Origin of the sequence: Brevibacillus antibioticus (genome assembly GCF_005217615.1) — a bacterium.
In the GTDB taxonomy this organism is placed as follows: domain Bacteria; phylum Bacillota; class Bacilli; order Brevibacillales; family Brevibacillaceae; genus Brevibacillus; species Brevibacillus antibioticus.
The window spans coordinates 5,296,372-5,354,042 of record NZ_SZNK01000001.1; the positions used below are offsets into that span (position 1 = coordinate 5,296,372).

The following is a 57,671-nucleotide window of genomic DNA, read 5'->3' on the forward strand; positions in this document are numbered from 1 at the left end:
GACAGGAATTCCTTGGCCCGAACAATACGGCGGAGCAGGAGCAGATTACCTGAGCTACGTCCTTGCAGTGGAAGAACTCTCCCGTGTGGATGCCTCCATCGGTGTGACACTGTCCGCACATGTTTCCTTGGCGAGTTGGCCAATTTACAAATTCGGGACAGAGGAGCAAAAGCAAAAGTTTTTGCGTCCATTAGCAGAAGGCAAGAAGATGGGTGCGTACTGTTTGACCGAGGCGGGATCTGGCTCTGACTCTGCGGGAATGCGCACGACAGCCGTACGCGATGGCGATCACTACATTTTAAATGGAACCAAAATTTTCATTACCAATGCGGGCGAAGCCGAAATCTACATCGTATTCGCGGTCACCCAACCAGAGTTGAACCATAAAGGCATCACGGCTTTCATCGTTGAAAAAGGCATGGACGGCTTCACGATGGGGAAAAAGGAGAAAAAGCTAGGTATCCGTTCCTCGCCAACACTTGCGGTCAATTTTGAAGATGTGCGCGTGCCGGTAGAAAATAGGCTGGGCGAAGAAGGGCAAGGCTTCAAGATCGCGATGATGACGTTGGACGGTGGAAGAAACGGTATCGCCGCTCAAGCATTGGGCATTGCACAAGGTGCGTACGAGCATGCGCGAAACTATGCCAAAGAACGCAGTCAGTTCGGCAAACCAATTGCTTCCTTGCAGGCTATCCAGTTCAAGCTGGCAGATATGGCTACCAAGATCGAGGCTTCCCGTTTGCTCACTTACCAAGCAGCATGGTTGGAGGATCAAGGTCTACCATATGGCAAAGCATCTGCGATGTCCAAAGTATTTGCAGGAGATACAGCAATGGAAGTAACAACCGAGGCTGTTCAAGTTTTCGGGGGTTACGGCTACACGCGGGAGTATCCTGTGGAGCGCTTCATGCGTGATGCCAAAATTACACAAATCTATGAAGGAACCAATGAAATCCAACGTGTCGTGATCAGCAATTTCCTGCTAAAAGAGTAGGAAGCTGTCCCGTCTTCCAACACGATTACACACATAGAAAAGAAAAGTTTGGCTTTGTGCTCTTACTCGCGTATAATGGTCTGCGAATGATACAAAAGTAGAGTGTTTGCGCCTTCTTTTCTATGGGGCGTCTGACCAAACGCTCAGTCGGTTGGAAAGGTGGATTTTGGAGTGTCTGACAAGAGAAAAACGATACCGTCCCTGGTAAAGGACCCAAAACTGATCGAGAGAAGGCGAGAGCAGATTATTGAGGCTGCCGTTCATCTCTTCATTAATAAAGGTTTTCATAAAACGACGACAAGGGAGATTGCCCGGGCGTCTGGATTTAGTATTGGTACGTTGTACGAGTATATCGAGTCAAAGGAAGACGTGCTTTATCTTGTTTGCGATGCCATTCATGCGGAGATGGAGACGCGCTTGCGTGAAGCGATCAACTTCAACGGAACTGGCTTGAAAACATTAAAGATAGCACTAAAGAGCCTGATCCGCGTGATGGATCAGATGAGCGACCGCGTTTTGCTTATTTATCAGGAAGCCAAATCATTGCCAAAAGAAACACTCCGCTACGTGTTGGGGCGTGAAGAAGCCATTTCGCATATTTTCGTGGAAATCCTGGAAAAAGGCATTGCCGACGGTTCGCTGCGCATTGACGAAAAGAACGTCAAGCTGATGGCGGACAATATCATGGTGTTGGGCGAAATGTGGGTCTTCCGCCGCTGGGCATTGAAAAAGCACTATACCATTGAGGAGTACACAGAGAAGCAAATTGCCCTGTTGCTTCGCGAAATCAGTGTCTCCGATTAAGAAGAGAGTTTAAAAAGTCTGGGAAACATAGAGTGCCAAGCATACCTCGCGTCTACCGCGCTTTGATCTGCTTGGCCCTGTTTTTCCTCCTTTTTAAACTTATAAAAGGAGAGTGGAACGATGGAAACAGAAGTGTATCGTCCGCAAAACAAGGTTCGCTTTGTGACCGCAGCCAGTCTGTATGATGGTCATGACGCCTCGATTAATATCATGCGCCGTATTTTACAATCGTCGGGAGTAGAAGTGATCCATCTGGGACACAACCGCTCTGTTGACGATATTGTAACAGCCGCTGTCCAGGAGGATGTGCAAGGGATTGCCATCAGTTCCTACCAAGGCGGTCATGTGGAGTATTTCAAATACGTAATTGATCTATTACGCGAGCGGGGAGCAGAGCATATCCGTGTTTTTGGCGGCGGTGGTGGTGTTATCGTTCCACGCGAGATTCGGGAATTAGAAGAGTACGGAGTCTGTAAAATTTATTCGCCAGATGATGGCAGACGATTGGGCTTGCAGGGCATGATCAATGACATGATCAGACGTAGCGATTTTCCAACCGTTAAGCAGCTGGAGGAAGAAGTAGCAGGCTTGCGAGAGCAAAACCATCAGGCGATTGCCCGGCTTATTTCCGTTGCGGAGTATGCAGTGGACCAGCGTGAATGGACAGAACCGCTCCGTGAAAGTTTAGCGGAAGCTGATTCAGCCATTCCGGTATTAGGGATTACAGGTACGGGTGGAGCAGGAAAAAGCTCATTGACTGATGAGCTTGTTCGTCGATTTATTCGCACTTATCCCGAGAAGACGGTTGCGATCTTGTCTGTCGATCCATCCAAGCAAAAATCAGGGGGAGCATTACTTGGTGACCGCATCCGCATGAATGCCAATTCGACACCGCGCGTTTACATGCGCAGTCTCGCCACCCGCAAATCGGGCATGGAGCTGTCTGCCGCTTTAAAAGATGCGATTCAAGTAACGCGCTCTGCCCATTTTGATCTGATTATTGTGGAAACGAGCGGGATTGGTCAGGGGGATGCGCAGGTCACAGAAGTGTGCGACGTCTCCATGTACGTTATGACTAGTGAATTCGGGGCACCATCTCAGTTGGAAAAGATTGATATGCTCGACTTTGCTGATGTGATCGCGATTAACAAATTTGAGCGCAAAGGCTCAGAGGACGCTCTTCGTGAGGTTCGCAAGCAATATCGACGCAATCATCAGCTTTTTGAGCTGCCGGATGAGAAGGTTCCTGTGTATGGTACGATTGCGAGCCAGTTTAACGATCCGGGAACGAATGTGTTGTTTGCTGCCTTGATGCATCGAATTGTAGAAAAGACTGACGTTGACTGGTCTGTGGAGCATTTGGATACAACTCCTGTAAAGATTCATAAAACTTCGTTGATTCCGACAGAGAGAATCAATTATTTGCAGGACATTGCCAACACCGTTCGCCAATACCGTGTCTATGCCGAAGAGCAGTCGTTGATTGCCCGCAAGTTGTTCCAGTTGCAGGGCGCAAAGGAGACAGTTATTGCCTCGGGAGATTCGGCGGCTGCCGAGCTAGCAACGGTCCTCGATAAACAAATCGTTCTCTTTGAAGAAAAATTGCATCCGGAGTGCAGACGTATTCTTGAAAATTGGCCGAAGCTCAAGGAAGCATATCGGAAGGATCAATTCGTCACGAAAATTCGCGACAAGGAATTGGTTACCAAGCTGTTCAGCGAATCGTTGTCGGGTACGCGCATTTCAAAAGTAGCCGTCCCTGATTACGAGGATTGGGGCGAAATTTTAAAGTGGTCGTTAAAAGAAAATGTCCCAGGTGAATTCCCGTATACCGCAGGAGTATTTCCGTTTAAACGCGAGGGAGAAGATCCCAAGCGACAATTTGCAGGCGAAGGTACTCCAGAGCGGACGAACAGACGCTTTCACTTCCTGTCTCAAAATGATGAAGCGAAGCGACTCAGTACCGCTTTTGACTCGGTTACGCTGTATGGTGAGGACCCTGACTACCGCCCGGACATTTACGGAAAAATCGGTACGAGTGGGGTCAGCATTTGTACCTTGGATGACATGAAAAAGCTATACGCTGGCTTTGACCTTTGTGCACCTAGCACCTCTGTGTCCATGACAATCAACGGTCCTGCCCCCATGATTTTGGCCATGTTCATGAATACGGCAATCGAGCAGCAGCTGGATGCTTTTGCCCAAAAAGAAGGGCGTCAGCCTACCGAGGACGAAGCGAAGCAAATCAGAGCGTACACGCTGTCGACTGTTCGCGGAACCGTTCAGGCGGATATTTTGAAAGAGGATCAGGGGCAAAACACGTGTATCTTCTCGACAGAATTTGCCTTGCGGATGATGGGGGATATCCAGCAGTATTTTATCGACCAGAAAGTGCGGAACTACTACTCTGTGTCCATTTCGGGCTATCATATAGCGGAGGCGGGGGCGAATCCGATTACGCAGCTTGCGTTTACGCTGTCTAATGGATTTACCTATGTCGAGTACTATTTAAGCCGCGGCATGAACATCGATGACTTTGCGCCGAACCTGTCCTTCTTCTTCTCCAATGGTCTCGATCCGGAATACACCGTAATTGGACGGGTGGCTCGCCGGATTTGGGCAACCGTGATGAAAAATCGTTATAGTGCAAATGACCGCAGCCAAAAGCTGAAGTACCACATCCAGACGTCCGGCCGTTCCTTGCACGCGCAGGAGATGGATTTCAACGATATCAGAACGACCTTGCAGGCCTTGATTGCCATTTACGACAACTGTAATTCTCTCCATACGAATGCATACGACGAAGCGATTACAACCCCGACAGAGAACTCTGTGCGCCGTGCGATGGCGATTCAGATGATCATCAACAAGGAAATGGGACTCGCGAAAAATGAGAACCCGCTTCAAGGGGCATTCATCATCGATGAGCTGACAGATCTGGTAGAAGAGGCAGTTATGCAAGAGTTTGAGCGGATCAGTTCTCGCGGAGGCGTGCTGGGTGCGATGGAGACTCAATACCAGCGCGGCAAAATTCAAGACGAGTCCATGTATTACGAAATGAAAAAGCATACGGGCGAGCTGCCAATTATTGGGGTAAACACGTTTATTAATCTGAATGCATCTGAGGACGATTACGAGATCGAATTGGCTCGCGCAACCGAAGAGGAAAAAGAACAGCAAATCATTAATCTGCGGGCATTCCAGGAGCGCCACAAGGATGTGTCTGCGGCTGCACTGCGGCGTCTGCAAGAAGTGGCAATGGCGGGAGAGAACATCTTTGCCGAGCTGATGGAGACGGTCAAAGTAGCATCGCTTGGACAAATCAGTGGTGCCTTGTATGAAGTGGGCGGGCAATACCGCAGAAATATGTAGCAACAGAGTCATTAGCTTAAAAGAAATCCTAGGGTACGTGGAAAGATTCGAAAATCACACAAGGACCACTTCTTTGTTACGAAGTGGTCCTTGTGATTGGATTTATGGAGAAGCAACCATGACATTTAAAAAGTATTCTTGAATGGTAGAGGTAATCTCTCCATTTTTTGATACCATTTTTAATTCTAGTTCTTTTTCTGATAAATGGGAGCGTTCTAGCGAAACAGGTTGAGCCTGAAACGTCGTCACTTGAATAAAAAAGCCATCTGCTGTAAAGCTGTTACTATATAGACGTGGGAATGTCATTTCGGTACCGAGTCTCTTGTTAGTTGTATTGTCGATCCTGTTCACACTAGCATAATGCTTCCCTGATATCCATGGCTGATAATAAAATCCAACCTTTGTCATGAAACCTTCATCAACAATGAATATTTCTTTTGTTGTTCCTTTTGATAAGTCATCGTCAATCGCATCAACTTTGTTCTTCGACCATTTCATATCTGGATTACCTGGATAAACAGTGTAATGCTGAGCGGTTGGTATGATTGTTTTGTATTTCTTGGATAAATGCTCCATAACATTGTTAACTTCGGATACGAATTGATCGTATGGTAATTTCTTGTCCGATTCATTTCCAAGGACGAGCGGCCCAATCTGCCAAAATAATAGAAGTGCGGCAATAACTATACCGCATTTAATAAGATACTTGGTGATTTTCATAGTATGTATTCCTTTCAACAATAGTTTGAAGAATCAACCAGGGGAATATTGGAATGTGCTTATCTCATTTTAACAAAAAATACCATTTTTACAATTCGAGGAATGAACATAAAAGTTTTATGTAATAAAAATTTGTATGTCCGTTCCAAAGGGTTGTTTGCTAGCACTTATCTTAGCCCCCAACTGTTTAACCAGTGGTTGGTATAGGGGTGAGTTGATTATTAAGGAAATTTACGACCATTACCTAATAAAAAGAGTCTTGCTTGTTTGAAAGCCTTGCATTTTCGGCTAAAATAAGGAATACTGTATGTTAGCCTTCGTATGTTGTACGTTGTGTAATTAGGGATTTTGACATCATTTATGAATGACTTATACAAGCCTGCGTCCCCCGAACAGGGCACCGGGTTAGTATTCAAATCAATCGTTTTCATATGGAAAGGACGTGCCCTGAGTGAGTCAATTGTTTGCTCATATTGATTCCGAGAAACTGAGTGAGATGGCGTTAGTTGACATTGCGTATGAAATTTTGCGTGAAACTAACCGCACTTACAACTTCCGCGAGCTGATGAATGAACTGGTTGCAGTGCGCAAGCTGACTGATGAACAACTCATGGCAATCATCGCGCAAGTATACACAGAAATTAACATTGATGGCCGTTTCGTGTGCCTCGGTGACAATGTATGGGGATTGAAACGCTGGTACCCAACCGACACCGTGGAAGAAACCCAAGAGGGTGGCGGAACGAAGAAGAAGAAAATCGTCACAGAAGACGACTTCGACGATTACGATTCCGAAGACGAAGGTGTCGAAGAATACGAAGAAGACGATGTTGTCATCTTTGAGGACGAAGAGGAATTCGTCGACGAAGATTCTGAAATCGAAGAAGAAGAAATCGATGGAGAAATCGACGAGGAAGAACTCGAAGACGAAGATGATGAGATGTTCGAAGAGGACGAAGAGCTTGCGGAAGAAGAATCTGACGACGAGCTCGACGAAGCAGACGATAAATAGGTCCTTGACTTCCGCCTAAGGGACAGATAAAATACTCCTTGGGCTTCACATGAAGAAGGATCAAATATGGGAAACTATAAAACAAAAGTGCCCCTACCCCATTTTTGTACGGGATAGGACTCGCTTTTGTTTTTCTTTTTTTTTGGAGCCGTCTTCATACGTTTTTATATGACAATTTAAGGGTGAGGGAAAGAGGGGACGTTAACGATGACGAAGTATATTTTTGTGACAGGCGGGGTTGTATCCTCGTTGGGAAAAGGAATTACAGCGGCTTCTCTGGGCCGACTCTTGAAAAATAGGGGTCTGAAAGTAACTATCCAGAAGTGTGATCCATACATCAACGTTGACCCGGGAACGATGAGTCCGTATCAACACGGGGAAGTTTTCGTAACGGACGATGGTGCGGAAACAGACCTGGACTTGGGCCACTATGAGCGCTTTATCGATATCAACCTGAGCGCTAACTCCAATATGACGACTGGTAGAATTTACTCTACTGTCATCGCCAAAGAACGTCGTGGCGACTATTTGGGAGGAACCGTTCAAGTTATTCCTCACATCACGAACGAAATCAAAGATCGCATTTTCCGTGCAGGTCGCGAAACCGGGGCAGATGTAGTGATTACCGAGATCGGTGGAACTGTTGGGGATATCGAGAGCTTGCCATTCCTGGAATCCATCCGCCAGATCAAAAGTGACATCGGTCGTGAAAACGTCATGTACATTCACGTAACCCTGGTACCATACATCAAGGCAGCAGGTGAAATGAAAACCAAGCCTACGCAACACAGCGTGAAAGAACTGCGCAGCTTGGGTATTCAACCAAATGTGATCGTGACACGTACAGAGCAACCGATGACGCAAGAAATGAAAGACAAGCTGGCTCTGTTCTGTGATATCGACAAAAATGCGGTAGTGGAATGTGTAGATGCGGACAGCCTTTACGATGTACCACTTCAATTGCAAGCACAAGGGTTGGACGATTATGTATGCCGCCACTTGGGTCTGACATGCCAGGAAGCGGATATGACAGAGTGGAATGCGCTCGTATCGAAAATCAAAAATCTGTCCAAAACGACTACTATTGCCATCGTTGGTAAATATGTAGAATTGCATGATGCTTACTTGTCCGTAGCAGAAGCGCTGTACCATGGTGGCTATGCGAACGACTCTAAAGTAGAAATCAAATGGGTGCACGCAGAAGAAGTTACGCCGGAGAATGTTGGCGAACTGCTCGGTGATGTAAATGGTATCCTCGTACCAGGTGGCTTTGGTGATCGTGGTATCGAAGGTAAAATCATCGCTACGCGCTATGCTCGTGAAAATAAAGTACCATTCCTCGGAATTTGCCTGGGTATGCAAATCGCTGTGATTGAGTTCGCTCGCCACGTAGCGGGTATGGACGGCGCAAACAGCTCCGAGATCAACCCGAATACAGCGTATCCGGTGATTGACCTCTTGCCAGAGCAAAAAGATATCGAGGACAAGGGCGGTACCATGCGTCTGGGCCTCGGTCCAACCAAAGTGGAAGAAGGCACGCTGACTGAGGCTGCATACGGAAGCACCCTGGTTTATGAACGTCATCGCCATCGCTATGAAGTGAACAACGAATATCGTGATCAATTGGCGCAAATGGGCTTGCGTTTTGCGGGTACAACTCCAGATGGTCGTCTGGTTGAAATCGTGGAAGTTCCAGAACATCCATGGTATGTAGCGACACAGTTCCATCCAGAGTTCACATCCCGTCCGAACCGTCCACAACCACTGTTCCGTGACTTCGTGAAGGCTTCCCTGAACAAATAACATAGGTCGATAAATAGAAAGACGCACCCGCGATGCAAAGTCGCAGGTGCGTCTTGTGCTTTCAAAAGCAAATCAATGGAACAAGGGCGATAGCCATGCTACCCAGTAGGCAGACGGAATGAGCAGGAATTGGGCCAAAATCGTTCCGATAAAACGTGAGATCATCAGCCACAGGTACATGTCGCGAATCGATTGATGCGTGGTTTTCCCTTGCATTGCTTTTTCTGTCAAAAGGGCAATTTGCGGGTCTACCAAAATCGTCATGAAAATCGTGGCAAAACCGTTGATTAATCCAGAAGACATCGAAACAGTAGCTTTGTAATCTGGGGCTAGCAAGGTCGCGTACAACACGGACAGTACGCTGCTTGTGTAGATCGCTGTCCCCAATGCATTTAATAACAGTAATCGTTTGGGAACGCCTTTGATTCGAAACCGGGAGATGGCTTGCCAGCTTGGTATACGGACATGATGGTGGACACGTCGGATGGTTTCGACACTAACTGCCGTACGAATCATTTGCGGAATCGAGCCCGCTATCTCCAAGTGTGAGATCATTCGTTTCGATATTTGGACAAAAGTGGGAAACAGTACGATAGCCGCCAAGGTTCCGAGCGAGGATGATGCAATAATCACGTGCAATTGCGTGCTAGGATCAAAGTGCTCGATCGCAGCTTGATCCATCAATCCCCCAGTGAAGGGTCCTTGAATCAGGTTGGAAGTACGGGAGAGGAGCAATACGATCCCGACTAAAGACATCGCTACAGCAATCCTGCCCGTTTGTACCCCTGCAAAGCGGATTCCGTAGGTAAGTGTCTCAGTCGTATGGATAATAAATGTTAACAAGCAAATCAGCCACAGAGCATCCATAGTGAGTATCTGGCTCCTTGTTTGTGGGGAAATTGGTTTTTCCCATTATACTCGAAATGAAGCCTATGGGAAATTTTTAGTTGACGTTCAGCAAAAAAGGTGAAGGAGTTTCCTGATTTTAGGCGAACCCATAATAATTAAGAAAACGCATTCGTCAGGGGGGAATCAGAATGTTCGACAAACAAGATAAAAAGGTACTGGTTGTGGATGACCAGTATGGGATTCGCATTTTACTGTATGAGGTGCTAGGAAAAGAAGGGTACAAGACCTTTCAGGCAGCAAACGGGAAAATGGCATTGGAAATCGTGGAGAAAGAATCGCCAGATTTGGTTATCCTCGACATGAAGATCCCTGGGATGGATGGTATTGAGATCTTGAAACACATCAAGAAGATCAATCAGGAAATCAAAGTCATCATGATGACAGCTTACGGAGAGCTGGACATGATCAAGGAAGCAACACAACTGGGAGCATTGACTCATTTTACAAAGCCGTTTGATATCGATGAACTACGAATGGCAGTCCATCAGCAATTAGCTTGTTAGGAACAGCCTGCAAAGGTCAGGGTACAAGCGTCCCTGTTAACAAATGCTTGTCTGTGGTATAATAAGCCACATGACTGAAGTCTGCTAGAGGAGGATTTACAAAATGCCACTGGTACCTATGACCGCTTTTACCGAAGACGTCAAAAAGCATAAATACGCCGTCGGACAATTTAACCTGAACAATCTGGAGTTTACTCAAGCGATTACGGAAGCCGCGATGGAAGAAAAGTCGCCTGTGATCTTTGGTGTTTCTGAGGGTGCACTGAAATACATGGGGATCGATTATACAGTAGCGATTGCAAAAGTGGCTGCTGAACACGCAGGAGTTCCTGTTGCTTTGCATCTTGACCATGGTAGCAATTTCGACATGGTAATGAAGTGCATTCGTGCTGGGTTCTCTTCTGTTATGTTCGATGGTTCCCATCATTCGTTTGAAGATAACCTCCGCCTGACCAAACAGGTTGTAGAGGCTGCTCACGCTGTTGGCGTATCGGTAGAAGGTGAACTCGGTACTATCGGCGGGGTAGAAGACGACTTGTCTGTTGACGAGGAAGATGCCACTCTGGCAAATCCTGAGGAAGCTATCCGCTTCTGGGAAGAAACAAAAGTAGACTACGTAGCGATTGCTGTAGGTACAGCACACGGTATGTACAAAGGAGTTCCAAAAATCCGCTACGACATTATCGAAAAAGTAGCGAGCAACATTGGAGCGCCGATCGTTCTTCACGGTGGTTCTGGCGTACCAGACGAAGCGATTATCGAATCCATCCGTTTGGGCGTAGGAAAAATCAATGTAAATACAGAAAGCCAAGTCGCATGCACGGAAACAGTTCGCAAAGTGCTGGCTGCTAAGCCGAATGAGATCGACCCACGCAAATACCTGAGCCCTGCTCGCGATGCGATCAAGGAAGTAGTAAAAGGAAAAATGCGCTTGTTCGGAAGTAGCAACCGCGCGTAACTGGGAGGATAATCATGCGTTTTTTGATTGATACAGCAAACGTTGAAGAAATCCGCGAAATTCACGAATGGGGAGTTCTTGCGGGCGTAACGACAAATCCGTCTCTGGTTGCCAAAGAAGGACGCGATTTTGTAGAAACCCTGAAAGAAATTCTCGATATTGTTGACGGTCCGATCAGTGCCGAAGTCATCAGTACAGATGCAAAAGGCATGATCGAAGAGGGAGAGAAGCTCGCTGCTCTTTCGAAAAACATCGTCATCAAGCTGCCAATGACCGCAGAAGGTTTGAAGGCAACCAAGTATTTTGCTAAACGCAAAATCAGAACAAATGTAACACTGGTGTTCTCCGCGAACCAGGCACTTTTGGCTGCGCGCTCAGGTGCGAGCTTCGTGTCTCCGTTCTTGGGACGACTGGATGATATTGGCCAAGATGGCATGCAATTGATCGAAGATATTGCTGAAATCTTTTCTGTTCACGGTATCGACACCGAAATCATTGCGGCATCTGTGCGCCACCCCGTTCACGTAACGGAGGCAGCACGCCGTGGTTCTCACTTCGCTACCATTCCAGCGAAAGTATTTAAACAACTCATTGCCCATCCACTGACAGACAGCGGCTTGGAGAAATTCCTCGCTGACTGGGCAAGCATGCAAAAATAAGGACACGTGTTTGAAAGTCCAAGCACCTTTTCCATTGGGGAAGGTGCTTCTTTCCCGATTAAGCCTGAGGAGAGCAAAGCATGGATAAGCTGATCATCAACGGTGGAAAACCGCTCGCGGGGACGGTGACCATCAGTGGAGCAAAAAACAGCGCAGTCGCACTCATCCCAGCAGCGTTGCTGGCAGATGGACCTGTTGTTATTGAGAATCTCCCCCGTATTCAGGATGTAGGTATCTATCACGAGCTCTTGCAGGAAATGGGAGCTGACGTGCTGTTTGAAGAAGATTGGATGGAAATAGACGGACGCGGTATGAGGCTGATGCTCATGCCAAATGGTCGCATCAAAAAGCTTCGCGCCTCGTACTATTTGTGGGGAGCCTTGCTCGCCAAGTTCGGTGAAGCACAGGTTGGCTTGCCAGGTGGCTGTGATTTGGGCCCGCGTCCAGTAGATTTGCATATCAAAGGCTTTGAAGCGATGGGCGCCGAGGTGGAGAATAAAAATGGCGTCATGACTATCCGTGCCCAAAATGGACGTTTGCAGGGTGCGCGAATTTATCTCGATCTGGTCAGTGTTGGTGCGACCATTAACATCATGCTGGCTGCTGCCAAAGCAGACGGTGTGACCATTATTGAAAACGCTGCTCGTGAGCCTGAGATCGTCGATGTAGCAACCTTGCTCAACAATATGGGAGCAAACATCAAAGGTGCCGGAACGGACATGATCCGCATTAAAGGCGTGGAACGCTTGCGCGGATGCCGTCATACGATTATCCCTGATCGGATCGAAGCGGGTACGTACATGATTGCGGCAGCGGCTACAAATGGTAATGTAATGGTGGAGAATGTTATTCCGAAGCATTTGGAGTCTGTAACGGCCAAGCTGCGCGAAATCGGTGCGCAAGTGGTAGAGCAGGATGACAGTATTCAAGTCATCGGACATGATTCTTATCGATCAATCGATGTGAAAACGAGTCCGTATCCGGGTTTTCCAACGGATCTCCAGCAGCCGATCACGACCTTGCTGACTCTTGCCAAAGGCTCAAGCATCGTGACGGACAACATTTACAGCTCGCGGTTTCGACATGTAGATGAACTGCGCCGTATGGGAGCTTCCTTGAAGATTGAAGGAAGATCCGCTGTCATCGAAGGCGGAAGCAAACTGAATGGTGCCAAGGTGCTAGCTTCAGATTTGCGTGCAGGAGCAGCTTTGTTCATTGCTGGCTTGGCAACGAACGGCACGACAGAATTAGAAGGACTCGAACATATAGATCGTGGCTACGAAAACTTGGTGGGCAAGTTGCAAGCCTTGGGGGCCGATATTACTCGTGTAGGCCTGCAGAGCATGGAAAACCACCAGTGTTAACCAATCACCAGGAGAGGAGTCTTCCAGAATGGAACGCAGTTTAACACTTGAACTGGTACGTGTGACTGAAGCCGCTGCTTTGGCTTCTGCCAGTTGGATGGGTCTCGGAAAAAAAGATGAGGCTGACGATGCGGCAACGACCGCAATGCGCAATGAATTTATGAAAGTGCCGATGGATGGCGTCGTAGTAATTGGCGAGGGCGAAATGGACGAAGCGCCAATGCTGTACATCGGTGAGCGTTTGGGCCAGGGAGTGGCTCCGGCAGTCGATGTGGCTGTAGACCCTTTGGAGGGAACAAATATCCTCGCAAAAGGTACGTGGGGAGCGATTTCGGTCATTGCCATTGCTGACCGGGGAAATTTGTTGCATGCTCCTGACATGTATATGGAGAAAATGGCAGTAGGGCCTAAAGCAGTCGGCAAGGTCGATATCAACGCACCGGTTCGTGATAACCTGAAGGCGGTAGCGCAGGCACAAGGGAAAGATATCAGCGATTTAGTCGCTATTGTACTTGACCGTGATCGTCACTCTAAGGTGATCCACGAAATTCGTGAGGCAGGCGCGCGTATTCGCCTCATCTCTGACGGAGACGTAGCTGCTGCGATCAATACCGCTTTCCCTGATACAGGTGTAGACATTTTGTTCGGTTCTGGAGGAGCTCCTGAAGGTGTTCTGGCAGCAGTTGCCTTGAAATGCCTCGGGGGAGAAATTCAGGGCAAGCTCTTGCCACAAAATGAAGATGAGATTAAACGCTGTATCAAAATGGGCTTGATGAACCCTCATCAAGTACTGTTCATGGATGATTTGGTGAAAGGTGATGACGCCATTTTTGCCGCGACAGGTGTGACGGATGGCGAGTTGCTCAAAGGGGTTCGCTTCCAAGGAACTCGTGCGACGACCAATTCCGTTGTGATGCGTGCCAAAACCGGAACCGTACGTTTCATTGAAGGGAACCACCGCTTAGAACGAAGCCGATAAACGGTTTGTAAGAAAATCATTTTCGCATTTATTTGTTGAGCTAGGCTTTTTCAAGAGTAAATAAAGAGTGGTGGATGTATGTTACTTTCTGAACTAGAAGAAAAAAAGCTGACCGATCTCTATAAGCTGGCCAAGGAATACCATATTCCGTACTACTCCCAGCTGAAGAAGAAGGAATTGATTTTCGCGATTCTTCGAGCACGTGCGGAGCGGGATGGTCTCATGTTTATGGAGGGGGTTCTCGAAATATTGCCGGAGGGATATGGCTTCCTCCGCCCCATTAACTATCTCCCTAGCTCGGAAGATATCTACATCTCCCAGTCGCAGATTCGTCGTTTTGATCTGCGTATGGGGGATGTGGTATCAGGAAAAGCAAGACCGCCGAAGGAGAATGAACGTTATTTTGGACTCCTTCAAGTAGAGGCAGTGAACGGAGAAGACCCTGAGACAGCTGCAGAGCGTCTTCATTTCCCCGCATTAACACCGTTGTATCCTCAAACCAAGCTTGTACTGGAGACAGCCCCTGCACGTGTTTCCACTCGCCTGATGGATCTTCTCTCTCCTGTTGGACTGGGTCAGCGTGGATTGATTGTGGCTCCGCCAAAAGCGGGGAAAACCATGCTGATCAAAGAGATTGCCAACAGCATTACTGAAAGCCGCCCGGATATCCACTTGTTTGTCTTGCTCATTGATGAGCGTCCGGAAGAGGTGACGGATATGCAGCGATCTGTCAAAGGAGAGGTAGTTGCCTCGACTTTTGACGAGGTGCCTGAGAATCACATCAAAGTTGCTGAGCTTGTCTTGGAGCGTGCAAAGCGGTTGGTTGAGCACAAAAAGGACGTGGTGATCCTGCTGGATTCCATTACACGTCTCGCTCGTGCTTACAACTTGGTTATTCCTCCAAGTGGTCGAACGTTGTCTGGTGGTATTGATCCGGCAGCTTTCCATCGTCCAAAGCGCTTTTTTGGTTCAGCGCGCAATATTGAAGAAGGCGGCAGCTTGACCATTTTGGCTACGGCCTTGGTTGAGACCGGCTCCCGTATGGACGATGTGATCTATGAGGAGTTCAAAGGAACCGGAAACATGGAGCTTCATTTGGATCGCAAGTTGGCGGAGCGCAGAATTTTCCCGGCGATCGATATCCGCCGTTCGGGTACGCGCCGCGAAGAGCTTCTGCTCACCAAAGAAGAGCTGGATAAGCTGTGGATGATCCGGAAGAACATGAATGAAACAAATGAGTTTGTAGACTCCTTTATTAAAAAGTTGGCAGATACAAAAACAAACGAAGATTTTTTGCAAACCCTTGAGTCTAAGCAACAGGGCAGAGGGAAAGCAGCTAGCACGACGGTGAGTTCATGATGACTCACCGTCATTTTTTTTGTGGCGTTGGCATACCGTTAGGAAGGGAGCTGGAAAAGAAGGAGGAGATGCTTCGTGGAGTATGTTCAAGTTAGCGCTCCGGTGGAGTCACGGATGGAAGCGAAAAAAGCAGTCGTGGAGCAAGCGCTATTTCAAGCGTTTAATCCCTATGCCAGTCTGGCTTCACCTGCACCAGCAACGAAAGGAAATTCAGTGGTGTACGCTGTTCGGCAAGGAGATACGCTATCCGGTATTGCCCAGCGCTACGGTCTTTCTTTAAAAAGTCTGGTAGAAACGAATAGCATTACGAATCCCCACCTGTTAAGCGTGGGCATGAAGCTGATCATCAAGCGTGATGAAGTTGGACATATGGTGAAACGGGGAGAAACACTGGATTACATAGCAAGGCGGTACGGTGTGAGCCGGGAGTCGTTAATCGAACGAAATCCGCTGCTAAAATGGCTGTCGGACAACCTGTATGTAGGACAGGTCGTGTATGTCCCTATCGCTAAAGGCAATCCGATGTTGGGCAACGATCCGGAGCAGAAGCGAAGTGCCGTTCAAGCAGCAAGTCGGCAAGTCATCACGAGGATTCGCGGCGGGCTAAGTTGGCCTGTCGGAGAAGCTACGATTACAAGCGGATTTGGAGCGCGTTGGGGAAAGTCACACAAGGGGGTGGATTTGTGGAATGAACAGGAATCAAAGACCCCGATTTTGGCAGCGAGGGCAGGAGTTGTTGTTGAGGCTGGCGCCAATCGGTCAGGGTACGGGCGGATGGTCGTGATTGATCACGGAGATGGCTTGCAAACCTTTTATGCCCATATGCGTCTCTTGCTGGTGTCACCTGGTCAAACCGTAAAAGCGGGTGAGATGTTGGGATACATGGGACAAACGGGTAACTCTACGGGCTACCATTTGCACTTTGAAGTGCGACAGGATGATGTACCGATCAATCCACTTCCCTATCTTGGCAGATAACCCTATACAATTTACATTGCTTTTTCAATGCGATACAATGGGCAAAGCAAAGAAGCGAGGCGATTTTCCCATGTATTTAGTTTATGCAGATGAAAAAGGCAATGTATACGACCACCCAGGTCTTTTTGCAGTGGCTCGTAACGGAGATATATTGACAGAAATTCTGGAAGAAGAACTGATCCCGCTCCCGGAAGGATCGACGTTGGTCAGTTTGCCAGACACCGAGCCGATCGGAATGGACCCGGACACTGGTGAAATGGTCAAGTTGGATGGCTGTACAGCAGTAGGTGCACTTGTACCACAAGGAATTACCAGACTCTTGCTGCCAGGCTACGTGAAAACGAACAAGGAAAGCAAGCTGCCTTTGTTTGGCTACTCCGCAGTCGTCTGGAAGGATAACCGTTTCTGGGTAACAGGTCGGGCGAGTGACGATATTTACAAATGGGACCCGTTGAACTTCCCGATGGATGAACTGCGCCAGCGAGTGGCAAAGACGTTGGAGACGTTTCCGCAAAACCGCATTTTGAACCATTTGTCTCACTGTGCGTTGGAGTATGAATGCTTGACGGCCTCCAATAACTTTTTCAACCGCTGGGAAGGCAGCTTGCCTGTTTCCTATACCTGTAATGCCGGTTGCTACGGCTGTATTTCCGAGCAACCAGATGACAGTGGATTCCCTTCTCCACAGACGCGGATGAATTTCAAGCCGACAGAGGACGAGCTGGTGGAAGTCATGCTGCACCACCTGAAGTCACCGGAGAGCATCATCAGCTTCGGACAGGGCTGTGAGGGTGAGCCTTCTACGATGGCTTCCATTATCGTTCCAGCGATGCGTCGTGTACGGGAAACAACAGATATGGGCTTTATCAACATCAATACGAATGCGGGCTTGACGGATCATATCAAAGGCATTGTCGATGCCGGACTTGATCTGATGCGCGTGAGTATTATCAGTGCGATTGACGAACACTATAATGCTTACTATCGCCCGCGCAACTACACATTGGAAAATGTAGCGCGTTCTGCTGAGTACGCTGCATCCAAGGGTGTGTATACGTCCATTAACTACTTGTGCTTCCCTGGCGTGTTTGACCGCGAAGAGGAAATGGAAGCGATGATCGAGTTCATCCGCAGAACAGGCATTAAGCTGATTCAGTTGCGGAATCTGAATATCGATCCAGAGAGCTACTTGGCGATGATTCCAAAAGCGCAAGGCGAAGTATTCGGCATGAAGCAAGCCATCGAAATTTATCAGCAGGAACTGCCAGATGTCGTGATCGGTTCGTTTACACATATTCCACCAGATCAACTCCAGCGCAGGAAAAACATGGCGTAATCGGCCAACCAGTTGCATTTCGACAGTGTTTCATGCTACTATCTTGTATGTGTTTATATAACTCTGTTTCGGCAAACGATTCAGGGCGGAAAGAGGTGTAGAAGAGATGAAACAAAACATTCATCCTAAGTACAACGTAGTAACCGTTAGCTGCGCATGCGGTAACGAATTTGAATCCGGTTCCGTGAAACAAGCGTTGAAAGTGGAGATCTGCTCCAACTGCCATCCTTTCTTCACAGGAAAACAAAAATTCGTTGATGCAGGCGGCCGTGTAGACCGTTTCAAACGCAAATACAATCTGTAATAATCAGAGTGTATGGGAGCAACCAGGTAGAGCAATCTGCCTGGTTTTGTCTTTTTCTGGCACTGATTTTTTTCGGGAGGACAAACGATGACTGCTATCGTCTGGTTCCGTCGGGATCTGCGTTTGCACGATCATGCTGGTCTGCACGCAGCTATTCTCACAGGAGATCCGATTATTCCTGTTTATATAGTGGAGGATTCGCTTTGTCGTTCTGCAGCTGTAGGAGATAAGCGACTGCATGCGCATTTTTCCGCGATAGCTGCACTTGACGACGTTTTGGTTCAACTGGGAGGACGCCTCTTGATTCGCCACGGCGAACCACAGCAAGTGCTCTGCCAATTAGCGCAAGAGACGGGTGCAAATAAGCTGTTTTTCCATCAGGAATATACACCAGAGGCTCGCAAGCGAGACGAGCTCGTGTCAGAAGTGTTGAGCAGTCATGGCGTGTTTGTACATACATGCAAGGATTTGGTATTGCATGAGCCTGGGGAAATTATGACGAAGCAGCGGACACCGTATGCCGTTTTTACACCTTATCGCCGCATTTGGCAGACGCTGCCCAAAGATAGACCGTTCTCTCAGCCGACAAGATGGAATCTATTTGATCGGTTGAAGGGGTTGGCGAGTGAGCCAGTTCCTACTGTGGAAGCGTTTGGACGAAAACGACCGATCGGCCCCGAGTGGGAAATGGAGCAGTTTGGGGAGCTGGCGGCACGTGAGCGATTGCAGCAATTTTTAGATGGTGACATTTATACGTATAAAGAACAACGCGACATGCCAGGGGTGAATGCGACCTCCCGGCTGTCTTTTGCCCTAAACGCAGGTACTCTGTCTATACGGACGGTGTATCATAGTGTACAGGAAGTGCTTGCTTCCGCGCGGGGTGAGCAGGTTGCCTCGATCGAAGCTTTTCTTTCTGAACTCATTTGGAGAGAATTTTATCAGCAGGTGCTTTATTTCCATCCGCACACGACTAACCATGCCTACCTGCCACAATTTGAAACGGTCGCTTGGGAAAACAGGAAGGACCTATTTACCCGTTGGTGTCATGGGGAGACGGGGTACCCGATTGTCGACGCTGCCATGAAGCAGTTAAATGAGACGGGATGGATGCACAATCGGCTGCGGATGATTACTGCTTCTTTTTTGACGAAGGATTTGCTTGTGGATTGGCGCTGGGGAGCGGCTTATTTCGCACAGCACTTGATCGATTTTGATGAAGCCGCAAACATCGGGGGCTGGCAGTGGAGTGCTTCGACTGGCACCGATGCGCAACCGTATTTTCGGATTTTTAATCCTGTCACACAAGGGGAAAAGTTTGATTCAGAGGGCGTTTTCGTCAAAAAATATCTTCCCGTATTGCGTGAAGTACCTCTACAATATATTCATAAACCATGGGAGATGCCGGAGCATATCCAAGAGCAAGCAGGCTGCAAGATTGGCTTCGACTACCCACTTCCTTGTGTGGATCATGCACAAAGAAGAAAGCTGGCCATGGCCTTGTTTCAGGAGGCAAAAGACCGCCATGCAAAGACTGAGTAACGACTTTTAGGCAAAGGGAGATAGAGACGTGGCACAACTATATTTTCGGTATGGAGCGATGAATGCTTCCAAATCCATTCAATTATTGACCGTTGCCCACAACTACGAGCAATCGGGGAAAAAAGTAGTAGTGTTTACTCCAGCAGTGGATGATCGCTATGGCGTGGGAAAAGTGGCTTCGCGTGTTGGGATTAGCCGAGAAGCAATTCCGATTAGTGAAGGGACCGATCTGTACCAAATCGTAGAGGCAGAGTCAGTCAAGCCGCATTGCGTGTTGGTTGACGAGGCGCAGTTCATCAGCCGCCACCATGTGGATCAGCTCGTCAGGATCGTAGACAAGCTGGGAATCCCCGTAATCGTCTATGGCTTGTTGAAAAACTTCAAGAATGAGCTCTTCCCTGGCAGTGCCGCCCTTCTGTGCGAAGCTGATAAAGTAGAAGAAATTAAAACGGTTTGTGTATATTGCAATAAAAAGGCTACGCATATTCTCAAGTTCAAAAATGGACAACCCGTCTACGCTGGGGAGACGATTGAAATTGCTGGAAATGATACATACAGCAGCGTCTGTCGCAAGCATTACTATACCCCTCCAGTTGCGGAATAAAGAAAGTAAGCATAAGCCACCCCCTGTTTGTCCCGTGCATGAGCCCAAGAGGCGATGCGCAGACTAAGCAAAACAGGAGGTGGCTTTTTCATGCGGACACAGCCTAATTGGCTTTTGCGCAGCTCGCGTGTCGTTCTGGGCTTGGTTGTACTTACGACTGTCCTCACTGTCGGATGCGGGGGAAATACGGCTAAGCAACAGAGCTATCCTACGGATGTGAGGAATACGCAGCACAATATGAAGATCAGAGGGGATCAAAGCGGCCATACACTTCAAGGCCGTGCGCCTGTTGCTGCGGATCGTGACTCGTTAATGGGACGCAACCAAAATCCAAACATGGTTATCGGCAACTGGAACTCACGTAATACCCCAGTCGAGGTGACTAATATGGAAAGAATGGCCATGTCGATAAAAGGTGTGGAAAACGCTCGCATCACACTCAGCGATGCCAATGCATATGTTACTCTTGACCTTGTGCATAACATCACTGCGAATCAAGCGCGAAGCATCGAGCAGCAGGTGATTTCGCTTCTTCAGGAAAGAATCCCGCGTTATGATTTTCACTTAACCTCTCATGACGGTTACCATCGCTGACAGGTGAGCAGGACGTATGTAGCAAGGCTCGGCATTGCCGGGCCTGTTTGGCATCGGTAAAACATTTCCAGTTATAATGCACTTTGACTTCTTACGCCTTTCCTCCTATAATTTATCTGTTATAACCGTTTTTATGGTAGATAGCATTTTATCGCAATTCATATCTAACATACATGCTACCAAGGCTTCGCCTGCGCCAAAAGGCTATTATTCTTTGCGATGGGGTGAAATAAAAATGTTTACACGCTTATCTGCAGTCGAAGAGCGTTTTGAAGAAGTAACCAACCTCCTATGTGACCCCGACGTCATTAGTGATACAAAACGCTTGCGAGAACTGTCTAAGGAACAATCTTCGTTGGAAGAGACGGTAACGGCATACCGTGAATATAAATCAGTGGTGAGTCAAATTGATGACGCCAAAGCGATGCTGGAAGAGAAACTGGATGACGAGATGCGTGAAATGGTCAAGCTCGAACTCAATGAATTGTCATCACGCAAGGAACAACTAGAAGATCGCTTGAAGATCCTGTTGCTTCCAAAAGACCCGAACGATGAGAAAAACGTGATTGTGGAAATCCGCGGTGCTGCGGGTGGCGATGAAGCTGCACTGTTTGCAGCGGTGCTTTTCCGTATGTACACACGTTTTGCGGAGCGCAACGCTTTTAAAATTGAAGTGCTGGAGGCAAGCCCAACCGATATCGGCGGATACAAGGAAATTGTCTTCTCGCTGTCTGGTCGTGGTGCTTACAGCAAAATGAAATTCGAAAGCGGCGCGCATCGTGTGCAACGCATCCCGGCTACTGAGTCCGGTGGACGCATCCATACTTCTACTGCGACTGTACTGGTTCTGCCAGAAGCAGAAGACGTGGAAGTGGAAGTACACGAAAAAGATATTCGTATCGATACGTTCTGCTCTAGTGGTGCGGGCGGTCAGAGCGTTAACACGACCAAGTCGGCGGTTCGTGTAACGCATATTCCTACAGGGATCATGGTTTCTTGTCAGGATGAGAAATCCCAGCATTCCAACAAAGACAAAGCATTGCGTGTATTGCGCGCACGTCTGTATGATTTCTACATGCAACAACAAAATGCGGAAGCAGATGCTACGCGCAAAAGCTTGGTGGGTACTGGTGACCGAAGCGAGCGCATCCGCACGTACAACTATCCACAAAGCCGCGTGACCGACCACCGCATCGGTCTGACCCTGCACCGACTGGAGTCGGTATTGGAAGGCGAATTGGATGAAGTGATCGACAACCTGATCCTGCATGAACAAACGGAGCTTTTGAAAAGCCATGCACACTCAGCTTGATTGGTCTGATGTCACGACGATTCGAGAAGCCCTATTACGGGCTTCTTCCTTTTTGCGGGAAAAAGGGACAAAGGATCCTTTGTTCGAAGCGGAGCTAATGATTCGTCATTGTCTCGACTGGGATCGGACGCGCTTTTTAATGGCGATGACGGATTCAATCGATATAGAGACATTGGTGAAGCTGGACGGACTGTGCGTGCGCAGGGCGAATAACGAGCCATTGCAATATATGTTTGGCGAACAGGAGTTTTACGGGCGTCCTTTTACGGTGCGACCTGGTGTATTGATCCCAAGACCGGAAACGGAAATACTGGTGGAGCAAGTGATGGCTGCCGCTACAAAGCTCTGGTCTGAGAGCGAAGAGCTAGCCGTAGTGGATATCGGTACAGGGAGCGGAGCCATCTGCATTACGCTCGCGCTAGAAAAAACGCAATGGCGCGTGACTACGGTGGACCTGTCTCCTGACGCAACAGCAATCGCACGGGAAAATGCTAGTCGTCTTGGTGCAGATGTCCGCTTTCTACAAGGGGATTTGGTGCAGCCGCTTTTGGAAGCGGGCGAAAAGGTAGACATCCTCGTATCCAATCCACCTTATATTCCGAGTCGCGATGTCGAGGAGCTCGACGACGAGGTGCGCGTACATGAACCTCGCTTGGCTTTGGATGGTGGCGAAGATGGTTTGGACTGCTATCGTCGCCTGTGTGAGGCGCTGCCGAGTCTATTGAAAGAAAGAGCGGTCGTAGCGCTTGAGGTAGGCATTTATCAGGCTGGGGATGTAGCGGCATTGATGAAAGCATCCGGTGTCATGGATGAAGTAGAAATTGTTCCAGACTTGGCGGGGATCGAGCGGGTTGTTATCGGAGTGAGACGATAGCACTGACTCGTCTCGCCTTTTTTACATAGGGAATGAATGTTTGAAATGGTGTGAATCCGTTCATACTGATTGCTAAAGAGAGAAGATCAGTATAGAGGGAGACGGATAACGATGAAGCGGATGTTGTTGATGGCGTTTAGCCTGTTTATGCTTACGATGAGCTGGGAGGGGCAGCTTACTTCGGCCAATGTGTTGGATAATGGGCCGATCCCTCAGGAATCCGTTCGCTTGCGCATTATTGCGAACAGCGATTCTGTCCAAGATCAATGGTTAAAGCGCGAAGTCAGAGATGCGATTGTCGCTCAAATGAATACGTGGGCGGACGATATCGAGACTTTGGAGGAAGCAGAGCAAGTGATTCAAACACAATTGCCTGTCCTTCAACAAGTCGTAGACAAGACGATCAAGGAACGCGGTTTTTCATACAAAGCTGTAGTCGATTTCGGCGAAGTGCCTTTTCCGACGAAGCTGTACGGCTCCTATGTCTATCCTGCGGGTAATTACCGAGCCGTTCGTGTACAAATCGGAGACGCAAAAGGTCAAAACTGGTGGTGTGTCCTGTTCCCGCCGCTCTGCTTTATTGACATGTCCAATGGCGACGCTGTACAAGCCAAACCAACTCCAGAGCCTGAAGAATCTGGGCAAACGACAGCAGCTGTACCCGAGGAAGATGAAGGCTATGATCGATTTGATAGAAAGCAAGTAGCGGTCTTACCCTTGGAAGAGAAAGAAGTAGAGCTAAATTCCGAATCAAATAAGGTGGACGCTGAGCAAACAACTGCCTCTGCTCCTGAAGTAGAAGTGCGATTTTACTTATGGGAAAAAATCGAGAACTGGCTCTCCTAAGCCGGACATAAAAAACGACACCCGCCGCACGTGCAGGTGTCGTTTTGAATTGCTACGATTATTTTTGGAACAATGCTTCACGAATCTCAGGCTTCAACAGACCTTGGTAACGGTGAGCAGGGATCGCGAACGCTGGCATTCCTGCTGCATAAGGGGCAATTTCGTATAGACCAAAATGGATTACCAGGTTGCCGTCTTTAAAGGAGAAGCCTTGATCCTCACTGATGCCCTCGAATGCTTCATAAGGGTTAAAGCCATCCGCCTCGGTTTCTGCTTTGATTTGTTGTGCAATAATTTGATTGAGAATGGTACGGTAATCATAGCCAGGCTGGAATAGGTCAGCCAGCTTCAGTTGTTTTGCCTTGGCCTGATTATCGATTGTGTAATGCGTAACATCCGTCATGCCATGTGCTCCACCTGTATAAACGTATGTCTGTACAGAGAAAGAAACGAGCTTGCCAGTATTGTGTACTTCATAGGAGATGTCGAATGCATGAGGGCGTGGCTCCCAGCCGTGTTTTTTCGCTTCTTCCGCATCGTCTTTGCCAGCTTTTTGTCCTTCCGCCAGGCCTGTTTGCGCTTCTTTCAGTAGAGTAGCATTCAGTTTTGCTTCAAAAGCTTTATCCTTCATCCCACTAATCACTGGAATGGATACTTTACCTTGAAATTCTTTCGTATCGATCGTAATGGTTTTTGGTGTGAACAAGACGCCGTTAGCTTGTGGCTTTGGTGCTTGCACAGCTGGTTTTGCGGAGGTTGCAGGTGAAGCAGGTGCTGCAAATACTGGAGCAGCGACGGCTGTTAACAATACAGCTGTGCCAAGCAGGCTGGAAGCTAAGGATTTAAAAGATGACATATTATTCACGGTCCTTTCAATAAAGGGAAAGTTATTGTTTTGTTTACGTGTTCATTCTACTACAAGGCGAAGACGGATAAAGTTAAAAAAAGGTAACAATTCTCTTTTTTCCACGCTGTTCAGAAAAGTTATTCACAGGTTACCCACAGCCTGTTGAAAACTTTTTGGTGCACATCTATACTTAAGGCACTCCTTACAAAGAAACGAGCGAGAGAAAGGATTTTTTAACGATGGAAATGAATTTTGTGACAAAAGTCTGGTCTGTGGATAACGATGTGGAAAATCAGCATAGTTGTGCACAGATTGTGGATGCAGCCCGTTTTCTACGAGAAGGGGCGGTTGTCGCGTTTCCCACGGAGACGGTTTACGGTTTGGGAGCGAATGCATTATCAGATGAAGCAGTGGAAAAAATATTTACAGCAAAAGGCAGACCCAGCGATAATCCGCTGATTGTACATATTGGAGCGTGGGACCAGTTGTCCACAGTAGCAAGTGAGATTCCGGAAAAAGGGAAAAAGCTGATGGAGGCGTTTTGGCCTGGACCCTTGACGGTGATTTTGCCAAAAACAGATCAGGTAGCGTCGCTAGTAACGGCAGGGCTGGATTCAGTCGGAGTTCGCATGCCTGATCATCCGATTGCCTTGGCTTTGATTAAGGAAGCGGGGGTACCGATTGCAGCTCCGAGCGCCAATCGCTCGGGACGTCCGAGTCCAACGACTGCGGCGCATGTATTGGCTGACTTGGATGGACGCGTAGCAGGAGTGGTCGATGGTGGGGCAACAGGTGTTGGGGTAGAGTCTACTGTTATTGATGTTACGCAGGACCCACCCATGATTCTGCGTCCAGGCGGCATTACACGGGAGCAAATGGAACCAGTGATTGGCTATGTGGAGCTCGATCCTTCTTTTCAAGTGGGAGCAGCCGAGGCACCGCGCTCTCCGGGGATGAAATATACGCATTACGCTCCTGAAGGGGAAATGTGGCTAGTATCAGGAGAGAGTGAAAAAGTTCGGGCAAAAATGGAAGACATGCTGCAACAGGCGAAGCGGCACGGTCAAAAAACGGGTGTGCTGGCAACGGAAGAAACAGCTCCCTTTTGGCGAAGCCACGAGTCGGCAGATATCGTTCTTGTGGTCGGATCACAAGCGGATTTGGAAGGGGTTGCCCAACAGCTGTATGCAGTGCTGCGAGAATTCGACGATCAAGAAGTGCAGTATATTGTCGGTGAGACTTTCCTGCGAAACGGGCTGGGTATGGCTGTGATGAATCGCTTGGAAAAGGCTGCTGGAGGCCGTGTCTTGTCCGTGTAAACCTGTCCTAAACTCCCCCTTGTCCGCATAAGGTGAAGAGACGGGAGGGGAGTTGCTTGGACCAGGTGTTATTTCAATGGGGGCAATTTTTGACGTTGCTCATTATTGCTTTCGCCTTAAGTATGGATGCCTTTTCGTTAGGAATTGGCGTAGGAATGGTTGGGATTCGGTTACGAGAGATTATTAAAGTAAGTATCACCATCGGACTGTTTCATATTATGATGCCGATCATCGGGATTGTCATTGGAGCGTACTTGTCCGATTTGGTTGGAGATATTGCCGTGTTTATTGGCGGCGGGGTCCTGATGATCATCGGCTTGCACATGCTATGGAATGGCTTCGTTCAAGGGGATCAAAAAAGTGTATGGAAGACAAAAGGGTTCGGACTTATGCTCTTCGCATTTAGTGTTAGCATAGATGCTTTCACTGTCGGTTTCTCGTTCGGCTTGATCGAGGTCAATAGAATTTTGGCCATCTCCCTTTTTGGAGTAATGGGTGCCACGATGTCTTACTTCGGTTTATTGTTAGGCAGGAGTGTGGGAGGGTGGCTTGGGGATTATAGCGAATTAGTAGGTGGACTTATTTTGTTTGGTTTTGGGTTAAAATTTATGATATAACCTGACTAATTAATAGGTGAGGAGGAACCATACGTGAAACGGATACTTTTCGTCTGTACGGGAAATACGTGCCGAAGCCCCATGGCAGAAGCGATTTTTCGTGCGAAGACAGACGGACAGGGGCTTGAAATACGCTCAGCTGGCGTGGCGGCATCTGCTGGTCAGGATGCTTCCTTGCACGCTAAACAAGTATTAGAAGAGCGAGGAATTGCTCACGATCATAAGGCCAGCAAGGTAGACGAAGGGTTGATCAAATGGTCTGATGTCATTTTGACGATGACGCATGGTCACAAGCGCGCGATCTTGACGTATTTCCCCTCAGCCACTGAAAAGGTGCATACCCTACAAGAGTTCGTTGGGATAGAAGGCTTTAGTGATATTGCTGATCCGTATGGGGGATCACTGATGGATTATCGCAGGTGTGCTGAAGAAATCGAAGAGTCACTGGAAAGGCTCTCATTGATGCTCAAGGACCCAGGTCTTCGTAAATCAGTGGATGAATAGGGTGCTGGTGTATAGCCGGGACCTTGTTTTTTATGAGAGTACGAACATTTTTTAGTTGTCCGATAAAAATGTTCACTTTTTACTTATTGTGTTTTGATGTATACTAGACGAAGATTATGAGACAAGCGAGGGATGACAGATGAAAGTAGCACTTGCTGCTGATCACGGTGGATACAAGCTAAAAGAGGAGATCAAGACTCTGCTGGCCTCCATGAACATCCAGACGGAAGACTTCGGCTGCACCTGCGAGGAATCGGTTGATTATCCCGATTATGCTTTGCCAGTAGCGGAAAAGGTAGCAGCGGGGGAGTTTGATCGAGGCATTCTCGTTTGCGGAACAGGTATCGGCATGTCGATCGCAGCCAACAAGGTTCCAGGCATCCGTTGTGCACTTGTGCATGATACGTTTTCTGCACGCGCTACCCGTGAGCATAACAACACCAATGTGTTGGCGATGGGTGAGCGGGTCATTGGACCGGGTCTTGCGCTTGATATCGTGAAAATTTGGTTGGAAACAGAGTTTCAAGGTGGCCGTCACGAGCGTCGTGTGGAAAAGATTTCCCAAATTGAAGCGAAGCATGCGGGAGTGAAGTAAGTGGATTTATCCGCTATCGAAAAACAAATCAGTGACATTGTCGAAGAAGTAGCCGATTTGGCAGAGCTTGCAGCTGGACAACTCATGGTGATTGGTTGCAGTACCAGCGAGGTGCTCGGTGAGCATATTGGAAAAGCTGGTAGCCAGGATGTAGCGAAAGCTCTGTATCGTGGGATCCAATCTGTTGTAGAAAAGCGCGGCTTTGTTGTTGCCTTTCAATGTTGTGAACATTTGAACAGGGCTCTGGTCGTCGAGCGCGATGTTGCATTGCGATACGGATTGGAAGAGGTCTCGGTTGTTCCTGTTCCGACTGCTGGAGGCTCTATGGCTGCGCATGCGTTTACACAGTTCGCGGATGCAGCCGTTGTGGAGCACATTCGCGCGCATGCAGGCATTGATATCGGCCATACGCTTATCGGCATGCATCTGAAGCATGTGGCAGTACCGGTGCGTCCGACACAGCGTCTCGTTGGACAAGCACATGTTACGGCAGCGCGCACACGTCCCAAGCTGATTGGCGGACCGCGTGCCGTGTATGAGAAGACACCACCGAATGAAAGCTGCACGTAAAAGAGGAGGAGAAACTACTATGCTAGATTTTTTGCGTAAACAAGACCCGCAAGTAATGGAAGCCGTTCAATTGGAGCTCGGAAGACAACGCGACAAGATTGAGCTGATTGCTTCTGAAAACTTCGTAAGCCGCGCAGTTATGGAAGCAATGGGAACCGTTTTGACGAATAAATACGCAGAAGGATATCCAGGACGCCGTTATTACGGTGGTTGCGAGTATGTGGATATCGTAGAAAACATCGCGCGCGACCGCGTAAAAGAAATTTTTGGCGCTGAGCATGCAAACGTACAACCACACTCCGGTGCTCAGGCGAACATGGCTGTATACTTCACGATTCTTCAGCCAGGCGACACCGTATTGGGAATGAACCTGTCCCACGGTGGTCACTTGACGCATGGTAGTGCAGTAAACTTCTCCGGTACGCTGTACAATTTCGTTGATTATGGTGTAGACGAAGATACTCACCTGATCAACTATGAAGATGTTCGTGCAAAAGCATTGGAGCACAAGCCAAAGCTGATCGTTGCTGGTGCGAGTGCCTATCCGCGTACGATTGATTTTGCCAAGTTCCGTGAGATCGCGGACGAAGTGGGCGCGTACTTCATGGTGGACATGGCGCACATCGCTGGTCTGGTTGCGGCAGGTCTGCATCCAAACCCAGTACCGCACGCGCATTTCGTTACTTCTACGACGCACAAGACTCTGCGCGGACCACGTGGCGGTTTGATTTTGTGCAAGGAAGAATTCGCAAAAGGCATCGACAAATCCGTATTCCCAGGCGTTCAAGGTGGTCCGTTGATGCACGTGATCGCAGCAAAAGCGGTTGCTTTCGGCGAAAACCTGCAACCAGAGTTCAAGGATTACGCAGCTCGCATCATCAAGAATGCACGTGCATTCGCGGAAAGCTTGACGGCTGAAGGCCTGACGCTTGTTTCCGGCGGAACGGATAACCACCTCGTATTGGTTGATGTAAGCAAAATCGGCCTGACAGGTAAAGTAGCTGAGCATCTGTTGGACGAAGTAAGCATTACTACGAACAAAAATACGATTCCTTACGATACACAAAGCCCGTTTGTTACAAGCGGTGTGCGCATGGGTACGCCAGCAGTGACAAGCCGCGGTTTTGATGAGGAAGCAATGAAAGAAGTAGCAGCGATTATCGCTCTGACATTGAAAAATCCAGAGGATGCTGCGAAACACGAGGAAGCACGTCAACGTGTGGCAGCTTTGTGCCAACGTTTCCCGATGTATGAAGGCTTGAATATCTAAGTTTAGGCTACGTGAAGCAGACCCGGTGGAAATTTTTCTATACGGGTCTGCTTTTTTCTTTGCTTGGCGGCTGTAGTTAGGGATCGAGGATGAGAAAAAGTACGAAGATTAGGCAAATTGACTGAGCCACTCTCACCAGCTATTATAGAAAGGATGTATTGATAGGGAAACGGAGGAAATGACATGAGCCGTGTATATGTGTTTGACCATCCGCTGATTCAGCATAAAGTTACGTATATTCGTGACAAGAATACAGGGACCAAGGAATTTCGCGAACTGGTAGATGAAGTGACTACTCTGATGGGCTATGAAATTACCCGTGATATGCCTTTGGAGGAAATCACTATCGAAACGCCAGTGGCTACCTGTCAGTCGAATGTAATCGCTGGTAAAAAAGTAGGGTTGGTACCGATTCTGCGTGCTGGTCTTGGTATGGTGGATGGCCTGATGAGGCTGATCCCTGCTGCCAAAGTAGGACACGTAGGTCTTTACCGTGATCCGGAAACCTTACAGCCTATTGAGTATTATGTGAAGCTGCCATCCGATGTTGCTGAGCGTGAGTTGATCGTAACTGACCCGATGCTGGCGACTGGTGGCTCTGCTGTTGCCGCTCTTACTGCTTTGAAAAAACGTGGAGCGAAAAACTTGAAACTGATGTGCCTGATCGCTGCTCCAGAAGGTATCAAGCTAGTTCAGGACGAGCATCCTGATGTAGATATCTACGTAGCGGCTGTTGATCAATATTTAAACGACCATGGATACATCGTGCCAGGCTTGGGCGATGCGGGTGACCGCTTGTACGGCACGAAGTAGTCGGAGAGGGAAAAACGGATGAAAACTGTAAAAGTAATGACGGTATTCGGCACACGTCCAGAAGCGATCAAAATGGCACCGCTTGTCCATGAATTGAACAAGTACAGCGAGCAAATCGAATCTGTCGTTTGCGTGACGGCCCAACATCGTCAAATGCTCGATCAGGTTTTGGACATTTTTGATATTCAACCAGACATTGATTTGAACATCATGAAGGATCGCCAAACGCTGGTGGGTGTGACTACTCGCGCGTTGGAGAGCCTAGATGAAACGATGAAGGAAGTAAAACCGGACATTGTCCTCGTGCACGGGGATACGACAACCACTTTTGTGGCGAGTCTGGCTGCTTTTTATAATCAAGTCGCGATTGGCCACGTGGAAGCGGGCTTGCGCACATGGGACAAGTATTCGCCGTTCCCGGAAGAGATGAACCGCCAGTTGACAGGTGTAATGGCTGACCTTCATTTCTCTCCGACCAATGGATCGGCTGACAATCTTCGTCGCGAAGCAAAGCCGGAAGAGAGCATCTACGTGACAGGAAACACAGCGATTGACGCGTTGAAAACAACGGTTCGCGAGGATTACACACATCCGGTGCTTGATCGCGTAGCTGGTCAGAAGCTGGTACTGATGACGGCACACCGCCGCGAAAATTTGGGCGAGCCGATGCGCCGTATTTTCCGTGCCGTTCGAAGACTGGTGGACGAGCATCCCGAGATTGCTGTTGTGTATCCGGTTCACTTGAATCCTGCTGTACAAGAAGTAGCGCAGGAGATTCTCGGAAACCACGATCGCATTTCGTTGATCGAACCAATGGATGCCCTTGATTTCCACAACTTCGCTCGTCGTGCCCATCTCATCCTGACCGATTCTGGCGGGGTGCAGGAGGAAGCGCCATCTCTTGGCGTACCAGTCTTGGTTCTGCGCGATACGACAGAACGTCCTGAGGGGATTGAAGCAGGCACGTTAAAGCTCGTGGGAACCGACGAAGAGCAAGTGTATGCAATGGCAAAAGAATTACTGACCAACCAAGCGGCTTACGATGCTATGGCGCATGCTGTCAACCCATATGGGGATGGCGAGGCTTCCCGCCGCATCGTAGAAGCAATTCTCTATCATTTTGGTTTGCGCGCTGAAAAACCAGAGCCTTTCCAACCAGGTCAGTAACATACAGCTAGGAAAACCCGCCAGGTAGCGTTCGTCAAAACTGGGCGGGTTTCTTGTTGTAGAGGGATCATTTTGGTTTCAATGACTGACGATTTGGTATGTTTTTCTAATAGAGAATCAAGGGAATTGGCGAAACTATCCATGACCTTTTGCGTCTAATATTTAGTTGCTTGGCTTAGATGGTAAGAGACAGAGTTTGGAATACGGAGAGGAGTTACCAACATGAGAGCGCAAAGGATAGTGACGCTGCTCACGGCTACGACCATGGCCTGGGGAGCTTTTGTTCCGTTTGTGCCGTTTGCGACCAATGTCGCACACGCCAGAGCGGAAACAAGTGCATTGAATATGATGTGGCAAACCCCAATTGGTGAAGGGACCACTTTGCAGAAATATACGAAAACATTTGCCAATCAAGTAGTCACGATCATGGTGACCAAGGTTGATCTGAATAATCCTTACGTTGAGGTCAAACCGGTATACGGGACGAAAGGTAAGCTGACAGACAGACAGACGGTTACACAAATGGCGCGTGAAACCGGAGCTGTAGCAGCGATCAATGCCGACTTTTTTAACATGTCGAAGCGGGGAGCGCCGTTTGGCATTGTCATGAAAGACGATGAACTCATTTCTTCTATGGGCTTGGTCTCCTACTGGTACGCGCTGGGCTTGACTGGAGACAAGATGGCCATCGTCGACAAGTTTGGCTTTGGCGGCAAGGTTACTGCTCCTACTGGCGCTACCTATTCGATTCAGGGTGTCAACAAGGAAGAGTACAACCCGAGTGATTCACGAAAAAGTCACCAGAACCAACTGAACGTCTATACCCCTTCCTTTGGCAAAACCAGCTTGGGGACGATACCGGGCTACAAAGATGTCGTCGAGATTCTGTTTGTAGACAACGTAGCCAAAGAAGTTCGTGTGAATCAACCTGGCGTATACATACCTTACAACGGCTATGTCCTTTGGGGACATGGAGCAGCAGGAGCATTCCTCAAGCAAAACTTCCCTGTAGGCGCTACTGCAGCGGTTGAGTACCAAACGACACCACAGACACTCAACCTAAAGCAAGCGGTAGGCGGCAATGTGATTTTGGTTGATCAAGGGAAAGCGCTCACTTCCTTTCAAGCGGACAAGTCTATCATCAACAAGACGGCACGCACATCGGTCGGAGTTTCCCAGGATGGGAAGACCTTGTACATGGTCACGATCGATGCGAGCCAAGGCGTTTATTTGGACGAACTGGCAAAAATCATGGCGGAGCTCGGTTCTTATCGGGCTGTAAACTTTGACGGTGGCGGCTCTACGACCATGGCAGCTCGCATGCTGGGTGAGACACACGCAAATCTGGCGAATAAGCCGAGCGGCGGTGCTGAGCGCCGTGTACCTACTGGACTGGCCGTATACAACACGGCACCTGCTGGAGAATTGAGAGGCTTCCAAATCGATGTACCGGCAGATGTGCTAATCGGACAATCTATCCCGCTCAGTGCATCCAAAGGTTATGACGTTCATTACCAGCCGTACGCGATCAATGCAGGCGATGTGAGTTGGGATGGCAGTCAGTCCGAAGCGGGAACCGTAAATGGCAAGCAATTCACACCAGCTCGCTCTGGCAAGATCACATTGACTGCGCGATTGGGCAATGTGACGCAAAATAAAGACATTCAAGTCATTTCCGGCATCGATGTGCAGCAAATCATCGTTTCCCCGAATCCGATTACCATTGCACCGGGACAATCCATTAATCTCGATGTCAAAATCAAAACGAAAAAGGGCTCTACCGTACAAGCGACGCCACTTAGCGTAAAAGCGAGTGTTGATTCTTCTGTAGCGACAATTAACGACAATCTGCAATTGGTAGCAGGCAATGAGCCGGGCAACGGAAACCTGACGATTACGTATGATGGCGTGGCGACAACCGTACCATTTGCCGTTGGACAATTCGAGCAGCCATGGCTCACCTTCGATAATCAGGCAGGCATGTACCATGCCGCAAATCCATCCAGCATCAGTTCGGCTGGTTCGTTCGGGCTCGTCTCCGATCAGACATTCCGCACGAAAAAGGCAGCGAAGCTGGTGTACAACTTCTCAGGAGCACCAGCGAACAACATGCGGATTTCGTACGGTGTGCTGGGGGCAAACCCTGTGACGATTCCTGGCAAGCCGCTCGGATTGGGCTTATGGGTCAATGGGGACAACAGCGGACATTGGCTCCGTGCAGAAGCAATTGATGCAAACGGCAAGCCGGTCTACGTCGATCTGGCAAAAGAGATCAATTGGACAGGCTGGAAGCAAGTGAAAGGCTACTTCCCGAGCAATGTTGCCTATCCATTGCATCTGAAGAGTGTGTATGTCGTTGACCAAGCCAATGATGGCATTACACACGACAAAGGAACACTGTATTTCGACGAATTCTCGCTCCTCTTGGGCAACAAGACAGGTCAACCGAGCGATGTGGCCGTTGTCCCTGAACTGCCAGGCAGCATGTCACTCGGAGCGGAGCTTGATCTCCATTACTCCTTAGAAAATACCGCATCTTATCTGGATAGTGCACTGATTGATGTGGAGTCGATCGTGACCCAGCCGATGCCAGGATATGTACCTGCGGATTATTCGTTTACGATTAAACCAGGCGAACTAAAAGCAGGGCAAGAGGACGCGATTTCCACTTCGTCGATTCAGTTGACCTTGGCACCGAAGCAATGGCTTGCTGGAAAAGGCGTTGGACTCTTGTACGTAAACCAAGTAAACAATACGTTGGATCCGCTGCTGGGAACCATGAATGCTCAAGGTCAGTGGGCATATCAAGTCAATAGCTACGGCAAGTACATTCCGTACTACATGGACAATGCTGGCACGAGCAGCGCTGGATTTACAGATATCGCGAAGCATCCAGCCAAGGCAGAAATCACCTACATGGCGGAAAAAGGCTACGTGAAGGGTTTGACCGAGACGACGTTCGGCCCAGAGGTTTCTCTGACAAGAGCACAGTTCGTCACCCTGCTCGCGCGCTCTTTTGAATGGGAGCTTCCTTCCTCACCAAAGCTGAAATTCAAGGATAAGGTGCCTTCCTATGCGCAAGGTGCCGTACAGGTTGCCGTTTCCAAAGGCCTGGTGAAAGGGTATAACAATAATACCTTCCGTCCGGATCAGCCAGTGACTCGCGCAGAGGCCGCAGTCATTCTCGATCGTCTCGTGAATAAAAAGGGGGCGACGAAAAAGGTCTCCGATAAAGGAACCTGGCCATCCTGGGCAACCACATCCATCAACAACATGGTCGGACTTGGTCTGATTGATCCAGTTGGAGGAAATTATCAGCCGAATAAACCGACGACGAGAGCAGTGTGTGTCGTAGCGCTCTATCGCATCCTGCATCAAGCTAAATAGAATCGGAATAGAAAAGGTCAAGCTTCTCTAACAAAGAGGAGCTTGACCTTTTTGAGTTTTAGAAGGAATCGATGAACGGACAAAGCTGGTGAGAAGAAAAAGCGCAGGGCTCGTAGACCTTGACAACGCCTACCCAGTCGGAACCTCCAAAAGGGGACCACGCTTGTCGAACACTTCTTCCTTGAGAACCTTCCGCCCGTAGGGTGGCTTTGGCTCGACGGTCCCCTTTTGGAAGTGGAGACGGACAGTGAATCCCCCCTGCGGGCGTGTCAGAGTCGAAGAGAACTGCGCTTTTTCTTCTCCTCCACTATGTTGACTCAAACCAGAAGGGCCTTCTTAGATCTTACTAATTTTTCAAAGTCGAAGAAAAAGCTTTGCCAAAATGGGTTAACCATTTTAAAATAACGGTTAACAAATATATGTTAACCAAGGTTGTGATTTGGTTGTTAAATAGTTATACAGAGCTCTCTGCCAAAAACAAGCAATACGTTTGGCATCCCTTCACCCAAATGAAAGACTACGTCGCACAGGAGCCATTGATTATTGCGAGAGGAGAAGGGATCAAGCTGTTCGATGTGAACGGCAAGGCCTACTACGACGGTTTTTCCTCCGTGTGGTTGAACGTCCACGGTCACAACGTTCCCGAGCTGAATCAGGCGATCACGGAACAGCTTGACCAGATTGCCCACTCTACCTTGCTCGGCATGGCAAATGTGCCGTCCATTCTACTAGCGGAAAAGCTGATCTACCTCGCTCCAAAAGGATTGAGCAAAGTCTTTTACTCTGACAACGGGGCAACGGCGGTCGAAATCTCACTGAAAATGGCCTTCCAATACTGGCAGAATCGCGGGCAGACCGGCAAGCATTCGTTTATCACAATGAACAATGCCTATCACGGAGATACGATTGGAGCCACCAGTGTGGGAGCCATTCCTCTCTACCATCAGGTCTACAAACCACTGCTCTTTTCTCCACATGTCATTCCATACCCTTATCCATACAGACAAGGCGGCGAAGAAGCAGCTGTTCAGGCCACATTGAGCAGTCTGGAAAGTTTGCTTAGGGATAGAGCTCATGAGATTGCGGCGATGATCGTAGAGCCTGTCGTGCAGGGAGCAAGCGGCATGATTATCATGCCGGATGGTTGCTTGAAAAAAATTGCGGAGCTGTTGCGCGCCTATGATGTATTGCTGATCGCAGACGAAGTAGCGACAGGATTTGGACGCACGGGCAAAATGTTCGCTTGTGAGCATGATGGGGTCGTGCCGGATATCATGGCAGTTGCAAAAGGGCTTACGGGAGGGTATTTGCCTGTAGCGGCTACCTTAGTAACCGAGCAGATTTATGATGCCTTTTTCGCTGACTATGAGGAACAGAAAACCTTTTTCCACGGACATTCATTCACGGGAAATCCACTAGGCTGTGCAGTTGCTCTCGCCAACCTGCGGCTGATGGAGGAGCGCGGAGTTGTTCAACAAGTCGCACAAAAAGCAATCGATCTGGATCAATTGCTAGGGTCGCTGTACGACTTGCCTCATGTAGGAGAAATACGGCAAAAAGGCTTGATGGCGGGAATCGAGCTGGTTCGGGATAAAGAGACCAAGGAGCCTTATCACTGGAATGAGCGGATCGGTGTACGTGTCTGTCAGGTAGCAAGAGAAAAAGGGCTCCTGACACGACCGTTGGGCAACGTCATCGTTTTTATCCCGCCGCTTGTATCTACAACCGAAGAATTGGCTGACATGGTTCGGTTTTTGGCGGAATCGATTCAGGAAGTAACGACAGATGATACGAGGAGGAGTGATTGATATGGCTGATCGCTCCTTTTCCGGATTGTTCATCACAGGAACAGATACAGGGGTAGGCAAAACGATCGTGACTGCCGGAATCGCATCTGTGTTGCGTGAGACAGGAGTGAACATCGGGGTTTGGAAGCCAGTCCAGTCAGGTGCACGAGCGCATGATGAGGGCAGTGACGCTATGCACTTGAGAACGTGGAGCGGAGTGCCTGACGCATGTGAGGAGATAGCCCCGCTCTGTTTTGAGGCACCGCTTACCCCTTTTCTGGCTGCAGAAGCAGAGGGGAAAAGCTTGACGATGGAGGAAGTAATCGCCGGAGGGCGACCCCTGATGGAACGTTATCCAGCACTCCTCGTCGAAGGAGCCGGTGGTCTGATTGTGCCATTGACTCCAACCGAAACGATGGCGGATCTTGCTGCTCGACTGAACCTGCCCATGCTTATCGTGGCTCGGGCTGGGCTCGGCACGATTAACCATACGCTCTTGTCCGTTTGGTATGCACGGGAACTCGGGATCGAGGTTGTAGGTGTCATCCTGAATCAAAGCAACTCAGCTGGTGTCATCGATGAGAGTGTCAAAACAAACGCGAGCATGATTGAGAGCTACGGTGGAGTTCCCGTATGGGGCGTGCTTCCGTGGATAGACCAGCCGTTAGAGCGCCAGCAGTTGACACAGCTGATCCAAGAATGTGTAGACATCGGACAGTTGTGTCCGTGGAGCCATAAATAAGTAAGAAGGGGAGACGAGAAAATGAATCAAAGCACCTGTCTGGATTGGAAGGGATACGCTCATAAAGCGATTGCTAAAGAAGAGTTTACGCAGGAAGAGGCAATGAAGGTGTTACAAGCGCCGGATGATGAGCTGCTGCTGGTCATGAACGAAGCGTTTCACGTCAGAAAGCACTTTTTCGGCAAAAAGGTCAAACTGAATATGATCATCAACGCCAAGAGCGGCCTATGCCCGGAGGATTGCGGTTACTGCTCGCAGTCGATTGTTTCGAATGCTCCCGTATCCAAGTACACGATGCTGGACAAGGAAACATTGCTCGCAGGTGCGCGAGAAGCCATGAATCGACAGGCAGGTACATACTGTATCGTCGCCTCAGGACGTGGTCCTACGGAAAAGGAGCTGGGGCAGGTCATCGAGGCAGTCAAAGAAATCCGCGAGACGATGCCGCTGAAAATTTGTGCGTGTCTTGGGATATTAAGCGACGAACAAGCAATGCGCCTAAAAGATTCAGGTGTGCACCGCTACAACCATAATCTCAATACGAGTCGTAACCATTACGAAGCGATTACGACAACGCACACGTACGATCAACGTGTACAGACAGTCGATACCGCAAAAAGAGCAGGGATGTCGCCCTGCGCAGGCGTGATCATCGGTATGGGGGAGAGCGATGAGGAGATCGTTGAAATGGCATTTGCCCTGCGCAATCTCGATGCAGATTCCATCCCGATCAATTTTTTAAATGCGATTCCCGGAACCCCGCTGGAGGATAAAGGACGAACTCCGGCAATGAAGGCGCTTCGTGTTCTCGCCTTGTTCCGATTTATTTGCCCAGATAAAGAAATTCGCGTTGCGGGTGGTCGCGAAGTGAATTTGCGCACCTTGCAGCCGCTTTCCTTGTATGCAGCCAACTCATTGTTTGTAGGCGACTATTTGACGACTCCCGGGCAAGAAATCACGACAGACCATCAGATGATTGAAGACCTCGGGTTTGAAATCGAGCTGTGTGCGCTGTAGGACAAGTAGGTCAGTTATGAAGAAACGCTACAAATGGCTGGAAGAAGAATATGATTCGCTGCGCAAACAATCGTTGGCAAGAGAATGGAGCATCGTAGAGTCAGCCAGTGATCGAGCGGGCACGTGGATTCAAGTCGAAGGGAAACCATTATTAAACCTGTCATCGAACAACTATTTGGGCTTGGCCCATGATCAACGAATCGTGGATGCTGGCAAGATGGCGGCAGAGGAGTGGGGGGCAGGAGGAACTGCCTCTCGTCTCGTCCATGGCAACTACGCGTTATACGACGAGCTGGAACAACAATTGGCTTCGTGGAAAGGGAGAGAAGGGGCGCTTGTCTTTGCAAACGGCTATCAGGCAAATACAGGGGTACTGGCAGCGCTTGCTGGAAGAGGCGACGCAGTTTTTAGTGATCGGTTGAATCACGCCAGCATTGTAGACGGGATCGTGCTCAGTCGGGCGGAGCATTTTCGGTACAGACACAACGACATGGAGCATCTGGAATTTTTGCTGAAAAAGCACCAGGATGCTAGGCGGAAGTGGATTGTCACCGACAGCATATTCTCTATGGACGGTGACAAAGCTCCCCTTCTTGCATTGGTACAACTGCGTGATCGTTACGATGCCATGCTGATGGTTGACGAAGCCCATGCAGGGGGAGTGCGTGGAGAAGAGGGGCAGGGCTTGTGCCACGAGCTGGGGATCGCCGGACAAGTCGATGTTTTGATGGGAACCTTCAGCAAGGCATTTGGTGTTTATGGGGCATACGTATGCGCAGATGAGATCATCATTCGTTATTTGATGACAAAAGCGCGTTCGCTGGTGTATTCCACAGCTCTACCCCCTGCTGTGATTGGCTCGAATCTGGCGGCGTTGTCTTTGATACAAACAGACTCTTGGCGAAGAAAAGCAGTGAGGCGGAATGCGCTCGTGTTTCGCCAGTTGCTTCGCTCACGCGGGTTTACCGTAGACGAGGAAGATACGCCAATCATCCCGCTCACAATAGGAGAGAATGAATGGACCCTGCAATTTAGCAAAAGGCTGCGGCAACGGGGGATTGCAGCAGTGGCGATTCGACCTCCTACTGTGCCAGCAGGAAGCGCCCGTATCCGTTTTACAGTGATGGCTGACCATACGCACGAAGAGCTAGAGTGGGCTTGCGAGCAAGTGAGCGAAATCAGGGACGAGCTTCACAAAGGAGGGACGATATCATGAGAAAAGTGATGCTGTGGCTAACTGGGTGGGGAATGCCAGATTGCAGCTGGGATGCAGTTCGCTCACAGTTTCCTTCCTATCAGCACATCATTCCTACTTATTCGGACGTCACTGATTCCTTGCAATTTTACAAGAGAGTAGAAGAGGAAGTCCGTCCTTTTTGGGGTCAGGAGTTGATTGTAGTGGGGTGGTCTATGGGCGGGATGCTCGGAATACGCCTTGCTGCCCAGTACCCGGTCTCAGGACTTGTTTTGATCGGCACTACAGCTCGCTTTATTTGCAAACAACATGATCTTCGCAAAGGGTGGCATCCTGTTGTTTTGCAAAGAATGAAAAGGCAGCTTTCCGTAGCACGCGAGCGGGTGATGGACGCATTTGTCGAACAGATGCTAACACCAGGAGAGCGTGAACAAGTAGGTTTTCATGTGAGAATGGACAGCCAGAAGTGGAGCACAGCGGCGCTGATTGCGGGCTTGACCTATTTGGAAGAAGAGGATTGCCGCCCGTTCCTGTCATCGCTGACTACTCCTACTCTCGTCATTCATGGAATGAAGGATGCTATCTGTTCGCTCGCAGCCGGAGAAGAACTGGCGAGTAGTGTTTCAGGTGCCAATTTCGTGCCCATTCAGAACTGTGGTCATGCCCCGCATGTATTTGTTCCAGAGGTTGTAGGAGATTCGCTAAAGAGGATGGTGGAGCAGCTTGCAGAAGAGGGCAATCAGCAGCCGATTTAGTGAGAAGGCTGTCTCATACGAAAAATACGCACTCGTGCAAAAGAAGATGGTAGATCAATTGCGTCAAATGGTTACAGAGATAACGAACGAGAACGAGGTACGAAACATCCTAGAGATTGGCTGTGGGACAGGGGGGCTAACTCTCGTCATTCGCAGCCGTTTTTCTGCTGCCTATTACGAGGCGGTAGAGATTGCGCCAGGTATGCTGGAACAGGCGAAGAACAACATGGAGCAGCGCGGCCTGAATTGTTCATTTTCTCAAGCCGATGCTGAAGAATGGGTTTGGGAACAACAGGCGAAGTCAAAGGATTTGATCGTTTCAGGAGCGTGTTTTCAGTGGTTTGCCAAGCCAGCGCATACGCTAAAAGGATTGGGAAGAATCCTGAAGCCAGGAGCACCATTGGTTTTTTCGACATTTGGACCCGATACTTTTTGGGAGCTACATGATTCGTTTGCGAATGCTCATGCGATTTTGGAGGAGAAGGGAGTGCGCCATGGCTTGGAGTTTCTCTCTGCACGTGATTGGCACGAGCAATTGGAGCAAGCAGGGTTTACGGATATAGAGATCATTAGGAAATATGAACGGTTAACCTACCCGGGTGTACGCGATTTCTTGCATGCCGTGAAAGCCATTGGCGCCAACACAAGTATGGAGCAAGGGGGCGGTCTTGGACGCAGAAAACTCCTTGCAGAAATGATTCGTTACTATGAGCAGACGTATAAAACAGAAACGGGTATCCATGTCACCTACGAAGTTATTTACGTTCGCGCGGTTTCATCCATGTAGTGAGTGAGTCCGTCGTGCTTATTCGTCCTCGTGACAATGCCATTCGACTGTACACAATTGAACACCGTACGGCTGCTATCTTCCTCCTGCAATCCATGATGGCTTTTTTGTAAAATGGAAAAGAAAGCGATTTCCTGGCAGGAATTATCAAGAGAAAATGGAATTTTAAGAAGGTTGCCTATCCTGTGTATTCGAGGGGTGTGTGGAAGATGAGTCAAAGAGAAATCGTCATTGCGAGTGCTGTGCGCACTGCTATAGGTAGCTTTCAAGGAACGCTTGCAGGTGTCAGCGCGACAAAGCTGGGCGGGATTGTACTGGAAGCAGCGCTTACGCGTGCAGGTGTTTCCAAGGATGCGGTTGATGAAGTGATTATGGGGAACGTACTGTCAGCAGGTTTGGGTCAAAACCCGGCGCGCCAGGCTTCTATTCATGCGGGCCTTGCTCATGAAGTTCCCTCCCTGACAATCAACAAGGTTTGTGGTTCAGGTCTAAAAGCCGTTCATCTGGCTGTTCAGTCCATCCTTGCTGGTGAGGCAGAGGTTGTCTTGGCTGGTGGGATGGAAAATATGAGCCAGGCACCATACTTAATGGAAGGTGCGCGCTCAGGCTACCGTATGGGAGATCAAAAAGTGGTAGACTCCATGATTCGCGACGGGCTGTGGTGTGCTTTCAACGACTACCACATGGGCATTACAGCGGAGAACCTTTGCACCAAATACGAAATCGGACGAGAAGAGCAGGATGCATTTTCAGCGTGGAGCCAGGAAAAGGCTCAGCAAGCGCTCGCTAGTGGTCGTTTTCAGGAAGAAGTCGTGCCGGTTCCGATCCCGCAACGCAAGGGTGATCCGGTGCTATTTGCCGTAGACGAATTCCCGCGTGCTGGCGTGACAGTCGAAGCGCTAGGCAAACTAAAGCCTGCATTTAAAAAGGATGGGACTGTGACAGCTGGGAATGCATCTGGTATCAACGATGGAGCAGCAGCTCTCCTGATTATGACACGCGAGAAGGCAGAAGAGCTGGGTGTGAAGCCTCTCGCCCGTATCGTAGCCAATGCGAGTGCAGGTGTTGATCCGAGCATCATGGGATACGGTCCAGTTCCTGCGACCAAACGTGTACTGGAAAAAGCGGGTCTGTCGATTGCTGACATTGACTTGATCGAAGCAAATGAAGCTTTTGCCGTCCAATCGCTGTCTGTTGGCAAAGCACTAGGCTTTGATCGCGAGAAGCTGAATGTCAACGGCGGAGCCATCGCTTTGGGTCATCCGATTGGTGCAAGTGGCGCCAGAATCTTGGTCACGCTCGTGCATGAATTGCAAAAACGCGAAGGGGCAAAATATGGGTTAGCAACCCTTTGCATCGGTGGTGGACAAGGGGTCTCTACCCTTGTCGAGAAAATTTAAACTTCAAATTGTGAACGCTTTGTGTACAGACCAAGCCGAACATTGACAAAGGGAATAATTCTTCGTTAATATGAATGAGGGCAAAGGGGCACTTGACACCAGCCCTCTCCTTATGTATGAAAGGAGAATGTTGCTCTGTGTCGAAATTGGATAATCCGTGGCGAGCGATCACGTTGGTCACCCTAATCGGTGTCGATATGGCCGTTTGCGTGATTTCGGGAGTCCTTCTGGGAAAATACTTGGATGGTCTTTTCTCTACCAATCCGCTTTTTTTGATGGTGGGGCTGCTCGCGGGATTAGGAATAGGCGTGTATAGCGTCTACCGCATCGTTCGCGGTTATCTCTAGGGAGATGGAACATGCAAACGTTTTCTTCGGCAATGCGATCCACTTTTCGCTATGCCTTTTTCTGTATGGCAATTGCCTCGATACTCTGGGCGGTGTTGCCATCGTATCGTTTCTTTTTGCAAAGCCTCCTGCTTGGGATGGTTTGCAGTTTGGTGAATGGCACGGTTCTCTTCAGCAAAACCTGGCGCATTGGTCAGATGGCTGTTGATCCAAACGTCCGGCCAAAAGGGACTGGTATGTTGCAGCGACTGGCTGTGGCAGGCTTTGCAGTCTTTTTGACAATGCGTTTTCCCCATATGTTTGGAATCGCTGGCGTATTGATGGGTTTATTCCTCTTTCAGATTCTCAGTTTCCTTTTTGTGTATCGCTCCTTTAAATAGATAGTAGATATTTTTTCTTTACACGTACTTAAAGCAATAGATTCGCGCGGAAGAAAGGGGTGAAATACATGCATTATTCTCTGCGGTTTGAATGGTTGGGCATGGTATTTGACATCTCCACTATTCTTATGATTTTGGTTACCTCTCTGGTGGTGCTTTTGCTGTGTATCGGCATGACCCGCAACCTGACCTCCGCAACTCCAAGCGGCGCGCAAAACGTGATGGAATGGATTGTGGACTTCGTTACCGGCATTACAAAAAGCTACATCACACCGAAGAAGGCTGCGGGCTTTGTCTCGCTGGCACTCACTTTGTTCCTTTACATTTTCCTTGGAAACCAACTGGGTCTCGTATTTAACGTAAACACGGCTCACCACAACAGTCCTGACCATCAAGTAAGTGAAAAGGTTAAAGACATGTTGACGGCTTCCACGAATGAACAAATGAAGCAACAAAAGATGGCCAAGCTTGAAGAAGAGCTGAACTCTACCGATCCGTCCTCGCACGGCCCTGTCATTGGCTGGTGGAAATCACCAACAGCGACTCCTAGCGTAACTTTCGCTCTGGCGTTCATCGTTCTTCTCTACGCTCACTATCTGGGCATCAAGAAGAGCTTCGGCGGATGGTTGAAACATACATTCCTGAACCCGATTCACATTCTGGAGGAGTTCATCATCAAGCCGTTGACGCTGCCTTTGCGTCTATTCGGTAACATCTTTGCGGGTGAGGTTTTGATTGCCTTCCTGCTTGGTGTAGGGATCTTCGGAAGCATTCCGCTGTTCCTGTGGCTGGGCTACTCAGTATTCGTTGGTTCTGTACAGGCATTCATTTTCACAACGCTGGCGATGGTTTACCTGTCACAGCAAGTGAATGAAGATCACTAATTTTGCGCTTACCCGATTTTATCTTCGCTTTTTAAACACTAAGGAGGTTTTTAAACAATGGAAGGTTTGGCTCTTGCAATTGGTATCGTATTTGGTCTGGCTGCTCTTGGCGCAGCGATTGGTAACTCTTTGGTAATCTCTCGTACAATTGAAGGCGTAGCTCGTCAACCAGAAGCACGTGGTAGCCTGATGGGTCTCATGTTCCTGGGTCTTGGTCTGGTAGAGGCAGTTCCGATCATCGCTGTAGCGATCGGTTTCATTCTCTTCGGTCGCCTGTAATCAGCGAGCATTTCGTAACAAATAGGCGGGCGCTTGATACCCGCCTATATTTTTGACAAAGACAGTTAATATCCTTGATGATACATCTTTCTTTTCGCAGGAAGGAGTGAAACGAATGCTCGACTTTGGAGCGGTATCCCTGGAATGGGGAACGCTGTTAACCCAGGCAATTGTGTTCTTGTTGTTGTTGCTGCTTGTTCGTAAATTGGCTATGGGCCCGATCGTAGGGATCATGGAAAAACGTCGTCAGCATATCGAAAGTCAAATCTCCTCGGCTGAGAAAAACCGCACTGAAGCGGAAGCTCTTCTGGCTGAGCAACGTCGCGTGCTGGATGAAGCGCGTGCAGAATCGAAAGCAATCATTGACCGCGCTGCAAAGCAAGCGTCTGATGAAGCAACCAAAATCGTGACAGAAGCACAAGCTGCATCCGAGCGTATGAAAGCGGAAGCAAGCGCTGAACTGGCACGTGAAGTAGAAAAAGCAAAACTCGAACTGCGTGAGCAAATGACCAGCCTGTCCGTGCTCTTGGCTTCCAAGATTATCGAGAAAGAACTGGACGAAACAGCTCAAAAGTCTACTGTTGACAAATTTCTCGCACAAGTGGGAGATCGCCTATGAGTAGCGCAGTAGGAAAACGTTATGCTCGTGCGCTCTTTGAAGTAGCGAGTGAACGTAGCAAGATTGATCAGGTAGAAGCAGACCTGGGTGCAATCGTGGAAGCGGTTGAAGGCAATGAAGATCTGAAAAAGATCATGTTGCACCCGCACATCGCAGCAGATGCGAAAGCTACGCTCGCTGACGAATTGTTCAAAAGCCATGTAGAGGAAGAAACCTTTCATTTTCTGAATGTCCTGATTGAGAACGGACGCGAAGTTGATCTGGTTGATATCTACCGTTCTTTTGTACAATTGGCGAACGAAGCTCGTGGATTTGCAGATGCGATTGTAACAAGTGCAAAGCCGCTTTCTACTGAAGAACAAAATGAGCTGGCTGAGAAGTTCGGTCAAACGCTGAATAAAAAGCTGCGTATGACAGCAGTCGTAGATCCAGCGATTCTCGGCGGCGTTATTATCAAAATTGGCGACCGTCTGTACGATGGCAGCCTGAAAACGAAGTTAGAAACCTTTGCGCAGAAGGCGTAAAGTTCGATGGCTTTTAAGAAGTTGGATGAATGGGGTGAATTAAGTGAGTGCAATCAGACCAGAAGAGATTAGCTCCCTCATTAAAGAGCGGATCGCTAACTTTAAATCTGAAATCGAAGTTGTGGATGTAGGCACAGTCATCCAAGTAGGTGACGGTATTGCTCGTGTTCACGGTTTGGAAAAGGCCATGCAAGGTGAGCTCCTCGAGTTCCAAAATGGCGTAATGGGTATGGTACTCAACTTGGAAGAAGATAACGTGGGTGTCGTTATTATGGGACCTTTCCGCGACATTAAGGAAGGCGATACTGTAAAACGTACCGGCCGCGTTATGGAAGTTCCAGTAGGGGAAGCGCTGCTCGGCCGCGTTGTAAACCCACTGGGTCAACCAATCGATGGTCAAGGCCCTATCGCAAATGACGGTTTCCGCCCAATCGAGAGCCCAGCTCCTGGCGTTATGGCGCGTAAATCCGTACACGAGCCACTCCAAACAGGTATCAAAGCAATTGACGCGATGATCCCGGTTGGTCGTGGACAGCGTGAGTTGATCATTGGTGACCGCCAAACTGGTAAAACAGCAGTGGCGCTCGACACGATCATCAACCAAAAAGGTAAAGATATGATTTGTATCTATGTTGCAATCGGTCAAAAGCAATCCACCGTTGCAAACATCGTAGAAACTCTGCGTAAAGCAGGGGCTCTGGATTACACAATCATCGTTTCTGCTACTGCGTCTGACCCAGCTCCAATGTTGTACCTGGCTCCTTATACTGGTGTAACAATGGCTGAGTACTTCATGTACAAAGGCGGACACGTTCTGTGCGTATACGATGACCTGTCCAAACAGGCTGCTGCATACCGCGAAATGTCCCTCTTGCTCCGTCGTCCTCCAGGTCGCGAAGCATATCCTGGTGACGTATTCTACCTGCACTCCCGCTTGCTGGAGCGCGCTGCGAAACTGTCTGATGATCTGGGCGCTGGTTCCATTACGGCTCTGCCATTCATCGAAACCCAAGCGGGTGACATTTCCGCATACATTCCAACCAACGTGATCTCCATCACGGACGGTCAGATCTTCCTGGAGACAGACTTGTTCAACGCAGGTCAACGTCCAGCGGTTAACACCGGTCTTTCCGTATCCCGTGTAGGTGGTTCCGCGCAAATCAAGGCGATGAAAAAGGTAGCAGGTCCACTCAAGCTCGAGTTGGCTCAATACCGTGAGTTGGCTGCGTTTGCTCAGTTCGGTTCCGATCTGGACAAAGCAACCCAAGCTCGTCTGACCCGTGGTGAGCGCTTGATGGAAATCATGAAACAAGGTCAGTTCGATCCAATGTCAGTTGAGAAGCAAGTTGCTTCTATCTATAGCGCTACAAGAGGTTTCCTGGATGACATTCCAGTAGCAGAAGTGCGCCGTTTTGAGAAAGAGATGTTGTCTTTCTTGGATTCCAACAAACCGCAACTGTTGGAGCACATCCGCACAACGAAAGACCTTCCAGATGAAAAAGAATTCAACGCAGCGATCGAAGAGTTCAAAAAAGGCTTTTCGGTAACTCGCTAATCGTTAACCTGATAGACATCAGATGCATGCCGGGCGATTTGCCCGTGCATGCGTCCTCAAGGTGGTGAAAACGAGTGGCTAAAGGAATACGTGAGATTCGACGCAGTATCAAAAGTAAAAAAGATATGCGCCAAATCACGAAAGCGATGAAAATGGTGGCGGCTGCAAAGCTTCGCCGTAACCAGGATAAAGCTGAGGCGGCACGCCCGTATGCTGACAAGATCCAAGACGTGATCGCAAGCATCGCGAGTGGGAACTCTGGTTCCAAACATCCAATATTGCAAAATCGTCCGGTGAAAAAGACTGGTTATATTGTCATCACTTCCGACCGTGGACTTGCTGGGGGTTATAATGCCAACATTCTCCGTAAAGTGGTAAATACCATTAACGAGAAGCACAAGTCCAAGGATGAGTACGGTATTTTCGTGATTGGCCGCAAAGGTCGTGACTTCTTCAGCAAACGGAACTACCCGCTTTTGGAGGAAGTGACAGGTCTGCCAGCCAGCCCAGCCTTTGCTGATATCAAGAAAATTGCCGGTGCAGCGGTCCAAATGTTCGAGAATGAGCAGATTGACGAACTGTACCTGTGCTACAACAAGTTCCAAAGTGCAATTTCGCAAATACCTACCGTAAAACAATTGCTGCCGTTGGAAGCTCCCGAGAGCAACAATGCGCGCGTAATGAATTACGAGTATGAGCCGTCCTCGGAAGAAGTATTGGCGGACCTGTTGCCGAAATATGCGGAAACACTGGTTTACAGTGCACTCCTCGAAGCAAAAGCTTCTGAAGAAGGTTCCCGTATGACTGCAATGGGCAACGCGACAGACAATGCTACGGATATGATCAACCGTTTAACGTTGAGCTACAACCGTGCTCGTCAGGCAGCCATTACACAAGAGATTTCCGAGATCGTTGCAGGTGCAAACGCACAGGCTTAGTGGCAGCGAATAGCTCCCAATTTAGCTTTACAGGAGGGAAGAAGTAAGATGGCGAATGGACGCGTGGTTCAGGTAATGGGTCCGGTTGTTGACGTCGAGTTCGACCGCGGACACCTGCCTGCCATTTACAATGCGATCAAGATTCAACATAAAGCACAAAGCGCTGGTGAGCGCGACATCAACTTGACTGTTGAGGTTGCTACTCATTTGGGCGATAACTTGGTTCGTACCGTTGCAATGTCTTCCACTGACGGTTTGGTTCGTGGTATGGAAGCAGTTGATACTGGTGCAGCTATCTCCGTTCCAGTGGGTGCAATCACCCTCGGACGCGTATTCAACGTATTGGGTGAGCCGATCGACCTGCAAGAACTGGGTCAAGTAGATCGTCGTGACCCAATTCACCGTAAAGCTCCTGAGTTCGTAGACCAAGCAACGACTGTTGAGATCCTGGAAACAGGTATCAAAGTTATTGACCTCTTGGCTCCGTACATCAAGGGTGGTAAGATCGGTCTGTTTGGTGGTGCGGGTGTAGGTAAAACCGTTACTATTCAAGAGCTGATCAACAACATCGCGCAAGAGCACGGTGGTATTTCCGTATTCGCTGGTGTAGGTGAGCGTACCCGTGAAGGTAACGACCTGTACCACGAGATGAAAGATGCAGGCGTTCTGCCGAAAACCGCGATGGTATTCGGTCAGATGAACGAACCGCCTGGTGCACGTCTTCGTGTAGCGTTGACTGGTCTGACTATGGCGGAATACTTCCGTGATGAAGAAGGCCGCGACGTTCTTCTCTTTGTTGATAACATCTTCCGCTTTACTCAAGCGGGTTCCGAAGTTTCTGCTCTCTTGGGCCGTATGCCATCTGCGGTAGGTTACCAGCCAACACTGGCTACCGAAATGGGTCAGCTGCAAGAGCGTATTACCTCCACGAAAAAAGGTTCCGTAACGTCCATTCAAGCGATCTACGTACCAGCGGATGACTACACTGACCCGGCTCCTGCTACTACGTTTGCTCACTTGGACGCTACAACGAACTTGGAGCGTTCCATCGCTGAGTTGGGTATCTTCCCTGCGGTAGATCCACTCGCATCCACTTCCCGTGCTCTGGCTCCTGATGTAGTAGGACAAGAACACTATGATGTGGCTCGTAGCGTTCAAAAAATCCTGCAACGTTACAAAGAACTGCAAGATATCATCGCGATTCTCGGTATGGACGAGTTGAGCGACGACGACAAGCAAGTAGTTGGACGCGCACGCCGTATTCAACGTTTCTTGTCCCAGTCCTTCCACGTTGCCGAGCAGTTCACTGGTAACCCAGGCCAATACGTGCCATTGAAAGAAACCGTTCGCAGCTTCAAGGAAATCCTCGAAGGTAAGCATGACCACCTGCCAGAGGGCGCGTTCCTGTACGTAGGTACAATTGAAGAAGCGGTAGAAAAAGCGAAGAAAATGGCGTAAGACACCCTGGAAAGGGGAGACGAGTAAGTGAGTAAGATGACAGTTGAAGTCGTAACTCCTGAACGGGTTGTCTACAGCGGTCAGGCTGAAATGGTGATTGCTCGCGGCTTGCAAGGGGAAATCGGTATTATGCCGAACCACATGCCGTTGGTAACCCCGCTGAAAACAGCGCCAGTTCGGATTAAGACAGAAGGCGATAAAGAAGTAAAGATGGCTGTAAGCGGCGGCTTCATGGAAGTGCGCGGCGATAAAGTGACCATCCTTGCTGAAACGGCTGAATTGCCGGGAGACATCGATGTTGAACGCGCGAAGGCAGCGAAAGAGCGTGCTGAAAAGCGTTTGGCTGAGAAATATGCCGAGCTTGACGTCAAGCGTGCAGAACGCGCGCTGCAACGTGCGATGGCACGTCTCGACGTATCGAAGTAAAGCGTAAGCTTGCTATCCCCGCGCCCATGTGGCTGCGGGGATTTTTCGATTATAGGGCGATGAATGATGATCTATGGAAATCGGGCATGATATTTCCAGTTGGTAATTGCCTATTGTTTCTGTGTATAATAGACCTAATGCCCTGCCGACGAGCTACGTTAGCATGAAAAACAGCGGGAAAAAGCGGCATTGGCTATTGGGATTAAAGGAGAGTGTAATTGTGCAAACCGTTCGCGATATCCGCCACAATCAAGATGGCGTAGTGATTCCTAGCAGCTTTGCGGCTAATGGCTGGACAAGCGTGCTATCTCATGAAATGAATGTTCTCTTCCAGGCAATGTGCTATGTGGTAACGAAGTATGAGTCAAAAGAAGAAATGAGAAAAGCTCTGGACGAGTTTGATGCATTGAAAGGCACATTCACGGAGCCTGTTCAAGAAGGCTTTAAGTCTGAAGAGGATTTTAAAGGCTATGTAAACCTCTTGAACAGATTCAAAGCGTTCATGAGTCGTTCCGATTATGCATATCCGACATCTCTTGACGAAGCGATTGAGCTTTTCGTGAAGTGGGGTCTGGTAATCGATAATGGAGATGCTTGGGATGTACCGGTTTATCCATTCCCAGATGCATCTGAGTTGTTCAAGCTGAGTGAAGCAGAATCTTTTGCATTGGCTCATATTAAACTGGAAGCATTGGTTCATCCGATGTTTAGCCGCCTCGTAATGAAGCTGCACGAGCAAGAAGAAAATATGTTCAGCATGTCCAAAGCTGAAATGAAGCAATTGATAAACACCAATGACCAGATGCTGGAAGAGGTTCTGATCAAGCTGACTCCATATTTGGAAGAGGCAATTGAAAATATGCTGGAGATCCCGGAAGACGAGAAGATGAACTTCACGATTGTATGGGAACGCATTTACGAGGATTTCCTCGGAGAGCAATTTTCAAATAACGTTCAATAATTAAGAGAATAAAAGGGCCAGACGGGCATATTCGTTTGGTCATCATACTATGCTGGAAAAACTCAGGGAGAAATCTCTGAGTTTTTCCCTTTATATGGCACAAAAGGAAGGCTTTCGTTAGACACCCTATTGGCAATTTGCTATAATGATAAAGGTATTTTTTTCTAGCAACACTGGTTCAAAAGACGTCTTTTCTGCATCGAGAAAGTGAGAACCTGAAGAAGGAGGAGCGGAGTGTAGGGGACCTACATGAGCACTGGGCTTCGAAGGTGAGCGTCAGTTTCGATGTCGAATAAGCTTTCAGGAATACTTCGTGATCAAAAGGCGACTTTTGAACAACCCCCTAGCAGTATCAATTAGCGACAGCGGTCATACCTACACCTTTGATGCTGCGAGCAGTACCCTTTTGAGGAGTCTCGACTTCTTCTAGAGGACAGCGCAAGACGATTCATACCTTTCTCAAGAGCGGAGGGAACGTGGGTGAGTGACATCTATACCAACAATTATGTGATTGTCGCGATCTTTTTGATTCTTGGTGTGCTGTTGCCCGTGGCTACAGTCAGTTTTGTTGGTCCATTACTTCGTCCAAAGAAACCGACACGGGAGAAGCAAACTACTTATGAAAGCGGTAACATTCCTGTTGGTGACAGTTGGGTGCGTTTCAACGTGAAGTATTATATCTTTGCCCTCATGTTTGTCATCTTTGATGTAGAAACACTCTTTCTGTATCCGTGGGCCGTCGCTTACAAAGGACTGGGGCTCTTTGCCTTAGTCGAGATGGTCATCTTTATATCCTTGCTCGTCGTAGGATTGATTTACGCGTGGAGAAAGAAGGTGCTGGAATGGAACTAGACCTGACAAGCATTGCGCCTGAATTGCAAGAGGAATTGAATCGCAATGTCATGTTCACGACATTGGAAACAGTGAAGGGATGGGTTCGCAGCAACTCGTTGTGGCCATTAACCTTTGGTTTGGCCTGTTGCGCAATCGAGATGATGGGAACGGGTGGAGCGCGTTATGACCTCGACCGGTTTGGCGTTATTTTTCGCGCATCCCCAAGACAATCTGATGTCATGATCGTAGCTGGAACCGTCACGAAAAAGATGGCACCACTACTGCGCAGGCTGTATGATCAAATGCCTGAACCAAAGTGGGTGATTGCCATGGGCTCCTGTGCGACAGCGGGAGGTCCGTACGTGCGCTCGTACAGCGTGGTAAAAGGTGTAGACCAGATTGTGCCTGTCGACGTATATATTCCGGGTTGTCCGCCTAACCCTGCCGCTTTGATTTACGGAATCAATAAGCTCCAAGAAAAAATCCGTTACGAAGCGAAGACTGGGAAGCAGGTGACCAATCTATGAGCGACGAGAAGCGCAAGCCGACGCCGGAGGAAAAGGCAGCGGCAGCGGCTGAAGCCCGTGCCAAGGCGGAAGCTTTGCGAAAATTAAGAGAACAGGAAACGCAGGCTTCCCAAGAGGCGAGCCCAGTGGAGGCATCTCAAAAGCCACAAGAGGAAGTCTCTGCTCCGGAATCAAAACCTATGTCGGAAATGACACCTGAGGAAAAAGCCGCAGCCAAGAAAGCAGCAGCGGCAGAAGCAATTGCCAAGGCAAAAGCGGCGAAGGAAGCAAAAGAAGCTGCGGAGTCGGAAGCCCCGGTTGCCGAGCAACAATCAGAAGCAGTTGCTACACCAGCCAAGCCCGTGTCTGAAATGACACCGGAAGAAAAAGCTGCAGCCAAAAAAGCAGCAGCGGCCGAAGCATTAGCCAAGGCAAAAGCAGCAAAGGAACAGGCAGAAGCTACTTCTCCACCGCCAGCCAAGCCCGTGTCCGAAATGACACCGGAGGAAAAAGCTGCAGCCAAGAAAGCAGCTGCCGCAGAAGCACTAGCCAAGGCAAAAGCAGCGAAGGAAGCAAAAGAGGCTGCGGAAAATGGAGCAGATACAGCTGATTCAGATGCGGATGCCAAGGCGAAGGCCGCAGCTGCAGCAAAAGCCAAGGCTGCCGCCGCCGCCGCTGCAAAGGCAAAAGCCGCACGTGAAGCAGGCGGCGATGAATCCGGTGATGACGACGCCAAGGCAAAGGCCGCAGCTGCCGCAAAAGCCAAAGCAGCAGCCGCAGCTGCAGCGAAGGCAAAAGCAGCGCAAGCGAGTGGGGATGAGGCTTCGGCAGAGGAAGTGCCGAAAGCACCTTCCAAAAACCAGCCCTATCTTGATAAATACGTTTCACGAATTTCCGAAGCATTTGGACAGGGAGTTATCGAGGCTTCGTATATTAACGAGTTGGGAAAGGAAGTTCCAACTCTCACCATTCAAAACGAACGTTGGCATCAAGTTGCCCAATTTTTAAGAGATGACGAGCAATTGAGTTTTGAGTACCTGTCCGATCTTCACGGTGTGGATTATGAGGATCGCCTGGAGGTATACTACCACTTTTATTCCTACAAAAATCGCCAAAGCTTGGCAGTAAAGGTCAAAACGAGCAGAGAAGAGTCAAAAGTTGCTTCTGTAATGGACCTCTGGCATGGCGCAGATTGGAATGAAAGAGAAACTTTTGACCTTTTGGGTATTCATTTCCCGGGACATAAGGATTTACGTCGAATCCTGTTGCCGGATGATTGGGTAGGGTATCCGCTGCGCAAAGATTATGTGCAATACGACGAGGAGGTTTAGCAGATGAACCATAACATCCTCACGACTCATGTTGATACCTCTTCTGAAACAGGACTTCGTACGGAAGAGATGTTATTAAACGTAGGTCCACAGCATCCGAGTACACACGGAGTATTTCGTTTGGTAGTAAAAATCGATGGGGAAACCATTAAAGAAGCGATTCCGGTGATGGGCTACCTGCATCGAGGTACAGAGAAACTGGCAGAAAACTTGACCTATACGCAAATTATCCCTTATACAGACCGTATGGACTACGTGTCCGCCATGACCAACAACTACGTTCTCTGCCACGCAGTAGAAACGATGATGGGGTTGGAGATTCCAGAGCGAGCTCAGTTTTTGCGATTGATCGCCATGGAACTGAACCGGGTGGCGAGCCATTTGGTTTGGTGGGGAACGTTTCTTTTGGACATCGGTGCAATGGGCCCCTTCCTGTATGCATTCCGTGATCGGGAGACGATTCTGGATTTGTTTAATGAGCTATGCGGGGCGCGGATGACCTTTAACTACATGCGCGTAGGCGGAGTGAAATGGGATGCACCTCCAGGCTGGATCGACAAAGCCAAAGAATTTGTTCAGTACATGAAGAAAGAATTGAATAACTACCACCAGCTGGTGACAGGGAATGAGATTTTCATCCACCGTCTCAGAGGGATTGGAAAGTTCGATACAAAAACGGCATTGGATTACTCACTATCAGGTGTCATGCTCCGCTCGACAGGTGTCAAATGGGACCTACGTAAGGACGAACCGTATTGCATTTACGATCGTTTTGAATTTGATGTGCCAACAGCGACTGAGGGAGATTGCATGGCGCGCTATCATCTGCGCATGGCTGAAATTGAACAATCTCTGCGAATTCTGGAGCAGGCATTGGAGCAATTCCCGAGTGAAGGTGAAGTCATGGGCAAAGTACCACGTGTGATTCGCCCGCCTGCCGGGGAGACATATGTGCGCATCGAGTCACCGCGGGGAGAAATTGGTTGTTACATTGCCAGTCAAGGTAAGGATAAACCGTGGAGATTGAAGTTTAGACGGCCTTCCTTTACCAATCTGCAAATTTTGCCGAAGCTGTTGCAGGGGGAGAACCTCTCGAACATGGTTGCCATCCTGGGCAGTATCGACATCGTGCTCGGGGAGGTTGACTGTTGATGAATACTCTCTTGCAGCAAGCACCCTCATGGGGGACCACGCTTTGGTTTATCATAGCAGCAGTATTACTGCTTGCCGTCGTGCTGGGATTCGTTACGTACGCTATTTACTTCGAGCGTAAAGTGATTGGGTGGATGCAGCTGCGCATCGGGCCGAATCGAGTTGGACCATTGGGACTTCTCCAGACGGTTGCCGATGTTGCCAAGCTGCTACTAAAGGAAGATATTCGTCCGCAACACGCTGATAAAGCGTTGTTCACTCTAGCACCAATATTGGCCTACGCCCCTGCTTTTGCCGTATTGGCGGTCATGCCTTTTACGGACAGCATTCGGTTCGCTGATCTGGGAATAGGGCTGTTGTACTATATCGCCTTGTCTGGGATCACCGTATTAGGCGTGATCACGGCTGGCTGGGCCTCGAATAACAAGTACTCGCTGATCGGGGGTCTCCGCTCCGCTGCGCAGATGATCAGCTATGAAGTTCCACTGGTCATGTCCGTGGTGGGTATCGTTCTATTGACGGGCAGCATGAATCTCAAAGATATTGTCAACGCGCAGCAGGATGTCTGGAATATTGTTCCGCAGTTTATCGGATTTGTTGTATTTATCATTGCTGCCCAGGCCGAGCTAAATCGTACGCCGTTTGACTTGCCAGAAGCAGAGTCGGAGCTCGTTGGCGGTTACCACGTCGAGTACTCCGGTTTCCGTTTTGCGATGTTCATGCTTGCGGAGTATGTGTACATGTTCGGGATGGGTGCTTTGATCACGATTCTCTTTTTGGGTGGATGGTTGCCGATTCATCCATCGCTGGGTTTCATTCCGGGAATCGTTTGGTTTATCCTTAAATTTTCACTTTACGTCTTCCTCCAGTTTTGGATTCGCGCCACGATGCCGCGCTTACGTGTCGATCAACTGATGTCGTTTGCTTGGAAAGTGCTGTTGCCCGTGGCATTGTTCAACATCCTGCTCACAGCCGTAGTGGTTTCTTACCAAAATGGCATGTTCTAGTAGCGACTTGATCGAAAACGACTACGTTCCACTGTTTTCATAGCGCAGGCTTCGCCATAGGCTTGCTTCGTCAAAAGCTTGCTTTCGTCAAAAACGTGGTGCAGCCAAGTTCTCAAATCCTGAGGGGTGACACACATGCTAGGACTGGCCAAAGGCCTGGGGTATACGTTTAAAAAGCTCACGGAGAAAAAAGTAACCCACTTCTATCCGGATGTGCCCTTTCCAATGCCGCCTCGTTTTCGCGGTATTCAGCACTTTTCTCCTGAAAAATGCATCGTCTGCAACCAATGCGCACGCATTTGTCCGACGGAGTGCATTCAACTGACAGGGAAACCCCATCCTGATCCGGAGAAAAAGGGAAAGATTATCGATACGTATGATATCAATTTTGAACTGTGCATTTTATGCGATTTGTGTACAGAGGTTTGTCCCACTGAAGCAATTGTAATGACAAACAACTTCGAACTGGCTGCTTATAGCCGGGACGAATTGTACAAAAACTTGAAATGGCTCGACGACAATAATACGAACGTCAGGGAGGAGAATTAGTATGACAGGCGAATTCGTTGCCTTTTTTATCCTGTCTCTTCTGACGATCGGTGGCGCGGTGTTTATGATCAGCTTTACGCGCGTCGTCCACATGGTCATCTCATTGGGCGTTACGTTTATCAGCATTGCAGGTCTGTTTGTTTTGCTGGGAGCGGAGTTCGTTGGGGTCGCACAAATTCTGGTTTACTCAGGGGCCATCTCCATTTTGATGCTCTTTGGAATTATGCTGACCAAGCACGATGCGAACGATGAGGGAACAGGCCGGACATGGAAAAACCGTGTTATCCTGCTCTTCGTAATCGTTCTGTTCGGATTATTGTTCTGGGGTGTGCAAAACACACCGTGGCCTGCGCCACCGCCGCCTGTAGATGCTCCTGTAGAAAATGCAAAAGAAATCGGTATCGAAGTGTTCACCAAATTCGTCATACCATTTGAGCTGTTGTCTGTTCTGTTGTTGGTCGCGTTGGTTGGCGCGATCATTATGGCGAAAAAGGAGGGGGATAACGAATGACAGTAAGCATTTCCTCCTACTTAATGGTCGCTCTGATTCTCTTCTGTGTAGGCCTGTACGGCGCATTGACGAAGCGAAATGCAGTCGTCGTCTTGTTATCAATCGAGCTGATGCTGAATGCTGTAAATATTAACCTGGTCGCCTTTTCCAAATTCGGACTGTATCCATCCGTGACAGGACAAATCTTTACCTTGTTCACGATGACGGTTGCAGCTGCTGAGGTTGCCGTAGGGCTAGCGATTTTGATTGCGCTGTACCGCAACAAGGAGACCGTCAATGTAGATGAAATGGACCAAATGAAACGATAAGAGGGAAACCTGAAAAGGAGGACAAAGATGGATACTCTAATGCACTATGCCTGGCTGATCCCTCTGTTTCCGCTTCTTGCTTTCATCGTGATCGTCTCATTTGGTCGCCAATTGAAAGAAGGAGCGGCCATAGTGGGCATTACCCTGACGGCTGTTTCTTTTGGAATCGCAGTGCTCATCTTCTGGGAGAGATTCCAGGGTGGGGGAACCGATTACAATTATGTGATAGATTGGCTGCATATTGGCGATATCGTGATCAACATGGGATTCGAAGTGAATCCGCTGAATGCCATGATGCTCGTCATTGTGACATTGGTCAGTCTGTTGGTCCAAATCTATTCCAAAGGCTACATGCATGGGGATGAACGCTTTCCGGTGTTTTATCAATACCTGGCGCTGTTCACATTCTCTATGCTGGGATTAGTCATCTCGCCAAATTTGTTGCAAGTGTATATTTTCTGGGAGCTGGTCGGGGTATGCTCCTTCCTGCTCGTTGGCTACTAC

The 57,671-nt window shown here is 48.8% G+C and carries 59 protein-coding genes (2 of these 59 only partly in view); 56 read left to right on the forward strand and 3 right to left on the reverse strand.

Annotation, left to right across the window (positions count from 1 at the left end; genetic code table 11):
* The 3 genes from E8L90_RS25615 to icmF all read left to right on the forward strand — a co-directional run.
* Nucleotides 1-994 carry the 3' portion of an acyl-CoA dehydrogenase gene (locus tag E8L90_RS25615; protein ID WP_137031910.1) on the forward strand. Its footprint begins 149 nt before the window's first position, so only the last 994 of its 1,143 coding nucleotides appear in the window; the start codon falls outside the window, past its left edge; its stop codon occupies nucleotides 992-994.
* 171 nt (nucleotides 995-1,165) lie between these two features.
* On the forward strand, nucleotides 1,166-1,798 hold the full coding sequence (locus E8L90_RS25620; protein WP_047069846.1) for a TetR/AcrR family transcriptional regulator: 633 nt from the start codon (nucleotides 1,166-1,168) through the stop codon (nucleotides 1,796-1,798).
* A gap of 120 nt (nucleotides 1,799-1,918) precedes the next feature.
* The gene (gene icmF, locus E8L90_RS25625; RefSeq protein WP_137031911.1) at nucleotides 1,919-5,170 is read left to right on the forward strand and encodes a fused isobutyryl-CoA mutase/GTPase IcmF; all 3,252 of its coding nucleotides are present in this window, start codon (nucleotides 1,919-1,921) and stop codon (nucleotides 5,168-5,170) included.
* A 102-nt stretch (nucleotides 5,171-5,272) separates the two neighbouring features.
* Here icmF and E8L90_RS25630 read toward each other — a convergent pair whose 3' ends face one another.
* Entirely contained in the window at nucleotides 5,273-5,890 is a 618-nt protein-coding gene (locus tag E8L90_RS25630) for a hypothetical protein (RefSeq protein WP_137031912.1), read from the reverse strand.
* A 451-nt stretch (nucleotides 5,891-6,341) separates the two neighbouring features.
* On the opposite strand from E8L90_RS25630, the gene rpoE reads away from it, so the two are divergent.
* Both rpoE and E8L90_RS25640 read left to right on the forward strand, forming a co-directional pair.
* A complete protein-coding gene (rpoE, locus tag E8L90_RS25635) occupies nucleotides 6,342-6,902 on the forward strand; it encodes a DNA-directed RNA polymerase subunit delta (RefSeq protein WP_137031913.1) in 561 nt (186 codons plus the stop codon).
* A gap of 207 nt (nucleotides 6,903-7,109) precedes the next feature.
* Nucleotides 7,110-8,705, forward strand: a complete 1,596-nt coding sequence (locus E8L90_RS25640; RefSeq protein ID WP_137031914.1) for a CTP synthase — start codon at nucleotides 7,110-7,112, stop codon at nucleotides 8,703-8,705.
* Between the two features lie 72 nt (nucleotides 8,706-8,777).
* Here E8L90_RS25640 and E8L90_RS25645 read toward each other — a convergent pair whose 3' ends face one another.
* Nucleotides 8,778-9,572: a lipid II flippase Amj family protein gene (locus E8L90_RS25645; protein WP_137031916.1), complete on the reverse strand. Its 795-nt coding sequence runs from the start codon at nucleotides 9,570-9,572 to the stop codon at nucleotides 8,778-8,780.
* 170 nt (nucleotides 9,573-9,742) lie between these two features.
* Between E8L90_RS25645 and E8L90_RS25650 the strand changes: the two genes are divergently transcribed.
* From E8L90_RS25650 to spoIIR, 15 genes are all read left to right on the forward strand, one after another.
* Entirely contained in the window at nucleotides 9,743-10,117 is a 375-nt protein-coding gene (locus tag E8L90_RS25650) for a response regulator (RefSeq protein ID WP_007725537.1), read from the forward strand.
* 103 nt (nucleotides 10,118-10,220) lie between these two features.
* On the forward strand, nucleotides 10,221-11,075 hold the full coding sequence (gene fba / locus E8L90_RS25655) for a class II fructose-1,6-bisphosphate aldolase (RefSeq protein WP_137031918.1): 855 nt from the start codon (nucleotides 10,221-10,223) through the stop codon (nucleotides 11,073-11,075).
* 14 nt (nucleotides 11,076-11,089) lie between these two features.
* A complete protein-coding gene (gene fsa, locus E8L90_RS25660; protein WP_137031919.1) occupies nucleotides 11,090-11,734 on the forward strand; it encodes a fructose-6-phosphate aldolase in 645 nt (214 codons plus the stop codon).
* Between the two features lie 80 nt (nucleotides 11,735-11,814).
* Entirely contained in the window at nucleotides 11,815-13,098 is a 1,284-nt protein-coding gene (locus E8L90_RS25665; RefSeq protein WP_137031921.1) for a UDP-N-acetylglucosamine 1-carboxyvinyltransferase, read from the forward strand.
* Between the two features lie 28 nt (nucleotides 13,099-13,126).
* A complete protein-coding gene (gene glpX, locus E8L90_RS25670) occupies nucleotides 13,127-14,077 on the forward strand; it encodes a class II fructose-bisphosphatase (RefSeq protein ID WP_137031923.1) in 951 nt (316 codons plus the stop codon).
* Between the two features lie 78 nt (nucleotides 14,078-14,155).
* Nucleotides 14,156-15,436: a transcription termination factor Rho gene (rho, locus tag E8L90_RS25675; protein ID WP_137031925.1), complete on the forward strand. Its 1,281-nt coding sequence runs from the start codon at nucleotides 14,156-14,158 to the stop codon at nucleotides 15,434-15,436.
* A gap of 75 nt (nucleotides 15,437-15,511) precedes the next feature.
* Entirely contained in the window at nucleotides 15,512-16,414 is a 903-nt protein-coding gene (locus E8L90_RS25680; protein WP_137031926.1) for a peptidoglycan DD-metalloendopeptidase family protein, read from the forward strand.
* Nucleotides 16,415-16,484: 70 nt separating this feature from the next.
* Nucleotides 16,485-17,750: a radical SAM family protein gene (locus E8L90_RS25685; RefSeq protein WP_137031928.1), complete on the forward strand. Its 1,266-nt coding sequence runs from the start codon at nucleotides 16,485-16,487 to the stop codon at nucleotides 17,748-17,750.
* Between the two features lie 106 nt (nucleotides 17,751-17,856).
* Nucleotides 17,857-18,054: a 50S ribosomal protein L31 gene (gene rpmE / locus E8L90_RS25690; RefSeq protein WP_017252381.1), complete on the forward strand. Its 198-nt coding sequence runs from the start codon at nucleotides 17,857-17,859 to the stop codon at nucleotides 18,052-18,054.
* Between the two features lie 87 nt (nucleotides 18,055-18,141).
* Nucleotides 18,142-19,596, forward strand: a complete 1,455-nt coding sequence (locus E8L90_RS25695) for a cryptochrome/photolyase family protein (RefSeq protein WP_137031930.1) — start codon at nucleotides 18,142-18,144, stop codon at nucleotides 19,594-19,596.
* A 28-nt stretch (nucleotides 19,597-19,624) separates the two neighbouring features.
* Entirely contained in the window at nucleotides 19,625-20,200 is a 576-nt protein-coding gene (locus E8L90_RS25700; protein WP_137031932.1) for a thymidine kinase, read from the forward strand.
* 90 nt (nucleotides 20,201-20,290) lie between these two features.
* A complete protein-coding gene (locus tag E8L90_RS25705) occupies nucleotides 20,291-20,794 on the forward strand; it encodes a sporulation protein (protein ID WP_137031934.1) in 504 nt (167 codons plus the stop codon).
* Nucleotides 20,795-21,029: 235 nt separating this feature from the next.
* Nucleotides 21,030-22,106, forward strand: a complete 1,077-nt coding sequence (gene prfA / locus E8L90_RS25710; RefSeq protein WP_137031936.1) for a peptide chain release factor 1 — start codon at nucleotides 21,030-21,032, stop codon at nucleotides 22,104-22,106.
* Nucleotides 22,090-22,980 carry a peptide chain release factor N(5)-glutamine methyltransferase gene (gene prmC, locus E8L90_RS25715; protein WP_137031938.1) on the forward strand — a complete coding sequence of 297 codons (891 nt, stop codon included), beginning with the start codon at nucleotides 22,090-22,092 and terminating at the stop codon, nucleotides 22,978-22,980. Before prfA ends, prmC begins: the two co-directional genes overlap by 17 nt.
* 111 nt (nucleotides 22,981-23,091) lie before the next feature.
* Nucleotides 23,092-23,826 (forward strand): stage II sporulation protein R, encoded by a 735-nt coding sequence (gene spoIIR / locus E8L90_RS25720; protein ID WP_137031940.1) that lies wholly within the window; start codon nucleotides 23,092-23,094, stop codon nucleotides 23,824-23,826.
* A gap of 58 nt (nucleotides 23,827-23,884) precedes the next feature.
* Here the strand turns inward: spoIIR and E8L90_RS25725 are convergent, their stop codons facing one another.
* Nucleotides 23,885-24,682, reverse strand: a complete 798-nt coding sequence (locus E8L90_RS25725; protein ID WP_137031941.1) for a DUF3298 and DUF4163 domain-containing protein — start codon at nucleotides 24,680-24,682, stop codon at nucleotides 23,885-23,887.
* Between the two features lie 230 nt (nucleotides 24,683-24,912).
* Between E8L90_RS25725 and E8L90_RS25730 the strand changes: the two genes are divergently transcribed.
* From E8L90_RS25730 to nuoL, 36 genes are all read left to right on the forward strand, one after another.
* Entirely contained in the window at nucleotides 24,913-25,992 is a 1,080-nt protein-coding gene (locus tag E8L90_RS25730; protein ID WP_137031943.1) for an L-threonylcarbamoyladenylate synthase, read from the forward strand.
* Between the two features lie 56 nt (nucleotides 25,993-26,048).
* A complete protein-coding gene (locus E8L90_RS25735) occupies nucleotides 26,049-26,609 on the forward strand; it encodes a manganese efflux pump MntP (protein ID WP_137031945.1) in 561 nt (186 codons plus the stop codon).
* 33 nt (nucleotides 26,610-26,642) lie between these two features.
* Nucleotides 26,643-27,113: a low molecular weight protein arginine phosphatase gene (locus E8L90_RS25740; protein ID WP_137031947.1), complete on the forward strand. Its 471-nt coding sequence runs from the start codon at nucleotides 26,643-26,645 to the stop codon at nucleotides 27,111-27,113.
* Between the two features lie 139 nt (nucleotides 27,114-27,252).
* Nucleotides 27,253-27,708 (forward strand): ribose 5-phosphate isomerase B, encoded by a 456-nt coding sequence (gene rpiB, locus E8L90_RS25745; RefSeq protein ID WP_007725502.1) that lies wholly within the window; start codon nucleotides 27,253-27,255, stop codon nucleotides 27,706-27,708.
* Entirely contained in the window at nucleotides 27,709-28,278 is a 570-nt protein-coding gene (locus E8L90_RS25750; RefSeq protein ID WP_137031948.1) for a TIGR01440 family protein, read from the forward strand.
* 19 nt (nucleotides 28,279-28,297) lie between these two features.
* A complete protein-coding gene (locus tag E8L90_RS25755; RefSeq protein WP_137031950.1) occupies nucleotides 28,298-29,548 on the forward strand; it encodes a serine hydroxymethyltransferase in 1,251 nt (416 codons plus the stop codon).
* Between the two features lie 183 nt (nucleotides 29,549-29,731).
* Nucleotides 29,732-30,361: a uracil phosphoribosyltransferase gene (gene upp / locus E8L90_RS25760; RefSeq protein WP_137031952.1), complete on the forward strand. Its 630-nt coding sequence runs from the start codon at nucleotides 29,732-29,734 to the stop codon at nucleotides 30,359-30,361.
* Between the two features lie 18 nt (nucleotides 30,362-30,379).
* Nucleotides 30,380-31,528 carry a non-hydrolyzing UDP-N-acetylglucosamine 2-epimerase gene (gene wecB / locus E8L90_RS25765; protein WP_137031954.1) on the forward strand — a complete coding sequence of 383 codons (1,149 nt, stop codon included), beginning with the start codon at nucleotides 30,380-30,382 and terminating at the stop codon, nucleotides 31,526-31,528.
* 222 nt (nucleotides 31,529-31,750) lie between these two features.
* Nucleotides 31,751-34,915 (forward strand): phosphodiester glycosidase family protein, encoded by a 3,165-nt coding sequence (locus E8L90_RS25770; protein WP_137031955.1) that lies wholly within the window; start codon nucleotides 31,751-31,753, stop codon nucleotides 34,913-34,915.
* Between the two features lie 419 nt (nucleotides 34,916-35,334).
* Complete coding sequence (gene bioA, locus E8L90_RS25780) at nucleotides 35,335-36,723, forward strand: adenosylmethionine--8-amino-7-oxononanoate transaminase (protein WP_137031959.1); 1,389 nt, start codon at nucleotides 35,335-35,337, stop codon at nucleotides 36,721-36,723.
* A 1-nt stretch (nucleotide 36,724) separates the two neighbouring features.
* A complete protein-coding gene (gene bioD / locus E8L90_RS25785; RefSeq protein ID WP_137033607.1) occupies nucleotides 36,725-37,444 on the forward strand; it encodes a dethiobiotin synthase in 720 nt (239 codons plus the stop codon).
* Between the two features lie 21 nt (nucleotides 37,445-37,465).
* Nucleotides 37,466-38,461, forward strand: a complete 996-nt coding sequence (gene bioB / locus E8L90_RS25790) for a biotin synthase BioB (RefSeq protein WP_137031961.1) — start codon at nucleotides 37,466-37,468, stop codon at nucleotides 38,459-38,461.
* A gap of 16 nt (nucleotides 38,462-38,477) precedes the next feature.
* A complete protein-coding gene (gene bioF, locus E8L90_RS25795) occupies nucleotides 38,478-39,677 on the forward strand; it encodes an 8-amino-7-oxononanoate synthase (RefSeq protein WP_137031962.1) in 1,200 nt (399 codons plus the stop codon).
* On the forward strand, nucleotides 39,674-40,411 hold the full coding sequence (locus E8L90_RS25800) for an alpha/beta fold hydrolase (RefSeq protein ID WP_137031964.1): 738 nt from the start codon (nucleotides 39,674-39,676) through the stop codon (nucleotides 40,409-40,411). The genes bioF and E8L90_RS25800 overlap by 4 nt, the downstream gene beginning before the upstream one ends.
* Nucleotides 40,380-41,198 carry a malonyl-ACP O-methyltransferase BioC gene (bioC, locus tag E8L90_RS25805; protein ID WP_137031966.1) on the forward strand — a complete coding sequence of 273 codons (819 nt, stop codon included), beginning with the start codon at nucleotides 40,380-40,382 and terminating at the stop codon, nucleotides 41,196-41,198. The genes E8L90_RS25800 and bioC overlap by 32 nt, the downstream gene beginning before the upstream one ends.
* Before the next feature lie 209 nt (nucleotides 41,199-41,407).
* Nucleotides 41,408-42,598 (forward strand): acetyl-CoA C-acetyltransferase, encoded by a 1,191-nt coding sequence (locus E8L90_RS25810; protein WP_137031967.1) that lies wholly within the window; start codon nucleotides 41,408-41,410, stop codon nucleotides 42,596-42,598.
* 137 nt (nucleotides 42,599-42,735) lie between these two features.
* Nucleotides 42,736-42,945 (forward strand): AtpZ/AtpI family protein, encoded by a 210-nt coding sequence (locus tag E8L90_RS25815; RefSeq protein WP_026134010.1) that lies wholly within the window; start codon nucleotides 42,736-42,738, stop codon nucleotides 42,943-42,945.
* 11 nt (nucleotides 42,946-42,956) lie between these two features.
* Nucleotides 42,957-43,325, forward strand: coding sequence for an ATP synthase subunit I (locus E8L90_RS25820; protein WP_137031969.1), 369 nt, complete (start codon nucleotides 42,957-42,959; stop codon nucleotides 43,323-43,325).
* A 68-nt stretch (nucleotides 43,326-43,393) separates the two neighbouring features.
* Nucleotides 43,394-44,209: a F0F1 ATP synthase subunit A gene (gene atpB, locus E8L90_RS25825; RefSeq protein WP_137031971.1), complete on the forward strand. Its 816-nt coding sequence runs from the start codon at nucleotides 43,394-43,396 to the stop codon at nucleotides 44,207-44,209.
* A gap of 57 nt (nucleotides 44,210-44,266) precedes the next feature.
* Nucleotides 44,267-44,488: a F0F1 ATP synthase subunit C gene (gene atpE / locus E8L90_RS25830; protein WP_015893623.1), complete on the forward strand. Its 222-nt coding sequence runs from the start codon at nucleotides 44,267-44,269 to the stop codon at nucleotides 44,486-44,488.
* Nucleotides 44,489-44,603: 115 nt separating this feature from the next.
* Nucleotides 44,604-45,107 (forward strand): F0F1 ATP synthase subunit B, encoded by a 504-nt coding sequence (gene atpF / locus E8L90_RS25835; protein ID WP_137031973.1) that lies wholly within the window; start codon nucleotides 44,604-44,606, stop codon nucleotides 45,105-45,107.
* Nucleotides 45,104-45,631: a F0F1 ATP synthase subunit delta gene (locus E8L90_RS25840; RefSeq protein ID WP_137031975.1), complete on the forward strand. Its 528-nt coding sequence runs from the start codon at nucleotides 45,104-45,106 to the stop codon at nucleotides 45,629-45,631. The genes atpF and E8L90_RS25840 overlap by 4 nt, the downstream gene beginning before the upstream one ends.
* A 43-nt stretch (nucleotides 45,632-45,674) precedes the next feature.
* Nucleotides 45,675-47,186, forward strand: coding sequence for a F0F1 ATP synthase subunit alpha (atpA, locus tag E8L90_RS25845; protein WP_137031977.1), 1,512 nt, complete (start codon nucleotides 45,675-45,677; stop codon nucleotides 47,184-47,186).
* A 74-nt stretch (nucleotides 47,187-47,260) separates the two neighbouring features.
* Nucleotides 47,261-48,124 carry an ATP synthase F1 subunit gamma gene (gene atpG / locus E8L90_RS25850; protein ID WP_137031979.1) on the forward strand — a complete coding sequence of 288 codons (864 nt, stop codon included), beginning with the start codon at nucleotides 47,261-47,263 and terminating at the stop codon, nucleotides 48,122-48,124.
* 48 nt (nucleotides 48,125-48,172) lie between these two features.
* Nucleotides 48,173-49,582, forward strand: coding sequence for a F0F1 ATP synthase subunit beta (gene atpD, locus E8L90_RS25855; protein ID WP_007725462.1), 1,410 nt, complete (start codon nucleotides 48,173-48,175; stop codon nucleotides 49,580-49,582).
* 27 nt (nucleotides 49,583-49,609) lie between these two features.
* Nucleotides 49,610-50,008, forward strand: coding sequence for a F0F1 ATP synthase subunit epsilon (locus tag E8L90_RS25860; RefSeq protein ID WP_137031981.1), 399 nt, complete (start codon nucleotides 49,610-49,612; stop codon nucleotides 50,006-50,008).
* Nucleotides 50,009-50,228: 220 nt separating this feature from the next.
* The gene (locus E8L90_RS25865) at nucleotides 50,229-50,969 is read left to right on the forward strand and encodes a DUF6042 family protein (RefSeq protein WP_137033609.1); all 741 of its coding nucleotides are present in this window, start codon (nucleotides 50,229-50,231) and stop codon (nucleotides 50,967-50,969) included.
* A 480-nt stretch (nucleotides 50,970-51,449) separates the two neighbouring features.
* Nucleotides 51,450-51,821 carry an NADH-quinone oxidoreductase subunit A gene (locus E8L90_RS25870; protein ID WP_137031983.1) on the forward strand — a complete coding sequence of 124 codons (372 nt, stop codon included), beginning with the start codon at nucleotides 51,450-51,452 and terminating at the stop codon, nucleotides 51,819-51,821.
* Complete coding sequence (locus tag E8L90_RS25875; RefSeq protein ID WP_007725455.1) at nucleotides 51,812-52,330, forward strand: NuoB/complex I 20 kDa subunit family protein; 519 nt, start codon at nucleotides 51,812-51,814, stop codon at nucleotides 52,328-52,330. The genes E8L90_RS25870 and E8L90_RS25875 overlap by 10 nt, the downstream gene beginning before the upstream one ends.
* The gene (locus E8L90_RS25880) at nucleotides 52,327-53,640 is read left to right on the forward strand and encodes an NADH-quinone oxidoreductase subunit C (RefSeq protein WP_137031985.1); all 1,314 of its coding nucleotides are present in this window, start codon (nucleotides 52,327-52,329) and stop codon (nucleotides 53,638-53,640) included. The genes E8L90_RS25875 and E8L90_RS25880 overlap by 4 nt, the downstream gene beginning before the upstream one ends.
* A gap of 3 nt (nucleotides 53,641-53,643) precedes the next feature.
* On the forward strand, nucleotides 53,644-54,792 hold the full coding sequence (locus E8L90_RS25885; protein WP_137031987.1) for an NADH-quinone oxidoreductase subunit D: 1,149 nt from the start codon (nucleotides 53,644-53,646) through the stop codon (nucleotides 54,790-54,792).
* Nucleotides 54,789-55,799: an NADH-quinone oxidoreductase subunit NuoH gene (gene nuoH / locus E8L90_RS25890; RefSeq protein ID WP_208759446.1), complete on the forward strand. Its 1,011-nt coding sequence runs from the start codon at nucleotides 54,789-54,791 to the stop codon at nucleotides 55,797-55,799. The genes E8L90_RS25885 and nuoH overlap by 4 nt, the downstream gene beginning before the upstream one ends.
* Before the next feature lie 135 nt (nucleotides 55,800-55,934).
* Nucleotides 55,935-56,348, forward strand: coding sequence for an NADH-quinone oxidoreductase subunit NuoI (gene nuoI, locus E8L90_RS25895; protein WP_007722093.1), 414 nt, complete (start codon nucleotides 55,935-55,937; stop codon nucleotides 56,346-56,348).
* 1 nt (nucleotide 56,349) lies between these two features.
* Nucleotides 56,350-56,859 (forward strand): NADH-quinone oxidoreductase subunit J, encoded by a 510-nt coding sequence (locus E8L90_RS25900; protein ID WP_137031991.1) that lies wholly within the window; start codon nucleotides 56,350-56,352, stop codon nucleotides 56,857-56,859.
* Nucleotides 56,856-57,167 (forward strand): NADH-quinone oxidoreductase subunit NuoK, encoded by a 312-nt coding sequence (gene nuoK / locus E8L90_RS25905; protein ID WP_007722089.1) that lies wholly within the window; start codon nucleotides 56,856-56,858, stop codon nucleotides 57,165-57,167. The genes E8L90_RS25900 and nuoK overlap by 4 nt, the downstream gene beginning before the upstream one ends.
* Before the next feature lie 27 nt (nucleotides 57,168-57,194).
* Nucleotides 57,195-57,671: the 5' end (the start) of an NADH-quinone oxidoreductase subunit L gene (gene nuoL / locus E8L90_RS25910; protein WP_137031993.1), read on the forward strand. It continues 1,437 nt past the right edge of the window; the window shows 477 of its 1,914 coding nt (coding positions 1-477); it begins with the start codon at nucleotides 57,195-57,197; its stop codon lies off the right edge, out of view.

What these genes read in the sequence shown, in the direction of transcription:
- icmF (WP_137031911.1), top strand. Translation starts at nt 1,919, where the DNA reads ATGGAAACAGAAGTGTATCGTCCGCAAAACAAGGTTCGCTTTGTGACC.
- E8L90_RS25630 (WP_137031912.1), bottom strand. Translation starts at nt 5,890, where the DNA reads ATGAAAATCACCAAGTATCTTATTAAATGCGGTATAGTTATTGCCGCA.
- E8L90_RS25640 (WP_137031914.1), top strand. Translation starts at nt 7,110, where the DNA reads ATGACGAAGTATATTTTTGTGACAGGCGGGGTTGTATCCTCGTTGGGA.
- E8L90_RS25645 (WP_137031916.1), bottom strand. Translation starts at nt 9,572, where the DNA reads ATGGATGCTCTGTGGCTGATTTGCTTGTTAACATTTATTATCCATACG.
- E8L90_RS25650 (WP_007725537.1), top strand. Translation starts at nt 9,743, where the DNA reads ATGTTCGACAAACAAGATAAAAAGGTACTGGTTGTGGATGACCAGTAT.
- fba (WP_137031918.1), top strand. Translation starts at nt 10,221, where the DNA reads ATGCCACTGGTACCTATGACCGCTTTTACCGAAGACGTCAAAAAGCAT.
- fsa (WP_137031919.1), top strand. Translation starts at nt 11,090, where the DNA reads ATGCGTTTTTTGATTGATACAGCAAACGTTGAAGAAATCCGCGAAATT.
- E8L90_RS25665 (WP_137031921.1), top strand. Translation starts at nt 11,815, where the DNA reads ATGGATAAGCTGATCATCAACGGTGGAAAACCGCTCGCGGGGACGGTG.
- glpX (WP_137031923.1), top strand. Translation starts at nt 13,127, where the DNA reads ATGGAACGCAGTTTAACACTTGAACTGGTACGTGTGACTGAAGCCGCT.
- rho (WP_137031925.1), top strand. Translation starts at nt 14,156, where the DNA reads ATGTTACTTTCTGAACTAGAAGAAAAAAAGCTGACCGATCTCTATAAG.
- E8L90_RS25685 (WP_137031928.1), top strand. Translation starts at nt 16,485, where the DNA reads ATGTATTTAGTTTATGCAGATGAAAAAGGCAATGTATACGACCACCCA.
- rpmE (WP_017252381.1), top strand. Translation starts at nt 17,857, where the DNA reads ATGAAACAAAACATTCATCCTAAGTACAACGTAGTAACCGTTAGCTGC.
- E8L90_RS25695 (WP_137031930.1), top strand. Translation starts at nt 18,142, where the DNA reads ATGACTGCTATCGTCTGGTTCCGTCGGGATCTGCGTTTGCACGATCAT.
- E8L90_RS25705 (WP_137031934.1), top strand. Translation starts at nt 20,291, where the DNA reads ATGCGGACACAGCCTAATTGGCTTTTGCGCAGCTCGCGTGTCGTTCTG.
- prfA (WP_137031936.1), top strand. Translation starts at nt 21,030, where the DNA reads ATGTTTACACGCTTATCTGCAGTCGAAGAGCGTTTTGAAGAAGTAACC.
- prmC (WP_137031938.1), top strand. Translation starts at nt 22,090, where the DNA reads ATGCACACTCAGCTTGATTGGTCTGATGTCACGACGATTCGAGAAGCC.
- spoIIR (WP_137031940.1), top strand. Translation starts at nt 23,092, where the DNA reads ATGAAGCGGATGTTGTTGATGGCGTTTAGCCTGTTTATGCTTACGATG.
- E8L90_RS25725 (WP_137031941.1), bottom strand. Translation starts at nt 24,682, where the DNA reads ATGTCATCTTTTAAATCCTTAGCTTCCAGCCTGCTTGGCACAGCTGTA.
- E8L90_RS25730 (WP_137031943.1), top strand. Translation starts at nt 24,913, where the DNA reads ATGGAAATGAATTTTGTGACAAAAGTCTGGTCTGTGGATAACGATGTG.
- rpiB (WP_007725502.1), top strand. Translation starts at nt 27,253, where the DNA reads ATGAAAGTAGCACTTGCTGCTGATCACGGTGGATACAAGCTAAAAGAG.
- E8L90_RS25755 (WP_137031950.1), top strand. Translation starts at nt 28,298, where the DNA reads ATGCTAGATTTTTTGCGTAAACAAGACCCGCAAGTAATGGAAGCCGTT.
- upp (WP_137031952.1), top strand. Translation starts at nt 29,732, where the DNA reads ATGAGCCGTGTATATGTGTTTGACCATCCGCTGATTCAGCATAAAGTT.
- wecB (WP_137031954.1), top strand. Translation starts at nt 30,380, where the DNA reads ATGAAAACTGTAAAAGTAATGACGGTATTCGGCACACGTCCAGAAGCG.
- E8L90_RS25770 (WP_137031955.1), top strand. Translation starts at nt 31,751, where the DNA reads ATGAGAGCGCAAAGGATAGTGACGCTGCTCACGGCTACGACCATGGCC.
- bioA (WP_137031959.1), top strand. Translation starts at nt 35,335, where the DNA reads ATGTTAACCAAGGTTGTGATTTGGTTGTTAAATAGTTATACAGAGCTC.
- bioD (WP_137033607.1), top strand. Translation starts at nt 36,725, where the DNA reads ATGGCTGATCGCTCCTTTTCCGGATTGTTCATCACAGGAACAGATACA.
- bioB (WP_137031961.1), top strand. Translation starts at nt 37,466, where the DNA reads ATGAATCAAAGCACCTGTCTGGATTGGAAGGGATACGCTCATAAAGCG.
- bioF (WP_137031962.1), top strand. Translation starts at nt 38,478, where the DNA reads ATGAAGAAACGCTACAAATGGCTGGAAGAAGAATATGATTCGCTGCGC.
- E8L90_RS25800 (WP_137031964.1), top strand. Translation starts at nt 39,674, where the DNA reads ATGAGAAAAGTGATGCTGTGGCTAACTGGGTGGGGAATGCCAGATTGC.
- E8L90_RS25810 (WP_137031967.1), top strand. Translation starts at nt 41,408, where the DNA reads ATGAGTCAAAGAGAAATCGTCATTGCGAGTGCTGTGCGCACTGCTATA.
- E8L90_RS25820 (WP_137031969.1), top strand. Translation starts at nt 42,957, where the DNA reads ATGCAAACGTTTTCTTCGGCAATGCGATCCACTTTTCGCTATGCCTTT.
- atpB (WP_137031971.1), top strand. Translation starts at nt 43,394, where the DNA reads ATGCATTATTCTCTGCGGTTTGAATGGTTGGGCATGGTATTTGACATC.
- atpE (WP_015893623.1), top strand. Translation starts at nt 44,267, where the DNA reads ATGGAAGGTTTGGCTCTTGCAATTGGTATCGTATTTGGTCTGGCTGCT.
- atpF (WP_137031973.1), top strand. Translation starts at nt 44,604, where the DNA reads ATGCTCGACTTTGGAGCGGTATCCCTGGAATGGGGAACGCTGTTAACC.
- E8L90_RS25840 (WP_137031975.1), top strand. Translation starts at nt 45,104, where the DNA reads ATGAGTAGCGCAGTAGGAAAACGTTATGCTCGTGCGCTCTTTGAAGTA.
- atpD (WP_007725462.1), top strand. Translation starts at nt 48,173, where the DNA reads ATGGCGAATGGACGCGTGGTTCAGGTAATGGGTCCGGTTGTTGACGTC.
- E8L90_RS25875 (WP_007725455.1), top strand. Translation starts at nt 51,812, where the DNA reads ATGGAACTAGACCTGACAAGCATTGCGCCTGAATTGCAAGAGGAATTG.
- E8L90_RS25880 (WP_137031985.1), top strand. Translation starts at nt 52,327, where the DNA reads ATGAGCGACGAGAAGCGCAAGCCGACGCCGGAGGAAAAGGCAGCGGCA.
- E8L90_RS25885 (WP_137031987.1), top strand. Translation starts at nt 53,644, where the DNA reads ATGAACCATAACATCCTCACGACTCATGTTGATACCTCTTCTGAAACA.
- nuoI (WP_007722093.1), top strand. Translation starts at nt 55,935, where the DNA reads ATGCTAGGACTGGCCAAAGGCCTGGGGTATACGTTTAAAAAGCTCACG.
- E8L90_RS25900 (WP_137031991.1), top strand. Translation starts at nt 56,350, where the DNA reads ATGACAGGCGAATTCGTTGCCTTTTTTATCCTGTCTCTTCTGACGATC.
- nuoK (WP_007722089.1), top strand. Translation starts at nt 56,856, where the DNA reads ATGACAGTAAGCATTTCCTCCTACTTAATGGTCGCTCTGATTCTCTTC.